53 protein-coding genes and 1 riboswitch (2 of these 54 cut by a window edge) are annotated in these 57071 nt (G+C 65.7%); of the genes, 31 read left to right on the top strand and 22 right to left on the bottom strand.

The window, feature by feature from the left end; all coding sequences use genetic code 11:
- From ACRVY7_RS00780 to groL, 3 genes are all read left to right on the top strand, one after another.
- Window positions 1-543, top strand: partial view of an MFS transporter gene (locus ACRVY7_RS00780; protein WP_431815635.1) — the final stretch only. It extends 978 nt beyond the left edge of the window; 543 of the gene's 1521 nt are visible here — the last part of the coding sequence; its start codon lies beyond the left edge, outside the window; the stop codon is at window positions 541-543.
- Between the two features lie 171 nt (window positions 544-714).
- Window positions 715-1014: a co-chaperone GroES gene (groES, locus tag ACRVY7_RS00775; RefSeq protein ID WP_005174150.1), complete on the top strand. Its 300-nt coding sequence runs from the start codon at window positions 715-717 to the stop codon at window positions 1012-1014.
- Between the two features lie 115 nt (window positions 1015-1129).
- Complete coding sequence (gene groL, locus ACRVY7_RS00770; RefSeq protein ID WP_431815634.1) at window positions 1130-2743, top strand: chaperonin GroEL; 1614 nt, start codon at window positions 1130-1132, stop codon at window positions 2741-2743.
- A gap of 133 nt (window positions 2744-2876) precedes the next feature.
- On the opposite strand, the gene ACRVY7_RS00765 is transcribed toward groL, so the two are convergent.
- Window positions 2877-3173: a WhiB family transcriptional regulator gene (locus tag ACRVY7_RS00765; RefSeq protein ID WP_005174148.1), complete on the bottom strand. Its 297-nt coding sequence runs from the start codon at window positions 3171-3173 to the stop codon at window positions 2877-2879.
- A gap of 452 nt (window positions 3174-3625) precedes the next feature.
- On the opposite strand from ACRVY7_RS00765, the gene ACRVY7_RS00760 reads away from it, so the two are divergent.
- The 3 genes from ACRVY7_RS00760 (at window position 3626) to ACRVY7_RS00750 (ending at window position 5997) form a co-directional block, all read left to right on the top strand.
- Window positions 3626-4429 (top strand): hypothetical protein, encoded by an 804-nt coding sequence (locus tag ACRVY7_RS00760; RefSeq protein WP_431815633.1) that lies wholly within the window; start codon window positions 3626-3628, stop codon window positions 4427-4429.
- Between the two features lie 61 nt (window positions 4430-4490).
- Window positions 4491-5078, top strand: coding sequence for a sigma-70 family RNA polymerase sigma factor (locus tag ACRVY7_RS00755; RefSeq protein ID WP_005207924.1), 588 nt, complete (start codon window positions 4491-4493; stop codon window positions 5076-5078).
- Complete coding sequence (locus ACRVY7_RS00750) at window positions 5062-5997, top strand: anti-sigma-D factor RsdA (RefSeq protein ID WP_431816367.1); 936 nt, start codon at window positions 5062-5064, stop codon at window positions 5995-5997. Before ACRVY7_RS00755 ends, ACRVY7_RS00750 begins: the two co-directional genes overlap by 17 nt.
- 152 nt (window positions 5998-6149) lie before the next feature.
- Here ACRVY7_RS00750 and ACRVY7_RS00745 read toward each other — a convergent pair whose 3' ends face one another.
- Window positions 6150-6539, bottom strand: a complete 390-nt coding sequence (locus tag ACRVY7_RS00745) for a DUF5319 domain-containing protein (protein WP_049699806.1) — start codon at window positions 6537-6539, stop codon at window positions 6150-6152.
- A 132-nt stretch (window positions 6540-6671) separates the two neighbouring features.
- Here ACRVY7_RS00745 and guaB point away from each other — a divergent pair, with 132 nt between their 5' ends.
- The 3 genes from guaB (at window position 6672) to ACRVY7_RS00730 (ending at window position 11294) form a co-directional block, all read left to right on the top strand.
- Complete coding sequence (guaB, locus tag ACRVY7_RS00740) at window positions 6672-8183, top strand: IMP dehydrogenase (protein WP_049699606.1); 1512 nt, start codon at window positions 6672-6674, stop codon at window positions 8181-8183.
- 76 nt (window positions 8184-8259) lie between these two features.
- Window positions 8260-9402, top strand: coding sequence for a GuaB3 family IMP dehydrogenase-related protein (locus ACRVY7_RS00735; protein ID WP_431815632.1), 1143 nt, complete (start codon window positions 8260-8262; stop codon window positions 9400-9402).
- A 68-nt stretch (window positions 9403-9470) separates the two neighbouring features.
- Window positions 9471-11294, top strand: coding sequence for an FAD-dependent oxidoreductase (locus ACRVY7_RS00730; protein ID WP_431815631.1), 1824 nt, complete (start codon window positions 9471-9473; stop codon window positions 11292-11294).
- Window positions 11295-11427: 133 nt separating this feature from the next.
- Here ACRVY7_RS00730 and ACRVY7_RS00725 read toward each other — a convergent pair whose 3' ends face one another.
- Genes ACRVY7_RS00725 through ACRVY7_RS00715 form a run of 3 tightly spaced genes read right to left on the bottom strand, consistent with a single transcriptional unit; the run spans window position 11428 to window position 13377 of the window.
- Complete coding sequence (locus ACRVY7_RS00725; RefSeq protein ID WP_431815630.1) at window positions 11428-12030, bottom strand: energy-coupling factor transporter transmembrane component T family protein; 603 nt, start codon at window positions 12028-12030, stop codon at window positions 11428-11430.
- On the bottom strand, window positions 12027-12701 hold the full coding sequence (locus ACRVY7_RS00720) for an energy-coupling factor ABC transporter ATP-binding protein (RefSeq protein ID WP_431815629.1): 675 nt from the start codon (window positions 12699-12701) through the stop codon (window positions 12027-12029). The genes ACRVY7_RS00725 and ACRVY7_RS00720 overlap by 4 nt, the downstream gene beginning before the upstream one ends.
- A gap of 22 nt (window positions 12702-12723) precedes the next feature.
- Window positions 12724-13377 carry a biotin transporter BioY gene (locus ACRVY7_RS00715; protein ID WP_431816366.1) on the bottom strand — a complete coding sequence of 218 codons (654 nt, stop codon included), beginning with the start codon at window positions 13375-13377 and terminating at the stop codon, window positions 12724-12726.
- Between the two features lie 114 nt (window positions 13378-13491).
- Here ACRVY7_RS00715 and guaA point away from each other — a divergent pair, with 114 nt between their 5' ends.
- Window positions 13492-15117, top strand: a complete 1626-nt coding sequence (gene guaA, locus ACRVY7_RS00710; protein ID WP_431815628.1) for a glutamine-hydrolyzing GMP synthase — start codon at window positions 13492-13494, stop codon at window positions 15115-15117.
- A gap of 27 nt (window positions 15118-15144) precedes the next feature.
- Here guaA and ACRVY7_RS00705 read toward each other — a convergent pair whose 3' ends face one another.
- Both ACRVY7_RS00705 and ACRVY7_RS00700 read right to left on the bottom strand, forming a co-directional pair.
- The gene (locus ACRVY7_RS00705; protein WP_431815627.1) at window positions 15145-15402 is read right to left on the bottom strand and encodes a hypothetical protein; all 258 of its coding nucleotides are present in this window, start codon (window positions 15400-15402) and stop codon (window positions 15145-15147) included.
- Window positions 15399-16754: a PspC domain-containing protein gene (locus tag ACRVY7_RS00700; RefSeq protein ID WP_431815626.1), complete on the bottom strand. Its 1356-nt coding sequence runs from the start codon at window positions 16752-16754 to the stop codon at window positions 15399-15401. The genes ACRVY7_RS00705 and ACRVY7_RS00700 overlap by 4 nt, the downstream gene beginning before the upstream one ends.
- 118 nt (window positions 16755-16872) lie before the next feature.
- Here ACRVY7_RS00700 and ACRVY7_RS00695 point away from each other — a divergent pair, with 118 nt between their 5' ends.
- Window positions 16873-18177 carry a PspC domain-containing protein gene (locus ACRVY7_RS00695; protein ID WP_431815625.1) on the top strand — a complete coding sequence of 435 codons (1305 nt, stop codon included), beginning with the start codon at window positions 16873-16875 and terminating at the stop codon, window positions 18175-18177.
- A complete protein-coding gene (locus ACRVY7_RS00690) occupies window positions 18174-18869 on the top strand; it encodes a response regulator (RefSeq protein WP_049699600.1) in 696 nt (231 codons plus the stop codon). The genes ACRVY7_RS00695 and ACRVY7_RS00690 overlap by 4 nt, the downstream gene beginning before the upstream one ends.
- A gap of 12 nt (window positions 18870-18881) precedes the next feature.
- Here the strand turns inward: ACRVY7_RS00690 and ACRVY7_RS00685 are convergent, their stop codons facing one another.
- On the bottom strand, window positions 18882-20189 hold the full coding sequence (locus tag ACRVY7_RS00685; RefSeq protein WP_431815624.1) for a serine/threonine-protein kinase: 1308 nt from the start codon (window positions 20187-20189) through the stop codon (window positions 18882-18884).
- Window positions 20190-20319: 130 nt separating this feature from the next.
- Between ACRVY7_RS00685 and ACRVY7_RS00680 the strand changes: the two genes are divergently transcribed.
- The 3 genes from ACRVY7_RS00680 to ACRVY7_RS00670 all read left to right on the top strand — a co-directional run bounded on the left by ACRVY7_RS00680 (window position 20320) and on the right by ACRVY7_RS00670 (window position 24125).
- A complete protein-coding gene (locus ACRVY7_RS00680) occupies window positions 20320-21351 on the top strand; it encodes an Rv2578c family radical SAM protein (protein ID WP_431815623.1) in 1032 nt (343 codons plus the stop codon).
- 264 nt (window positions 21352-21615) lie between these two features.
- The gene (locus tag ACRVY7_RS00675; protein ID WP_431815622.1) at window positions 21616-22542 is read left to right on the top strand and encodes a hypothetical protein; all 927 of its coding nucleotides are present in this window, start codon (window positions 21616-21618) and stop codon (window positions 22540-22542) included.
- Window positions 22542-24125: a DNA polymerase Y family protein gene (locus ACRVY7_RS00670; RefSeq protein WP_431815621.1), complete on the top strand. Its 1584-nt coding sequence runs from the start codon at window positions 22542-22544 to the stop codon at window positions 24123-24125. Before ACRVY7_RS00675 ends, ACRVY7_RS00670 begins: the two co-directional genes overlap by 1 nt.
- Window positions 24126-24444: 319 nt before the next feature.
- On the opposite strand, the gene ACRVY7_RS00665 is transcribed toward ACRVY7_RS00670, so the two are convergent.
- Complete coding sequence (locus ACRVY7_RS00665) at window positions 24445-25503, bottom strand: alanine racemase (RefSeq protein ID WP_431815620.1); 1059 nt, start codon at window positions 25501-25503, stop codon at window positions 24445-24447.
- Window positions 25504-25702: 199 nt separating this feature from the next.
- Here ACRVY7_RS00665 and ACRVY7_RS00660 point away from each other — a divergent pair, with 199 nt between their 5' ends.
- From ACRVY7_RS00660 to ACRVY7_RS00640, 5 genes are all read left to right on the top strand, one after another.
- Window positions 25703-26131: a MarR family winged helix-turn-helix transcriptional regulator gene (locus ACRVY7_RS00660; protein ID WP_431815619.1), complete on the top strand. Its 429-nt coding sequence runs from the start codon at window positions 25703-25705 to the stop codon at window positions 26129-26131.
- 26 nt (window positions 26132-26157) lie between these two features.
- On the top strand, window positions 26158-26733 hold the full coding sequence (locus tag ACRVY7_RS00655) for a cysteine hydrolase family protein (RefSeq protein ID WP_431815618.1): 576 nt from the start codon (window positions 26158-26160) through the stop codon (window positions 26731-26733).
- Window positions 26734-26738: 5 nt separating this feature from the next.
- Window positions 26739-28130 carry an MFS transporter gene (locus ACRVY7_RS00650; protein ID WP_431815617.1) on the top strand — a complete coding sequence of 464 codons (1392 nt, stop codon included), beginning with the start codon at window positions 26739-26741 and terminating at the stop codon, window positions 28128-28130.
- A 159-nt stretch (window positions 28131-28289) separates the two neighbouring features.
- Window positions 28290-31556 carry an error-prone DNA polymerase gene (locus ACRVY7_RS00645; protein ID WP_431815616.1) on the top strand — a complete coding sequence of 1089 codons (3267 nt, stop codon included), beginning with the start codon at window positions 28290-28292 and terminating at the stop codon, window positions 31554-31556.
- A 99-nt stretch (window positions 31557-31655) separates the two neighbouring features.
- Window positions 31656-31883 carry a DUF167 domain-containing protein gene (locus tag ACRVY7_RS00640; RefSeq protein WP_005207899.1) on the top strand — a complete coding sequence of 76 codons (228 nt, stop codon included), beginning with the start codon at window positions 31656-31658 and terminating at the stop codon, window positions 31881-31883.
- A 134-nt stretch (window positions 31884-32017) separates the two neighbouring features.
- Here ACRVY7_RS00640 and ACRVY7_RS00635 read toward each other — a convergent pair whose 3' ends face one another.
- Together ACRVY7_RS00635 and ACRVY7_RS00630 are read right to left on the bottom strand one after the other, a co-directional pair.
- Window positions 32018-32482 (bottom strand): tRNA (cytidine(34)-2'-O)-methyltransferase, encoded by a 465-nt coding sequence (locus tag ACRVY7_RS00635; RefSeq protein ID WP_431815615.1) that lies wholly within the window; start codon window positions 32480-32482, stop codon window positions 32018-32020.
- Between the two features lie 144 nt (window positions 32483-32626).
- Complete coding sequence (locus ACRVY7_RS00630; RefSeq protein WP_431815614.1) at window positions 32627-33583, bottom strand: serine/threonine dehydratase; 957 nt, start codon at window positions 33581-33583, stop codon at window positions 32627-32629.
- A 107-nt stretch (window positions 33584-33690) separates the two neighbouring features.
- Here ACRVY7_RS00630 and ACRVY7_RS00625 point away from each other — a divergent pair, with 107 nt between their 5' ends.
- The 3 genes from ACRVY7_RS00625 to ACRVY7_RS00615 all read left to right on the top strand — a co-directional run bounded on the left by ACRVY7_RS00625 (window position 33691) and on the right by ACRVY7_RS00615 (window position 36666).
- The gene (locus ACRVY7_RS00625) at window positions 33691-34575 is read left to right on the top strand and encodes a bifunctional methylenetetrahydrofolate dehydrogenase/methenyltetrahydrofolate cyclohydrolase (RefSeq protein WP_431815613.1); all 885 of its coding nucleotides are present in this window, start codon (window positions 33691-33693) and stop codon (window positions 34573-34575) included.
- On the top strand, window positions 34572-34895 hold the full coding sequence (locus ACRVY7_RS00620; protein WP_064862276.1) for a DUF3017 domain-containing protein: 324 nt from the start codon (window positions 34572-34574) through the stop codon (window positions 34893-34895). Before ACRVY7_RS00625 ends, ACRVY7_RS00620 begins: the two co-directional genes overlap by 4 nt.
- A 247-nt stretch (window positions 34896-35142) precedes the next feature.
- On the top strand, window positions 35143-36666 hold the full coding sequence (locus tag ACRVY7_RS00615) for a hypothetical protein (protein ID WP_431815612.1): 1524 nt from the start codon (window positions 35143-35145) through the stop codon (window positions 36664-36666).
- A 48-nt stretch (window positions 36667-36714) separates the two neighbouring features.
- Here ACRVY7_RS00615 and metX read toward each other — a convergent pair whose 3' ends face one another.
- Window positions 36715-37863: a homoserine O-acetyltransferase MetX gene (gene metX, locus ACRVY7_RS00610; RefSeq protein ID WP_049699588.1), complete on the bottom strand. Its 1149-nt coding sequence runs from the start codon at window positions 37861-37863 to the stop codon at window positions 36715-36717.
- A 29-nt stretch (window positions 37864-37892) separates the two neighbouring features.
- Complete coding sequence (locus tag ACRVY7_RS00605; RefSeq protein ID WP_064870580.1) at window positions 37893-39215, bottom strand: bifunctional o-acetylhomoserine/o-acetylserine sulfhydrylase; 1323 nt, start codon at window positions 39213-39215, stop codon at window positions 37893-37895.
- Between the two features lie 62 nt (window positions 39216-39277).
- Window positions 39278-39425, bottom strand: a riboswitch (SAM riboswitch).
- Between the two features lie 311 nt (window positions 39426-39736).
- Here ACRVY7_RS00605 and ACRVY7_RS00600 point away from each other — a divergent pair.
- Together ACRVY7_RS00600 and ACRVY7_RS00595 are read left to right on the top strand one after the other, a co-directional pair.
- Window positions 39737-41527, top strand: coding sequence for a cutinase family protein (locus ACRVY7_RS00600; RefSeq protein ID WP_431815611.1), 1791 nt, complete (start codon window positions 39737-39739; stop codon window positions 41525-41527).
- 83 nt (window positions 41528-41610) lie between these two features.
- Window positions 41611-42912 carry an MFS transporter gene (locus tag ACRVY7_RS00595; protein WP_431815610.1) on the top strand — a complete coding sequence of 434 codons (1302 nt, stop codon included), beginning with the start codon at window positions 41611-41613 and terminating at the stop codon, window positions 42910-42912.
- A gap of 9 nt (window positions 42913-42921) precedes the next feature.
- On the opposite strand, the gene bfr is transcribed toward ACRVY7_RS00595, so the two are convergent.
- The gene (gene bfr, locus ACRVY7_RS00590; RefSeq protein WP_049699585.1) at window positions 42922-43407 is read right to left on the bottom strand and encodes a bacterioferritin; all 486 of its coding nucleotides are present in this window, start codon (window positions 43405-43407) and stop codon (window positions 42922-42924) included.
- 95 nt (window positions 43408-43502) lie between these two features.
- Window positions 43503-43694 (bottom strand): (2Fe-2S)-binding protein, encoded by a 192-nt coding sequence (locus tag ACRVY7_RS00585; protein WP_005207883.1) that lies wholly within the window; start codon window positions 43692-43694, stop codon window positions 43503-43505.
- Window positions 43695-43838: 144 nt separating this feature from the next.
- Between ACRVY7_RS00585 and ACRVY7_RS00580 the strand changes: the two genes are divergently transcribed.
- The 3 genes from ACRVY7_RS00580 (at window position 43839) to ACRVY7_RS00570 (ending at window position 46928) form a co-directional block, all read left to right on the top strand.
- Entirely contained in the window at window positions 43839-44684 is an 846-nt protein-coding gene (locus tag ACRVY7_RS00580; protein ID WP_431815609.1) for an exodeoxyribonuclease III, read from the top strand.
- Window positions 44685-44753: 69 nt separating this feature from the next.
- Window positions 44754-45806 (top strand): tryptophan--tRNA ligase, encoded by a 1053-nt coding sequence (trpS, locus tag ACRVY7_RS00575; RefSeq protein ID WP_049699584.1) that lies wholly within the window; start codon window positions 44754-44756, stop codon window positions 45804-45806.
- 69 nt (window positions 45807-45875) lie between these two features.
- Window positions 45876-46928, top strand: coding sequence for a YhjD/YihY/BrkB family envelope integrity protein (locus tag ACRVY7_RS00570; protein ID WP_431815608.1), 1053 nt, complete (start codon window positions 45876-45878; stop codon window positions 46926-46928).
- A gap of 151 nt (window positions 46929-47079) precedes the next feature.
- Here ACRVY7_RS00570 and ACRVY7_RS00565 read toward each other — a convergent pair whose 3' ends face one another.
- The 3 genes from ACRVY7_RS00565 to ACRVY7_RS00555 all read right to left on the bottom strand — a co-directional run bounded on the left by ACRVY7_RS00565 (window position 47080) and on the right by ACRVY7_RS00555 (window position 50390).
- Window positions 47080-48441, bottom strand: a complete 1362-nt coding sequence (locus tag ACRVY7_RS00565) for a D-alanyl-D-alanine carboxypeptidase family protein (protein ID WP_431815607.1) — start codon at window positions 48439-48441, stop codon at window positions 47080-47082.
- A 126-nt stretch (window positions 48442-48567) separates the two neighbouring features.
- The gene (locus ACRVY7_RS00560; RefSeq protein WP_431815606.1) at window positions 48568-49941 is read right to left on the bottom strand and encodes an aspartate aminotransferase family protein; all 1374 of its coding nucleotides are present in this window, start codon (window positions 49939-49941) and stop codon (window positions 48568-48570) included.
- Window positions 49938-50390, bottom strand: a complete 453-nt coding sequence (locus ACRVY7_RS00555; protein WP_005174049.1) for an Lrp/AsnC family transcriptional regulator — start codon at window positions 50388-50390, stop codon at window positions 49938-49940. The genes ACRVY7_RS00560 and ACRVY7_RS00555 overlap by 4 nt, the downstream gene beginning before the upstream one ends.
- 122 nt (window positions 50391-50512) lie before the next feature.
- On the opposite strand from ACRVY7_RS00555, the gene ACRVY7_RS00550 reads away from it, so the two are divergent.
- Window positions 50513-52012: a gamma-aminobutyraldehyde dehydrogenase gene (locus ACRVY7_RS00550; RefSeq protein WP_431815605.1), complete on the top strand. Its 1500-nt coding sequence runs from the start codon at window positions 50513-50515 to the stop codon at window positions 52010-52012.
- Complete coding sequence (locus tag ACRVY7_RS00545; RefSeq protein ID WP_431815604.1) at window positions 52012-53433, top strand: NAD(P)/FAD-dependent oxidoreductase; 1422 nt, start codon at window positions 52012-52014, stop codon at window positions 53431-53433. The genes ACRVY7_RS00550 and ACRVY7_RS00545 overlap by 1 nt, the downstream gene beginning before the upstream one ends.
- Window positions 53434-53451: 18 nt before the next feature.
- Here the strand turns inward: ACRVY7_RS00545 and ACRVY7_RS00540 are convergent, their stop codons facing one another.
- Window positions 53452-54372 carry an NAD-dependent epimerase/dehydratase family protein gene (locus ACRVY7_RS00540; RefSeq protein WP_431815603.1) on the bottom strand — a complete coding sequence of 307 codons (921 nt, stop codon included), beginning with the start codon at window positions 54370-54372 and terminating at the stop codon, window positions 53452-53454.
- A 70-nt stretch (window positions 54373-54442) separates the two neighbouring features.
- Entirely contained in the window at window positions 54443-54889 is a 447-nt protein-coding gene (locus tag ACRVY7_RS00535) for a PaaI family thioesterase (protein WP_431815602.1), read from the bottom strand.
- Between the two features lie 53 nt (window positions 54890-54942).
- Between ACRVY7_RS00535 and ACRVY7_RS00530 the strand changes: the two genes are divergently transcribed.
- Window positions 54943-55560, top strand: a complete 618-nt coding sequence (locus ACRVY7_RS00530; RefSeq protein WP_064870571.1) for a TetR/AcrR family transcriptional regulator — start codon at window positions 54943-54945, stop codon at window positions 55558-55560.
- A gap of 5 nt (window positions 55561-55565) precedes the next feature.
- On the opposite strand, the gene ACRVY7_RS00525 is transcribed toward ACRVY7_RS00530, so the two are convergent.
- Window positions 55566-56294 carry a type 1 glutamine amidotransferase gene (locus ACRVY7_RS00525; protein ID WP_431815601.1) on the bottom strand — a complete coding sequence of 243 codons (729 nt, stop codon included), beginning with the start codon at window positions 56292-56294 and terminating at the stop codon, window positions 55566-55568.
- Window positions 56291-57071 carry the 3' portion of a universal stress protein gene (locus tag ACRVY7_RS00520; RefSeq protein ID WP_431815600.1) on the bottom strand. Its footprint extends 167 nt past the window's final position, so only the last 781 of its 948 coding nucleotides appear in the window; its start codon lies off the right edge, out of view; the stop codon is at window positions 56291-56293. Before ACRVY7_RS00520 ends, ACRVY7_RS00525 begins: the two co-directional genes overlap by 4 nt.

Genomic DNA, 57071 nt, shown 5'->3' with positions numbered 1-57071 from the left:
GTCGTGACGCTGTATCTGCAGGACTCGTTGGGTTGGTCGCCGCTGGGAATGGCGCTCGCCTTTCTGCCGGCAGGCGTGATCGTTGTCGCGAGTGCGACACGGATGGATCGTGTCCTCGACAGAGTTCCGACGCCGCTTCTGCTCGTGGCCGGCTTCGCGTCATTCCTCGGCGGCTACCTGTGGTTCTCCCGTGTCCAGCCGGGTATGTCGTACGCCGAGTTCCTGCTGCCGACCATCATTCTGTTGGGCGTCGGGTTTGCGCTGACGTTCCCGTCGATCAACTCACAGGGCACCGCTGGCGTCGCCGACCACGAGCAGGGTTTGGCGTCCGGTCTGGTCAACACCAGCGTCCAGGTCGGCGGCGCAGTGATGCTGGCGATCATCACCGCCATTCTGGCCAGTTCGGGCGTCACGCAGCAGCCCGGTCAGTTGTTGGGCGGCATGTCGATGGCGATCTGGGTGGTCAGTGCGCTCGCGGTCGTCGGATTGCTCGGCGCGCTCGTGGCATCGTGGTGGTCGCGACGCCTCCCGGTCGGTGTCTGAGCCCCGTAGGGGAGACGTTTGCACCCGTGCCCCTTGAGTGCTGGCACTCTCACGTATAGAGTGCCAGTAGGCACTGAAAGTGAACCTCGGCCACCCGCGACGACGAGGTTTCGTGCAGGGCCCGCAAACACATACATCGTTTCTCAGATGAGAAAGTTGAGGACTCACATCGTGGCGAGCGTGAACATCAAGCCGCTTGAGGACAAGATCCTGGTGCAGGCTGTGGAGGCCGAGACGACCACCGCATCCGGTCTGGTCATCCCGGATACCGCCAAGGAGAAGCCCCAGGAGGGCACCGTCATCGCCGTCGGCGAAGGGCGTGTCACCGAGCAGGGCAACCGCGTCCCTGTCGACGTCAAAGAAGGCGACACCGTCATCTACAGCAAGTACGGCGGCACCGAAATCAAGTATGCCGGCGAGGAGTACCTGATCCTCTCGTCCCGCGACGTGCTCGCGGTGATCGGCAAGTAAGACCCCACGGACCAACGTGTGGTCGTTCCGCCCCGGGGTCTGTACGCAGACCCCGGGGCGGACTACGTTGTGCCCCCATTCATTTCCCCAGTAGAAGGCACTCAAGAAGGAAGTCATGGCCAAACAGATCGAATTCGACGAGAAGGCCCGTCGCTCACTCGAGCGCGGTATCGATCAGCTCGCTGACACGGTCAAGGTGACACTCGGCCCACGTGGGCGACATGTGGTGCTGTCTAAGGCGTTCGGCGGACCGTCGGTCACCAATGACGGCGTGACGATCGCACGCGACATCGAACTCGAGGACCCGTTCGAGAACATGGGCGCTCAGTTGGTGAAGTCGGTCGCCACCAAGACGAACGACGTCGCAGGCGACGGCACGACCACCGCAACCGTTCTCGCGCAGGCGATCGTCAGCGAAGGTCTGCGCAACGTCGCAGCGGGCGCGAGCCCCGTCTCGCTCGGTGCGGGTATCTCGAAGGCCGCCGACGCGATCAACGACGAACTGGTCCGCGTCGCAACGCCCGTCGAGGGCGAGAAGGCGATCGCTCAGGTCGCCACCGTCAGCTCGCGCGACCCCGAGGTCGGCGAGATGGTCGGCAAGGCGATGGCGACGGTCGGCACCGACGGCGTCGTCACCGTCGAAGAAGGATCGGGACTGCACACCGAACTCGTCGTCACCGAGGGCGTGCAGTTCGACAAGGGCTACCTCTCGCCCTACTTCATGACCGATCCCGACAGCCAGGAAGCGGTCCTCGAGGACGCCTACGTGCTCCTCTACCGCGAGAAGATCAGCTCGCTGCCCGATTTCCTCCCGCTGCTGGAGAAGGTCGCGCAGTCTGGCAAATCGCTGCTGATCATTGCCGAAGACGTTGAGGGCGAGCCGCTCTCGACGCTCGTGGTCAACTCGATCCGCAAGACCATCAAGGCCGTCGCGGTCAAGGCGCCGTTCTTCGGTGATCGTCGCAAGGCGTTCCTCGACGACCTCGCAGTCGTCACCGGTGGCACCGTGATCTCGACCGACATCGGACTCTCGCTGTCGACGACCGAGCTCGATCAGCTCGGCACGGTGCGTCGCGCTGTCGTCACCAAGGACACCACCACCCTCGTCGAGGGTGGCGGTTCGAAGGAGGCCGTAGCCGCACGTGCCGACCAGATCCGACGCGAGATCGACAACAGCGACTCCGACTGGGACCGCGAGAAGCTCGCCGAGCGGTTGGCGAAGCTCTCCGGCGGCATCGCCGTGATCCGCGTCGGCGCGCCGACCGAGACAGCACTCAAGGAGCGCAAGCACCGCGTCGAGGATGCTGTCGCCGCAGCCAAGGCCGCAGTCGAGGAGGGCATCATCCCCGGTGGTGGGTCTGCGCTCGTACAGGCGTCGAAGGTGCTTGATTCTCTCGCCGAGGGACTCAGCCAGGACGAGGCGCTCGGCGTCCGGGTCGTTCGCGATGCCGTGCGTTCGCCGCTGTACTGGATCGCCAGCAACGCGGGCGTCGACGGTGCCGTGGTTGTCGACAAGGTCGCACGCCAGGAGACCGGTCACGGCTTCAACGCCGCGACGCTCTCGTATGGTGACCTGCTGGCAGACGGCATCATCGACCCGGTCAAGGTGACGAGGTCGGCCGTCGTGAACGCGGCGTCGGCATCGCGGATGGTGTTGACCACCGAGGCCGCGGTTGCCGACGAGCCCGCCGGTGCGGCCGCAGATCACGGTCACGGGCACTCACACTGACCGAGCGGTGCTCGCGGTCTGATCTCTGACCGCATGTGACACAACTGCAAGAGGCAAAAAGGAGCCCGGGCCGACCAGATGGTCGGCCCGGGCTTCTTTGTGGTCTTGTCGTCTGCTGTGTGTGAGTGCTCGGTCAGCTCGCGATGCGACGTCCGACGCCGCGCTTCATCAGCATGCTGCGTTCGGACTCCGAGAGTCCGCCCCAGATCCCGTACGGCTCAGCGACTGCGAGAGCGTGCTCACGGCAATGCGCGATCACCGGGCACTGGTGGCACATTTCTTTTGCGCGACGCTCGCGCTGAGCTCGTGCCCGCCCGCGCTCGCCATCGGGATGAAAGAACATAGAGGAGTCGACGCCGCGACATAGGCCTTGCATTTGCCAATCCCAGATATCGGCATTAGGTCCGGGGAGGTGATTTGGCTGAGGCATGGCACGAACTCCTTTGATTCTCGAGGTACCGCTGCACTGCTCCGTCGGCCGCGAGACCGGCGGAACCACACTGGCGCATCGCCGCTATCGGCTGTGCATCGCAAACACTAGGCGGACGACGGAAACAGCGTCAATAGTGCCTCTTGAGGACAAGATCGTTCAAAAAATTCCATCGTTGTTAACGAAATGTTGTGTGGTTGGCCCGGGCTAGCACAGGCCAACCCTGCCACCTGCGGAGACCCTCGTCGGTGCCCGATGACGTGCCGTGACCTGCATGGATGCGGATTGATTTCGCTCTCTTCGAGCGAAAGTGCGATCGTAGGCGCGTGTGGGGCCGAGAACGCCGAGTAACACGAAGGAAATGTTCTCATCATGCGTACGTGACGTTGGCGTCGAATTAAAGAATTGTGACAACAGGTTAAATTCAGGAAAACGGAGACAATGGAAGTGATGTGGACCACGAGATTGTGTTGAATTCGCTGCGACAGCAATGGTGGGCGGCCGTCGAACGAGGAGGGCTCGGCGACGGGGCCGCAGCGCTGACCATGCTCGACCGGCTTCGTGCGCACGCCAGAGCGGTCGACGCCAGAGAGGTGATCTCCTTGGCGTTCAGTACCACGGCCTCACTACACCGACAGTCGGGTCGACACGACCTCGCCGTCGGGTTCGACGCCGCGGCGCTGGCTGCACTCGATGATCCCTTCGGCTCCACAGATCCGTGGGTTCGCGTTGCCGCGCACGACGCCGTCGTAGGGCTCGCGGCCGACAATCTGGGTCTGTTCCGATTCTCGGCCTCGGCTCGGCTGCTCATCCGGGCGCGAGAGCTGCACGACCGCCGCGACGTCGAGGAAGCGGGCTCCGACGCGTGGACGACTTTCGTCACCGAGGTCCGCCCGCGCGTGCGGGAGCGATGGGTCGGTGCTGAGTTGGCCATCTACACCGGCGACGCAGACCGGGCGCGTCGCCTTATCGGCGAGGCGCAAAAAATCATGGCCTCCGTCTCGGCGAATCATGAGCGTCATCACATCAAGACAGATCTCATCGCCGCGGCGTCCGCGATCGATACATCCGACGCGCTTGCCGTTGCGAGGGCATGTCTTCGGCGCGCGCAGGCAGGTGGATTTTTACCTCTGACCTGGGCGTCGTTGTCTTTGCTGCAAGGCCTCGGCGACACGTCGGATACAACGATTGCAAGCATCAACGCGTCGCATGACATGCTTGTGGATCGGGGGATGCCGTTCGCCGGCCGCTCGTAGATCCATCACGACCCGATTGATCAGGCAACACAAACGTGTAACACGGGAATCTCAACTGACGATGAAACTGACAGGTGTTGAGTTAGACGAAGCCGTCCGCGCAGCCGCGTCGGGCGACCGGGTCGCACTCACGTCAGTCCTCGAAAGTGTGCAGGAACCGATCGTGCGCTACTGCCGAGGGCGAATCGGTGTCGGAGAACGCCATTTGTTCTCCGCTGACGACGTGGCGCAGGAGGCCCTTATGGCTGTCATGACCGCGCTGCCCCGGTATCAAGACCAGGGGCGACCGTTCATGGCCTTTGTGTACGGCATTGCCTCGCACAAGGTAGCTGACGCCATGCGCGTCGCCGGTCGTGTGAAGGCTGACCCCGTCGAGCAGCTCCCCGAGGTTGTCCAGGTCACTGGAGGACCAGAGCAGAGCGCACTCGACGCCGACGCCAGCCGTGAGATGAAAGCACTCCTCGCGTTGATTCCGGAGAAGCAACGCGAAGTACTCATCCTGCGTCTGGTCGTCGGACTGTCCGCTGAGGAGACCGCAGAAGCCGTGGGAAGCACCCCCGGCGCGGTCCGCGTCGCGCAACACCGAGCTTTGGCCAAGTTGAAGGAACAGCTGAGAAAGGCGGGAGGACATGATGAACGACGAGCATGAGTCGCATCGTGGTCGCTCCGTGCCGGGTCGGCGGCAGTCGGGGGGCATGCATGACACCGGAACTGGTGCGTACAGAAATCCCACAGGGGAGTGGTCGACTCCCGACGACACGCCCGTGGACATCTCCGCGGTCCAATTCGACGACGCGTTCATCGACGCACTGTCGCACGACGTTCCGACGCCGACGCGCGATGACGTCGAGTACGAACTCGCGGGTCTGCTCTCCGCGTGGCGCCACGAGTCGCTAGCCGATCCGCTGCCGCTCGGCCCGACTGTCGCCGACGTCGAGAACGCGATCGCTGCGGAACGTCCGAGGGCTCGGACCCGTACCGTCGTGCGCACCCTGCGTATCGTCGCCGGGGCCGCAGCAGTTGCCATCGTCGCGGCAGCAGGGCTCACGGTGATGTCGCAGGGTTCCGAACCGGGCGACCCGCTGTGGAACGTCAAGAAGGTCGTGTTCGCGCAGGCTGCATCGGAAACGCAAGCCGCATACGACGTGCGTTCGAACCTCGAGAAGGCCGAAGCCGAACTCGCCGCAGGCAACACGCCTGCCGCGGAATCGTTGATCTCGCAGGCAGAGAATTCGATGGGGCCGGTTCGCGACTCAGACACTCGCTCACACATGGACGAGTGGATCGGACGCCTGCGAGCCGACACCGGGACAACCGTGCGCAGCGGTACCTCGGCAACGTCGCCGAACGGCGGAAACGTCGATACCTCCCAGGCGCGAACGTCGGAGCCGCAACAGCCGACCGACCCGCTCACGAGTCAGACAAAGCCCGAGACGACGTCGCCTCAGACGACTCCGCCTGAGACCAGCCAGACCCCGACGACCACAACCAAGCCGCCGACGACGACCACGACCACCACTACGGCGGCAAACGACGGTCCGTCGAGCAGCTGGCCACCGTCGAGCTGATCTGCGTCAGTCAGACGGATTAAGACCTTCGGTGTAGGACAGGTCAGTCGGGCGAGACAATCGAACAAGCCACGAGCTCCGCGATTGCGGCGCTCGTGGCTTGTTTCGTGATGTCAGCTGTGTGCGACGCCCGAGACGCTGTGCTCGGTATCTCAGCGGTCGTCGTCGATGTGATGGTGCGCGTCGGCATAGCCGCGGCAGTAGTCCCAGGTGACGTAGGCGTCGGGACGCGGATCGACAGCGGGCTCATGCGGCCGCACGGTTCCGTCGATCAATAGTTGAAGTAGGTTGGCGCGCAGCATGTCCCAGTCGTGGTAATGGTCTTCCTGGCAGTCGTCGCAGACGACGACGAGCCCACGAATCCCACGATGTGCCAGCAATGCCTCATAGACGGCGAGGTCGGCCAGATCCTCTTCGACCGCGAGCCGCTCACTCTCGTCCAAGGGGATGCCAGGCTCCATCGAATCCAGCATGGAAGCCGGATCGCTGGGGTCGTCGGCGAACGGGTCTGGTGGAAGGCCCGGTGGGAGATGATCACGCACGACTCCACCGTAACCGATTGCAGCGCACGGCTGCCGCAACGCTCCACAGTTTGTCTGCTGTCTGCGCCGACGCCGGACGCCCTTCGCTGCGGGCGAAATCAGCAGCCACCCTTTACCAGATAGAATGGACCAATGACGCAGGTTCGCACCGGAGGAGACGACCCCGGCAAGGTCGCAATGCTCGGACTGACGTTTGACGACGTCCTGTTGTTGCCGTCGGCGTCGGATGTGATTCCCAGTGAGGTCGACACATCCACGCGGGTGACCAAGGAGATCACGCTGCGCGTGCCTCTCGTAAGTTCGGCGATGGACACCGTCACCGAGTCGCGCATGGCCATCGCCATGGCGCGTGCCGGCGGCATGGGTGTCCTTCACCGCAACTTGTCGATCGAGGCCCAGGCCGGCCAGGTGGAGACGGTCAAGCGCTCCGAGGCGGGCATGGTGACCGATCCCGTGACCTGCTCGCCGAGCAACACGCTCGCCGAGGTCGACGCCATGTGTGCCCGGTATCGCATCTCCGGCCTGCCGGTCGTCGACGATCGCGGCGAACTCGTCGGCATCATCACCAACCGCGACATGCGCTTCGAGGTCGACCAGGACCGCCCGGTCTCCGAGGTGATGACCAAGGCGCCGCTCATCACCGCACAGGAAGGCGTGTCCGCCGAGGCCGCGCTCGGGCTCCTGCGTCGCAACAAGGTCGAGAAGCTGCCGATCGTCGACGGCAACGGCAAGCTCACCGGCCTCATCACGGTCAAGGACTTCGTCAAGACCGAGCAGCACCCGCTCGCCACCAAGGATTCGGACGGCCGATTGCTCGTCGGCGCGGCCGTGGGAACCGGCGATCCGCAGTGGGAACGTGCGATGGCGCTCTCCGACGCCGGCGCCGACGTGATCATCGTCGACACCGCCCATGCGCACAACCGACTGGTGCTCGAAATGGTCGCCAAGCTCAAGGCCGAAATCGGTGATCGTGTGCAGATCGTCGGCGGCAACGTCGCCACCCGTGAGGCCGCGCAGGCGCTCGTCGACGCGGGCGCCGACGCCGTCAAGGTCGGTGTCGGGCCCGGTTCGATCTGCACGACCCGCGTCGTCGCAGGCGTCGGCGCCCCGCAAATCACCGCGATCCTCGAAGCCGTCGCCGTGTGCAACAAGGCAGGCGTTCCGGTCATCGCCGACGGTGGCGTGCAGTACTCCGGCGACATCGCCAAGGCACTCGCGGCAGGCGCGTCGACCGTCATGCTCGGTTCGCTCCTCGCGGGCACCGCAGAGGCGCCCGGCGACCTGATCCTGGTCAACGGCAAGCAGTTCAAGAGCTACCGAGGCATGGGATCGCTCGGCGCCATGCAGGGTCGCGGACAGGCCAAGTCGTACTCCAAGGACCGCTACTTCCAAGACGACGTGCTCGCCGAGGAGAAGCTGGTGCCCGAGGGTATCGAAGGACGGGTGCCCTACCGCGGGCCACTCGGCCAGGTGGTGCACCAGCTGGTCGGCGGGCTTCGTGCGTCGATGGGTTACACCGGGTCGTCGACCATCGATCACCTGCAGGGTGCACGCTTCGTGCAGATCACCGCAGCGGGCCTCAAGGAGTCGCATCCGCACGACATCACACTGACCGCCGAGGCGCCGAACTACTATTCCCGCTGAACGTCGTAGTGATCGTTGCGATCACGACGCCGCACAGTCGAATAGCAGTCCATCAACCCCCTAGAGAGGCGCAACGGTGCGTGACCTGACCGACATCGGCATGGGCAGAACCGCCCGTCGAACATATGAACTTGACGACATCAGCATCGTCCCGTCACGACGGACGCGCTCGTCGAAGGAAGTGTCGACGGCCTGGCAGATCGACGCCTACCGGTTCAACTCGCCGATCCTGAGCCATCCCACCGACGCCCTCGTCTCGCCGCAGATGGCGGTGGCGCTGGGAAGGCTCGGTTCGCTCGGCGCAATCAACGGTGAGGGACTCTGGGCGCGCCACCGCGACGTCGAGGGCAAGATCGCGCAACTCGTCGACATTGCGCTCAACGATCCGGACCCATCCGCACCCGTGCGCTTCCTGCAGGAACTGCATCGCGCCCCGATCGACACCGATCTCCTGGGCGAAGCCGTGAGCTTTGTGCGCGACGCGGGCGTGACGACCGCTGTTCGGGTGAGCCCGCAACACGCGCCCGAACTGACGCCGGCACTTCTCGCCGCCGGCGTCGAGATCCTGGTCGTGCACGGCACGATCATCTCCGCCGAGCATGTCGTCCGCGGCGAAGAAGAACCACTCAACCTCAAGACGTTCATCGCCGAACTCGACATCCCGGTGATCGCGGGCGGCGTACACGACCACCGGACCGCCCTCCACCTGATGCGGACCGGCGCTGCCGGCGTGATCGTCGGTTACGGCTCGGCCGAAGGAGCGACGACGACGTCGGAGGTGCTCGGTATCGGCGTTCCGATGGCCACCGCCATCGCCGACGCCGCGGCTGCGCGTCGGGAGTACCTCGACGAGACCGGCGGCCGTTATGTGCACGTCATCGCCGACGGCGACATCCACACCTCTGGCGACCTCGCCAAGGCGATCGCCTGTGGTGCCGACGCCGCGGTGCTCGGTACACCGCTGGCCGCAGCAGCCGAAGCCCCAGGTCACGGATGGTATTGGCCGTCGGCCGCAGCGCATCCCGACACTCCGCGCGGCGCGCTGCTGCGCGTCGCGACCGACGAGGGACGCCCGAGCCTCGAGACGGTACTCAACGGACCGTCCGACGACCCGTTCGGAGAACTGAATCTGGTTGGCGCACTGCGTCGTTCGATGGCGAAGGCGGGCTATTCCGATCTCAAGGAGTTCCAGAAGGTCGGGTTGTCTGTTCGCGCCTAACCGCGTTTCTGCCCACCAGGTGAGACCGCCGTCACGTCATGTGACAACGGGCGTTAGAATGGTTGGCTATGGCAGCCCACCATGGTTTCGACAAGCTCAACCAGCGCAAGAACGCGCTCAACCAGCGCAAGAACGCGTTGACCCAGCGCAAGAATGAGCCTGACTTCGACGTGCTCATCGTCGGTTCCGGTTTCGGCGGCAGCGTCAGTGCGTTGCGCCTCGTCGAGAAGGGGTACCGCGTCGGGGTGATCGAAGCCGGACGTCGGTTCGAAGACCACGAGTTCGCGAAGACGAGCTGGCGTCTGCACAAGTGGCTGTGGGCGCCGAAGCTCGGGCTGTACGGGATTCAGCGCATCCACGCCCTCAAGGACGTGATGATCATGGCGGGAGCGGGCGTCGGCGGTGGCTCGCTCAACTACGCCAACACCCTGTACAAGCCTCCGACCCCGTTCTTCACGGACCCCCAGTGGAACCACATCACCGACTGGGAGGCCGAGCTCACGCCGCATTACGAGCAGGCGCGACGGATGTTGGGCGTCGTCACCAATCCGACTGTCACCGAATCGGATCGGGTGATGCGTACCGTCGCCGAACAGATGGGCGCGGCCGACACCTTCACCTCGACGCCGGTCGGAGTGTTCTTCGGTGCCAAGACCGGCCTGGCGGGAGTGCCGGGCGAGACCGTGCCCGATCCGTATTTCGGTGGAGCCGGACCCGAGCGGACCGCCTGCACCGAGTGCGGCGCGTGCATGACCGGCTGCCGGGTGGGCGCGAAGAACACCCTGATGAAGAACTACCTCGGTCTTGCCGAGCGCAACGGGGCGACGATCATCGACCGCACCACCGTCGACGGACTCGCGCAACGCGCCGACGGGACGTGGGAGGTCGAGACCAGGGGCTCGTCGTCGTGGGGTCCGTTCGGCGCGGGTAAGCGCACCTTCACCGCAGATCAGGTGATCGTTGCGGCCGGAACGTTCAACACCCAGAAGCTGCTTCACCGAGCCAAGGGCACCACACTTCCGAAGATCTCCGACGCGATGGGCGCGTTGACGCGTACCAACTCCGAATCGATCCTCGGCGCGATGGCCGCGAAATACGATCCGCAGCACGACTATTCGCACGGGGTGGCGATCACGTCGTCGTTCCATCCGGAGCCCAACACGCACATCGAACCGGTTCGATACGGCAAGGGCAGCAACGCGATTGCGTATCTGCAGACGGTGCTCACCGACGGTGGCAGTAGGCGCAACCGGTTCGGTCAGTTCCTGAAGGAGATCGCGCGGAACCCCTTCCTGCTCGTGCGACTTCTCTTCGTGCGCAAGTGGAGTCAGCGCACCGTTATTGCCCTGGTCATGCAGAGCAGCGACAACTCACTGACGACGTTCGTCCGTAAGCGTGGGCCGTTCCGCTACGTCACGAGCAAGCAGGGCCACGGTGAGCCGAATCCGACGTGGATTCCCAAGGGGAACGAGGCAACTCGTCGTATCGCCGACATCCTTCCGGGAGGACTCGCGGGCGGCACCTGGGGCGACGTGATGAACATGCCGCTCACCGCCCATTACCTCGGCGGGTGTGCCATCTCCGACGATCCTGCGAACGGCGTCGTCGACGCATACCACCGTGTGTGGGGTTATCCGACGCTGCATGTCACCGATGGTGCCGCGGTCTCGGCGAATCTCGGCGTCAACCCGTCGTTGACCATCTCGGCGCAGGCCGAGCGCGCGATCTCGTTGTGGCCCAACAAGGGCGAAGATGACCAGCGCCCCGAGCAGGGCAGCAGTTACAGGCGGCTCGCGCCGATCGCACCCGCACACCCTGTGGTGCCCGCCGGCGCGCCTGGTGCGCTGCGGCTGCCGATCACGCCGGTGTTCTCGACGGCTGTGGCTCCCTGACCGCACACTTGGCAGCAGCGGTGGCGCGCGCAGAAAACCACACCCCTCGGGTCCTCCGCCTGTACCGGTACATGCGAGCGACCCACGAGGCGTAACTTTCTGCGCGGCTCGGGACTTGAGCACTGCTGTGAGGTCAGTCCAATCCGCGGGCGCTGAGGCTCTCGGCGAACCCGTCGGCGGTCCGCAGCGCGGCGATCACGATGGGCGCAACCAGGATTCGTGCGCCTGGACGCAGCCCGCGTGCGCGGCGCGCCTCGTCGACCTGGCCCGCGATCTCGACGATCAACGGAATCGTCCGGATGGTCAGGGCGAGCGAGATCGCGATGAGGTCGGTGCGCACGCCGAGTTTGCTCAGCGGCGACATGGCGCGCGTCAGCGAGTCGAGCATGTCGGTGGTGCGGGTGGTCAGGCTGACCACGGCGGCCAGCAGTACCGAGAGCGCGAGGATGCCGCACACCAGAACAGCTCGACGCCAGTCGGTGAAGATGACCTGAAAGACGAAGACGAATACCAGAATCCACAGCGTCGGCCGGAACTGGCGCCACGCCGTGGCCGGACCGATCCCGGCAATGGCGTAGACCGCGACGACTGCGGCCGCGGCGATCCCGAGGGCCGGAAGGGATCTGACACACAGGGTGATGGCGAGAATGCCCGCGGCGAGGCCGAGCAGCTTCACGCCGGGGGAGGCCCTGTGTAGCAGCGAGTTTCCGGGCCGATAGGTGCCGAGCGGATTCATGCCATCGCCTCGCGATAGGCGGGCAGCGCGACGCCGGGCACATCGTCGACGGTGATGACCCCGTCGTCGATGACGAGTACGCGCTCGAAGTCGTCGACAAGGTCGAGGTCGTGGGTGACCACGACGAGTTGGACGTCGAGGTCGGCGAAGACGCGGCGCAACATGCGGCTGTTGCGCAGGTCGAGGAGCGTCGTCGGTTCGTCGGCGACGATGATCGCCGGTTCGGTGACGAAGACGGCTGCAAGCGCGAGGAGTTGTTTCTGCCCGCCGGACAATCTGCTCGCGGGCTGGTCGGCGTGGTCGGCGAGGCCGAAGCGATCGAGCACGCTCATCGCACGATCCCGACGTTCGGCCTTGTTCAGATCTGTTCTGGTCAGCGAGAGTTCGATGTCCTCACGCACCGTCGGCATGATGATTTGTCGGTCGGGGTCGGAGAAGATGAATCCGACGCGGCGTCGAACACGACGCTTTTCCTTCGCAGCGTCGAGGCCATCGACGACGACGGTCCCGGTGTCGGGGATGACGAGCGCGTTGATCATCCGCGCCAGCGTCGACTTTCCGCTGCCGTTGGCGCCCACGATGCCGATGCGTCGTTCGGGAAGGTCGACCGAGACATCACTCAACACTCGACGACCGTCGAATGAGTGTGAGACATCGCGGAATTCGATCACGCGGGGTCCATGCGGTTAGTTGTCATGCGGTGAGGGCGACGACGCGTCCACGTCGGATACGCAGCGGGGTGATGAGGCCCGGCCACCCTCGGTGCACCTGGCTGGCGACCAGCGCCGCGATCACCGCCTTGACCGCGTCGCCCGCGATGAACCAGCCGTTGGCCGCGATCGCCGCCCACAGGGTGAGGTCGGCGCGGATCATCAAGCCGATGGTGCCGCAGATGTAGATCACCAGCACTCCGCCGATCAGATTCGCCACGATGCCCAGCAGGATTCGGTAGCGCGGCATCATGAACGCCGTCAGCAGCCCGATCACGAACACGCCGGGCAGGAAGCCGACGAAGAATCCGGCCGTCGGCGACGACAGTGCGGTCAGACCGTTGCGACCACCCGAGAGGATCGGCAGTCCCGCGACCGCGAGGGCCATGAAGATGACCACCGCCAACGTGCCCTTCTTGGGGCCGAGGATGGCGCCGGTCAGCATCACGCCGAGGGTTTGGAAAGTGATCGGTACGCCCGCGCTGCCGACGCTGATCTGTCCCGGCAAGCCGAGTGCCGCGATCAGTGCGGCGAACACAGCAGCCTGGGTGATGTCGGAGATCGACAGGGACAGCCATCGCCGACCCGGCTTCTCGACAGATGACCTGGCCTTTTCTCGCTCGTCTGAGGTGCTCATATCGACATGGAGTATCCCACGGTGCTGCCTGAGCTCCATCGTCGCCGCCTGCACGGCGGTGGCGGGTGCCGCCTGCGCGGCGGTCGCGTCGGTACGCACGCATAGAATGGGGTGGTGACAGACTCTTCCGCCGACAACTCGTCTGCCGACCGTTCCCCTGCCGAGAGCGCGCTCGTCGAGGGCCCGCGACCGGTCCTCGTCGTCGACTTCGGTGCGCAGTACGCGCAATTGATCGCTCGACGTGTCCGTGAGGCGCGTATCTACTCCGAGGTCATCGCCCACGACGCCACGATCGAAGAGTTCAAGGCCAAGGATCCTGCCGCGATCATCCTGTCCGGCGGGCCGGCGTCGGTGTACGCCGACGACGCGCCGAGCCTCGACCCCGCAATCCTCGAGCTGGGCATCCCGGTGTTCGGGATCTGCTACGGCTTCCAGACCATGGCTGCCGCGCTCGGCGGCGAGGTGGCCAACACAGGTGGGCGCGAGTTCGGACGCACGACGTTCACCGCCACCGACGACGGCGTGCTGCATCGCGGTCTCGACCGCAACCAGCCCGTGTGGATGAGCCACAACGACGCCGTGCAGGTGGCGCCCGAGGGCTTCGTCGTTACAGGGTCGACGCCCGGTGCGCCCGTCGCGGCGTTCGAGTCCGTCGAGACGAAGATGGCGGGCGTGCAGTACCACCCCGAGGTGCTGCATACGCCGCACGGCCAGCAGGTGCTCACCAGGTTCCTCTACGAGATCGCGGGCCTCGAGGCCGACTGGACGCCCGCGAACATCGCCGATGCTCTGATCGACCAGGTCTCCGACCAGATCGGCGATGGCCTCGCGATCTGCGGTCTGTCGGGCGGCGTCGATTCGGCGGTTGCGGCAGCGCTGGTTCAGCGGGCCATCGGCGATCGGCTGACGTGTGTCTTCGTCGACCACGGACTGCTTCGTGCCGGTGAGCGTGAGCAGGTCGAGCATGACTTCGTCGCCGCCACCGGTGCGCGACTGGTGACGGTCGACGCCGCCGACAAGTTCCTCGCCGAACTGTCCGGCGTCAGCGACCCCGAGACCAAGCGCAAGATCATCGGACGCGAGTTCATTCGATCGTTCGAGGGCGCTGTCAGCGACGTGTTGGGCGACCGAGCGGCCGACGGAGACAAGGTCGACTTCCTGGTCCAGGGAACGCTGTACCCCGACGTCGTCGAATCCGGTGGCGGTAGCGGCACCGCGAACATCAAGAGCCACCACAATGTCGGCGGGTTGCCGGACGATCTGGAGTTCAGCCTCGTCGAGCCTCTGCGGTTGTTGTTCAAGGACGAGGTGCGGGCGGTCGGACGTGAACTCGGTCTGCCCGAGGAGATCGTGGGTCGTCAGCCGTTCCCCGGACCCGGTCTCGCCATCCGCATCGTCGGCGACGTGACCGCCGACCGTCTCTCGATGCTGCGCAAGGCCGACCTGATCGCCCGTGAGGAGCTGACGGCCGCGGGTCTCGATCACCAGATCTGGCAGTGCCCGGTGGTGTTGCTCGCCGACGTGCGCAGCGTCGGCGTCCAAGGCGACGGCCGCACCTACGGGCATCCGATCGTCCTGCGGCCGGTGTCGAGCGAGGACGCTATGACGGCCGACTGGACGCGCGTGCCGTACGAGGTACTCGAGACGATCTCCACCCGCATCACCAACGAGGTGCCCGACGTGAACCGCGTCGTCCTCGACGTCACGAGCAAGCCGCCGGGCACCATCGAGTGGGAATAGCAGCCGAGCGGGAGTAGGTGGCGAGCGCTAACTGCGTCGCGCCCCACTGACCAGAAGCACCAGGCCGACGATCAGCCCTATCCCGACGACGCCCCAGCCGAGGACCGACGCCGACGGGAGATCGGGGGTGTCGGCCAGGCCCCAGATCGCCACCGCGATCGCGGCGATGCCGAGGAGCGCGAGCCCGGGGGCGCGGTGCCCCACGGCATCGCCCACCTGCTCGCTGCTGCCTGACTCGTTGCCCTCTGCGGTTCCGTTGGCCGTTTCTGGACGCCAGTCGTTCATCGGGTCACCTCCACGCTGCCCACGTTGGCGTGCGCATTGATCGTCAACACTGGCTTGTCGGCGCCGGCAGTGCCGACGGACAGCCCTTCAGGGCACTGCGGATCACCGACATTCAACGTGCAGTTCGCCCGCACATTCATGTCCTTCGGAACCCGCACGGTCACCTCGCCGAGGCCGGCACGAAGGTCGACGGTGCGGTCGGAAGTGAGCGTGATGTCGCGGAAATCGAGTTCGAGCGCGCCCATGGTGACCGAGTACCTGTCGCGAATGTCGTTCTCGGACAGTGGCTTATACATGCGCTGACCTACACCGCCGGACGGCACGACGCTCTCGTCGGACTGTCCGACCCATGTCGTCGCTGCGCCGGTGACGATGACCGCCGCGCCCAACGCGACCGCCAGCGGGACAAGTCCGACCTGCCGTCGCCCAGCGGATCGCTTCAACGCTGCGAGCGTGAGCAGACCAACGCCGACGACCGCGAGGGCCATGGAGAGAATGCGCGTCGGGGTGAACCACTCGACACCCGCCTGGTGTGCGGCCACCCCGCTCATCGCCACGAGAAGTGCGGCTCCGACGACGATGAGCGATGCCCGAGTCGAGGAGTGTCGGTTCTCCGGTACCGCGGGCGGCGTTGGGGTCGCGGGTTCAGGTAGATCCCAGGCGAATCGTGCGGCACCGAGCGGGTCCCACGACGGTGGCTGGCGGTCGGCGAGGGTGAACACCGACGTCGCGGCGTCTGAGCTGTCGCCGCGAGGCGTGGTCGGAACGTCGAGAGCTGTGGGGCTCGGGACGGTGACCGGCACTCCCGTCGCGCCCTCGAAGCTCGGCGCCGCCCCGGTGCGAAGCGCGCGCGGAGTCCAGCGCTGGAACTGATCCGCAGTGGCCGACGGCGCCGCGGTGAGCGTGTCAGCGCTCGTTCCGGGCAGCGGTATCGGTGTTCGACGGAACAGAAGCCACCAGCCGAGCAACATGAGGACGGTGCCGAGACCGGCACTCGAACTCCACGTGCCGTGCGGACCGAACGACATCACCAGGACGACCGCGACGACCGCGACGATCACGAACTTCGGGTTGTGGTGGCGGCCGTGGCCGTGCCCACTGCGATCGTTGGCGGGGTCGGCGGCCGAGAGTCTGCTCGAGGGGAAGGCGATCCAGCCGATGACGTAGAGGAGCAGGCCGCCGCCACCGAACAGCGTCGAGACGACGAAAGCGACCTTCACCAGCGTCGGATCGACGCGGTAGCGGAACGCGATGCCGCTGCAGACACCTGCGACCGTGCGCGGACTCGCCGGACGAACGGGACGCGTGTGCCAGAGCTGCTCGAGCTGTGCGCGGACTTGTGTGGCATCCATGAGTCCTATCCTCGCGGCCCTGCTCGGCGTGGGCATCGGGGACATACCCTGACGTTCCCCCGGAAATCGGGGAACGACCCTGATGTGGCGACCGGGGTGTGTGGGGCAGTATCGAAGTGTGAGTACCCCCGCTGCCCCCGACGTGCCACCGATCCCTCGGCTGGTGCGACGTGACGCCGGCCGGGTCATCGGTGGCGTCGCGGGTGGCGTTGCCGATCATCTCGGCGTCGACGCGTTCCGCGTCCGCGTGGTGTTCGTGGTGTTGGCGGCGTTGGCCGGTGCAGGTGTGCTGGCCTACGGACTGCTGTGGTTCTTCTGCCCGCAGGGCAACGACACCGAATCGCCCGCGCCGGGGGAGCGTCGACAAGCGTTGGGTCTCGCGGTGCTCGCGCTGGTGGCGATGACCGTCGTCGGGTTCGCCGCGTCGGGAACGCCCGCCGCCTATCTCGTGCCGTTCGTGTTCGTGATGGTCGGTGCGGGCCTGGTGTGGCGCGAGTTCGACACGTCGAAAACCGCGCCCCACAGCACCGCGCTCACCTGGACGCGGTTGGCGGGCGGCGCTGTCCTCGTCGTCGGTGGCCTTGCGGTGATCGTCGTGGCGGGCCGGCGCAATTACGGCGGCCTGAGTACCACGTTGCTCGCCGTCGCAGCCACCTTGATCGGTGTCGTGCTGCTGACCGTGCCCCTGTGGATGCGACTGTGGCGCGCGCTGAACGAGGAGCGAGCGGCCCGAATCCGAAACGCCGAGCGCGAGGAGATCGCATCCCACCTCCACGACTCGGTGCTCCAGACACTCGCGCTCATCCAGAAGCAGGCGGGCAAACCCGAGGAGGTCGCCCGGTTGGCCCGCAGCCAGGAGCGCGAGTTGCGCGGCTGGCTCTTCGGCGACGTCGCTCAGCGCGGTACCTCGTTGAGTGCGTCGATCCGTGAGGTCGGCGCAGAGGTAGAGGACACGTACGGCATCGAGGTCGAGGTGATCACCGTCGGCGACCTGCGTCCCGACGAGGGAGCCCGCCACGGACCAGGGAGCGAGATACGACGGTGGCCCGCACTGATCGGAGCGACGCGCGAGGCGCTCGTCAACGCGGCCAAACACTCCGGCGAGCGTAGCGTCGACGTCTACATGGAGGTCGGCGACGAGGAGGTCGAGGTGTTCGTGCGCGACCGGGGCGTCGGATTCGATCGTGACGGTGTCGACCCGGACAGGCAGGGGCTTGCCCGCTCCATCAAGTCTCGGGTGGAACGTGCTGGGGGACAGGCTCGTATCGATTCGACGCCGGGACGCGGAACGAACATCCGACTGATCATGCCGCGTCCCACGACGCACACCGATGCGGATACCGATGGCCACGACGACCCGCGCGATGTCACGGACGAAGCCCCACACACCGACGAGGCGATCGACCACGGGAAGGCACGATGAACGAGAACGCGACCGCCGGGCCGGATGCACAGAGCGCGCTGTGCCGTGTGTTTCTCGTCGACGACCACGCGGTGTTCCGCTCGGGTGTACGTGCCGAACTCGCCAACGAACCGGGACTGCACGTGGTCGGCGAGGCGGGCACCGTCGCCGATTCGATCACTGCCATCACGCGACTCCGGCCAGACGTCGTGCTCCTCGACGTCCACATGCCCGCCGGTGGCGGCGTTTCCGTATTGCGTGGTGTCACAGAGACTTTGGGCGACGATGCGCCGGTTTTCCTCGCACTCAGCGTGTCCGACGCCGCCGAGGATGTGATCGCCACGATCAGGGCGGGCGCGCGCGGATACGTGACCAAGACGATCGACGGTCGGGAACTGGCTGACGCGGTTCGGCGCGTGGCAGACGGGGACGCGGTATTCAGTCCGCGCCTCGCCGGATTCGTGCTCGATTCGTTCACGGGGAAATCGTCAGTGCCCGAGCCCGCCCTCGATCCCGAACTCGACTCTCTCACACGACGAGAACTCGAGGTTTTGCGTCTGTTGGCGCGCGGATACACCTACCGCGAGATCGCCGAAGAACTGTTCATCTCGATCAAAACCGTCGAAACCCACGCGTCGAACGTGTTGCGCAAGACCCAGCAGTCCAACCGAAATGCGTTGACCCGGTGGGCCGCCACCCGCCACATCGGTTGAGGCCGAGTAACCTCAGCGCATCAAGACGATCGCGAGGACGATCACGACGGCCAGCACCACGAAGAAGCCGAGTACAGCGAGCGCGAGCGTCGTCGGAGATGTGCCCGAAGCTCGTTGGGAGGGTGGAAGACTCGCATAGGGGTCGATCGGATAATGCTCGCCCTGATACTGGCCACTCGGGTATTGACCACTGGGGTATTGCCCGCTCTGGAACGGTGGTGTCGACGAGACCAGAGTGTGGTGTCGATGCGGCGACGCCGGGGTCTGCCATCCGGCGGCAACCGACGTGCCAGGGTTTCGTCGATCTGACGCGGGGCGGGCCGAGGGAAAACCGCCGGGGCGGGACGAATCCGGTTGCGACGACTGACCGGGTCCCGCGCCATGCGGCGTCTGCGGGGGAAGGGTCGTCACGCCGGATGCGCGGGGAATCAGGCTCGTGAGTACCTGATCGGCGGAGGCGCGGCCGCCGGACGCGACTGCGATGAGTTCGTCACGGGCTTGTGCCATCGTGATCCGCTTCGTCGGACTGGGTTCGAGCATGTGCAGAAGCACTGGTTCGAGGGCGCCCGCCCGCTTCATCGGATTGATCTGCGCGCGAGCCACCTTGTGCAACATGACAAGTGAGTTGTCGTCGACTCCGAATGGGGGCTCGCCCTCGACCATCGTGTAGACCGTCGCACCGAGTGAGTACACATCAGATGCCTCGGACGGTTCGGCACCGCGAGCGACTTCGGGAGCGAAATACGCTGGGGTGCCGGTGATCACGCCGGTCTGCGTCAACGTGATGTCGTCCTTGGCGCGGGAGATGCCGAAGTCGGTGAGCTTGACCAGTCCCACGTTGCGTCCGGATTCGGAGATGAGGATGTTGCCCGGCTTGATGTCGCGATGCACGATGCCCGCTGCGTGGGCCTCGGTCATGGCGTCGGCGACCTGCGCACCGATCTTGGCCGATTCGGTGACGTCGAGTGTGCCTGCCGAGTAAAGGATCTGGGCGATACTCCGTGACGGAAGGTACTCCATCACCAGCCACGGTTCGCCGCGGTCGAGTGCAACGTCGTGCATCGCAATCGCGTTGCGGTGGGCGAGTTTCGCGGCAATTCTGCCCTCGCGCATCGCGCGCTTACGGGCATTGTCGGCGGAATCGTCGGAGAGGCCCTCGGTGGAGAGGACCTGTTTGACCGCGACGTCGCGGTCGAGCAGTTGGTCGCGGGCGAGCCAGACGGTGCCCATGCCACCGCCGCCGATTCGGGATTTCAGCCGATAACGGCCGGCGACCAGGTACTGGGGACCCGGTGTGCGGTAGCTCTCGGCGAGTGACATACGGAAATGATAGCCGCGTGGGCCGCCCGGGGACGTGGCCGTGGAGAGCTCGTTGCGGTTCGGTGGTCGGTGGATGGTGCTCGTGGGCTGGTGGGTTGACAGTGCCTAGTACGTATGTTCGACTCTCACCATGAGGTGGTCCGAACAGGTGGTCGAAGTCGACGACGGCGCGCTGCCCGGCTTCGCGCGTGCCGGACTCGTGCGGTCGGTGCAGACTCCGGAGTTCGAGGGCATCACCTTTCACGAGGTGCTCGCCAAGAGTGCACTCAACGCCATGCCGGAGGGGTCGGGGTTGCCGTTCCGGTTCACGGTCAACACATTTCGTGGATGTTCGCATGCGTGCCGCTACTGTTTCGCGCGGCCGACGCACGAGTACCTCGACCTCGACGCCGGGCGCGACTTCGACTCGCAGGTAGTGGTCAAGCTCAACGTCGCCGCGGTGCTGCGTAAAGAACTCCGACGACGCTCGTGGCAGCGGGAGACCGTCGCGTTGGGCACCAACACCGATCCGTATCAGCGTGCTGAGGGTCGGTACCGGTTGATGCCCGGTGTGATCACCGCGCTCGCCGAATCGGGTACGCCGTTGTCGATCCTCACCAAGGGCACACTGCTACGTCGAGATCTACCGCTGTTGCGTCAGGCGTCGGCTCAGATTCCGGTGAGTATCGGAGTGTCACTGGCCATCTTCGACGACGACCTGCAGAAGCAGATCGAACCGGGAACGCCGTCGCCGCGGGCGCGGTTGGAGCTGATTCGCGCGATCGCCGAGGCGGGGTTTGCGCCACACGTCATGGTCGCGCCGGTCATCCCGTATCTGAGCGACTCCACCGCGCACCTCGACGCGCTGCTCGGCGCGCTCGCCGACGCAGGAGCGGCCGGGGTCACCGCGTTCCCGATGCATCTACGCAGTTCCACCAAGCCGTGGTTCATGAATTGGCTTGCCGCGAATCATCCCGCGCTGGTGCGCAAGTACAACGGGTTGTACGGCCGGGGTGCGTATGTCACCGCGGAGTATTCGTCGTGGCTGCGAGATCGATTGCAGCCGTTGGTGGCCCGGCACGGATTGGCCGGCCGCGATCACGGCAGGACAGAACCGGCGGATTCGGACGAGCGCGACCTGGTCGCGCCGCCGGAGATGGCCGAGGCGTTGACGTTGTTCTGAGCCACGCCGCGTCTGCGATGTCGATGGCTTGTCGAAGGTTTTGTGCGGCCGGAAAGAGCAGGTCAGCCTGCATTTTCGCGTCGTGATCGTCGTTCGTGGGCGGCGGCTCGGCTGTTCGTCACCTGGGCTGTTGCGGAGTGTCAGAGGGGCGTCGTACGATCTGAATATCGAAAAAACGTTCGATCAAACTCGGTGATCCGAGCGACCGACGGCGCAGCAACTTCCCGGCTCGCCATGCATCACAACGCTGGCCAGGAGGTCTTCATGAGTGTTTTGCCGTTGGCTCATCCGAACGCATCGCAGTCGGATGCGCATGCTCTCGACGGTGGCCTACCGGATGGTGGTGGTCTGCCCGATGTGGGTGATGTGCCGGATGGGGCGCGGGCCGACACGCTGGCGCAACTCCGCAAGCGGATGGCGGTGCTGTCCGGCATGCCGGACAGGTTGTCCGTCGACCGTGTCGACGAGATCGGCGACAGACTGCCGCTGCCGGATGTGCTCGCAGATCTGTTGCCACACAGCAACTCTCAACACCATGATGCTCGTCGCGGGGGGATCGCCCGAGGGAGTGTGATCGACTGTTCGGGAGCCCGGTCGTTGGTGGTCGCGATGATCGCCGCGGTGAGTCGCAGCGGTGGTCAGGTGGGAATCGTCGGCTTGCCGTGGCTGAGCTTGTTGTCGGTCGCGGAGATGGGTGCCGATCTCGCCCGTATCGCCATCGTGCCGGATCCGGGAGTCGATCCGATCGAGATCGCCTCGGTGCTGCTCGACGGCATGGATCTGGTGGTGCTCGGCCTCCGTGGAGTCGACGTTGCGCCCGCGCGGTGCCGGGTGGTCAGCGGCCGGGTGCGGCAGCAGTCGTCGGCGCTGTTGGTCGTCGACGGTCATTGGCCGGGCGCGCAGGTGCGTATGGAGGCGAGCGTGCTCACCTACCGGCACGTCCCGGGAACGTCGGGAACAGATCTGTCCGCAGCACGACGTGGGCACGGTCGGATCGGGGGACTGCGGCTGCAGGTCACCGCAACCGGGCGTGACCGCAGGCGACGCAGCGCCGACGTCGATCTGAGCTCGTTGAGTGCGCACGGTCAAGCCGGGCTCGTGGGGCTGACACGCCCCGAAGATCCGGTAGTGGGCAGGTCGGATGATCAGCTCAGCGCAGACGACCAGATGCTCACCGCGGTGGCGAACTGATGGGTCGGGTCATGGCCGTGTGGTGCCCGGACTGGCCCGCGATGGCGGCAGCAGCCGACGAGGATCTGCCTCCGGCACAACCGATTGCGGTGTTGTCGGCCAATCGGGTGACCGCGACGTCGGCGACCGCCCGAGCGGCTGGGGTCCGACGCGGCATGAGAAAAAGGCAGGCGCAGGCGGTGTGTCCGGAGATGCGGGTGTTCACCGCGGACGTCGATCGTGACGCACGCTTCTTCGAGCCGGTGGTGGCGGCGGTGGCCGAGGTGGTCGCCGTGGTCGAGGTGCTGCGGCCGGGGCTGGTGGTGATGCCTGCCGACGGCGCCGCTCGACATCACGGCGGAGAGGAGTCGCTGGCCGAACAACTCGTCGACCAGATTTCGGTGTGCGGCGTCGAATCGCAGGTCGGGGTTGCTGATGAGTTGTTCACCGCGGTGATCGCCGCACGTCGGGGACATCACGTCGAACCGGGAGCAAGCCGTGCCTATCTGGCCGATCTCCCTGTGGCGGAACTGAACGTCGAGCAGAGTTTGTCTGTGCCCGAACGGGCAGAGCTGGTCGATCTGTTGCGTCGACTCGGGCTCGTCACCATCGGCGATTTCGCCGCGATGTCTGCGCGCGACGTCGCAACCAGGTTCTCAGCCGACGCCGCCGTCGCCCACCGGCTGGCCAACGCGCTGACCGATCGTCGACCGTCGGGCAGTGCGGTCGCGCCGGAGTTGGTGATCGAGTACGTCTGTGAGCCACCGATCGACCGGATCGACGCCGCGGCGTTCGCTGGCCGACGCCTCGCCGACATGCTGCATCGTCGACTCGCCGACGTACCCGCGGCATGTACCAAGCTCAAGGTCGAGGCTGTTACCGAACGCGGACAACGACATTCACGGATCTGGCGGTGTGCACAACCGCTCACACCGGACGCGACAGCCGACCGCATCCGGTGGCAGTTGGAGGGCTGGCTGACCGGCGCGGGCAGGGGGAGGAGTCGCGGCGACACCCGGCCCGACTCGCCGGTCGCGATGCTTCGACTCGAGCCGGTGGAGACTGTCGACGCCGGCGAGTTGCGCTACGCGTTGACCGGTGCGGGACTGCCGGGCGAGTCGGAGGTCTCCGAGCGCGCACGCCGGTCGTTGGAGCGTGTGCAGGGTCTCCTCGGCGGCGACGCCGTGCAGGTGCCGGTGCGCAGCGGTGGTCGCGGGCCGTCGGAGCAGATCACGATGATCCCACTCGGCGACGAGAAGATCCCCGAACGCGACCCGCAGGCGCCGTGGCCGGGCCGCGTGCCCCAGCCCGCACCCGCGGTCATGTCCCGCGCCCCGGTGTCGTTGACCGACGCGTCGGGGCAACCGGTGACCGTCACCGGCCGGGGAGCGTTCTCAGACGAGCCCGCCGTCGTACGCATGGCACGTCCCGGCCGCGACGCCGCCCGCGACACCTGGGCGTTGAGCTGGTGGGCCGGACCGTGGCCTGCGGGCATGGACGACACCGGCATCGTCGCCAGGGCCCAAGTGCTCCTGGAGGATTCACGCGCGCTGCTGCTCTACTACCGGGCGGGCGACTGGATGGTCGAGGGCGTGTACGAGTAGCGGCGCTCCTGTGTGCGCTTCTGCGCGCGGTGGTGCGGGCGCGGCGGCGCGGGTCGGTGCGACGGTGCGGGTCGGTGCGGTGCGAGCGGGTGCGGTAGGTGGAGGTCACTTCTGGCGCGTTCGCGGCAGTGCGCGCCGGTGCGGAAAGTAGGGGAAGGGTTTTTCCTCGGGTTCTGTACGTTTCCTCGTGTTGCTTCTCGAGAAAGGGTGCGAAACCCACGGAAAGAATCTTTCCCCTAGTTCCTGCGCGGGCCGGGGTGGTTCTGCGCCGACCAGGCGGTTGAGGCGGCCCGGCCGCGCACGCGCGCGGAGTTCGTGGTCAGCTGTTCGCGCCGCGGGCGCTCACGCGCCACGTCGGAACCGCGCCACCATCGTCACCACCACCGACGACCAGCTCGTCGACGAGGTTCACCGCGGTGCAGACGTGGTTGGGCACGACGCGCACCGTCGAGCCGAGCTCAGGGGTGTTCTCGTCCGGGTACTCGACAACCGCGTGGTGTTCGGAGAGTGCGACGATGCGTGCGTCCGGCTCGTCGAGTATCCGACCGTGCCCGCTGGCCCACGCGGGCCGGTCGGCCCCGATGATCTTGCTGCCCGCGTCGAGAACCACACGACGTCCGTCGCGATGAACGACGGTGCTGACGGCGGTCAGCGCCACGTCGTCGAATCCGCAGACGCCGAGCTCCACCTGCTGGGCGTCGTAGAACGGGTAGACGCCCGGTCGGATCTCGGTCAGCACGCCCGAAGCCGCGAACTCGATCGTCGGCGTCGAGCCGCCACTCCGCACGCGTGGCTCGATTCCTTTGTCGCGCAACCGCTCTGCCGCCGTTGCGAGTGCAGTGATCTCCTGTGCAGCTGCGTCACTGCGTGCATGTCCTGGGCCGTATCCGTGGCCGGGAAACGTGAAGACCCCGACCACGTCGAGCCCAGCCGACTGCGCGGCTACTGCGACCTCGCCGGCGGACGCAGGTGCCACGCCAGTCCGGTGTTGTCCGGAGTCGACCTCGACGAGAACTTCGGCGCCGGGCAGTTCGGCGGCGAGGCGCGTGGCCCCCGCGACGGAGTCGACGGCCAGACGGAGTGCAACCCGATCGGCGAGCGCGCGCAGTCGAGAACCCTTGTGAGCGTTCACCCACAGTGGATACGCGACGAACAGGTCGGAGACGCCCGCATCGGCGAACGCCTCTGCTTCACCGATCGTCGCCACCGTGAGTCCCACAGCCCCGCTGTCGATCTGGCGTCGAGCGAGCTCTGCGGTCTTGTGCGTCTTGGCGTGTGGCCGCAGATCGACGTGAGCGTTCCGCGCGAGCTCGGCGACCGCCTGCAGGTTGCGATCGAGGCGGGGGAGGTCGACGGCGAGGTACGGGGTGTCGGTCACCGATTCACGGTACCGAGGGAGGTCGACGAAAGATTGTTGGGACGCTGAGGGCTTTCGGGGCACCAGGATGCTGGGGGCGCCAGGATGCTGGGGGCGCCAGGGGGTGGGGGCGCCAATGGAGTGTCGGGATAAGTTGTCGGCAATGTCCTTTTCAATCAGTCAACTTATCAGTTAACTGATTATTTGCTAGACTCACAATATGTCTGAAAGTGCCGCCGAGATCGCCGCGACCCTGCGCCCCGTGCTTGCGGCGCTCAATCGTCGACTTCGGGCGCAGGGCCCGATCGGGGATCTCACGCGGTCGCAGACCAACGTGCTCAGCAGGCTCGAACGTGGGGGACCGGCGACGGCGAACGACCTCGCCCGAGCCGAAGGTGTTCGCCCGCAGTCGATGTCGACGACAGTTGCGGCGCTGCTCGAGCAGGGGCTCATTGTCGGGACGCCCCATCCGAAAGATCGACGAAAGACGCTCCTCGATCTCTCGGACAAGGCCCGCGAGACCTACGCGCGTGGACGATTGGCTCGCGAGGACTGGCTCGCTGATCGACTCGGGCAGGTTCTCACCGACGAGGAACGGGCGCAGATCGCCACCGCAACAGAGCTTCTCCGCCGTGTGGCGGAGTCCTGACAGTCGCTTCGATCAAGGAGGAATCCATGGCAATGACAGCTCTCGACCCGCGGGTCGCACTCATCGTCATCGACATGCAACGTGGAATCGCGTTGCGCGACAATCTCGCACCGTATCCGGCGTCGGAAATCGTCGACCGCGCGGGACAATTGGTCGACAGATTCCGCAAGTACGGCCAGCTCGTGGTGATGGTCAACGTCGACGCCGTGCCTCCCGGACGGACGGACCGCAACTCTGGATCGGCGAGACCGCAACTGCCGACGGAGTGGACCGAGCTCATCGACGAATTTGCTCCCCAGCCCGACGATCTGGTGGTGACCAAACATTCGCGTAGCGCATTCGCGGGTACCGCACTCCTCGAGGAGTTGCGTTCCAGGGGCATCACCCAGGTCGCCGTCGTCGGGATCGCCAGCGGCGCAGGCGTCGAATCGACGGCCCGCGACGCACACGAAGCGGGGTTCAACGTGACGTTGCCGACCGACGCGATGACCGATTCCGACGGGGAGCGTCACGCGCACAGCGTGCGCGAGGTATTCCCCCAGATCGCCGAGACAGGTTCGACCGCAGAGCTTCTCGAACTCCTCGACGCCACAGCTCAGTGAGCGCCGTGGCCACCGGCGACGCCGGTGTGGCACAGCGCAATCCGTTCGGCTGGCGGTTCACCGGGCCACTGTTGATGGGGTCGACACTCAACCCGATCAACAGTTCCATGATAGCCACCGCGCTCGTCGGGATCGGCGTCGACTTCCATCGAGGTCCGGCACAGACGACGATCCTGATTTCAGTGCTCTACCTGTGCAGCGCAGTGGCACAACCGACAATGGGCAAACTCGCGACGGTCTTCGGTCCTCGTCGCGTCTTCGCCTCCGGGCTGGTCGTCCTGCTGATCGCCGGTGTCATCGGTGCCGCGGCGCCGGCGTTCTGGTGCCTGATGCTCTCGCGTGCCCTGATCGGCATCGGCACCTCTGCGGCGTATCCGACGGCGATGGCGCTCGTGCGGTCTCGTGCCGACTCATTCGGGACGGGAGTGCCGAGTCGCGTGCTCGGCGGGTTCTCGATCGCCGCCCAGGTGATCGCGGTGATCGGACTTCCGCTCGGTGGTGTGCTGACCGGTGTATTCGGCTGGCGGGCAGTGTTTTTCGTCAATATTCCGATCGCGCTGATCACCCTCGTGTGGGCGCTGCGCAGCATCCCTCGTGACGGTCCGATGCATGTCGGCGGCTTCGGTGGCCTCGTCCGCGTGGTCGACGTCGTCGGGGTGGTGCTCTTCGCGGTGACCGTGATCGCGACGCTCGAGTTCCTCGCCGCGCTCGGTGCACCGAAGTGGTGGCTGCTGGCGGTGATCGTCGCAGCGGGGTTGCTCCTGGTGCTCTGGGAACTGCGCGCGACACAACCCCTCATTGATGTGCGGATGCTCGCGGCCAACTCCCCGTTGGTGCGCACCTACCTACGCCAGATGCTGGCAGGTCTCGGCTCGTACACGGCGATGTACGGCATCAGCCAGTGGATGGAGCAGTCCGCGGGATACACCGCGGCGCAGGTCGGGCTCATCCTCATCCCGTACTCCGCGTTGAGCGTCGTGTGTGCACGGGTGAATTCGACGCACGGCTGGGTACGAATCCCGTTGATCCTCACAGGTTTCTGCTTCATCGGTGCCGGAGTGACCGCGGTGGCGATCCATCACTCGTCCGGGCTGTGGGTCCTGCTCGCGATGACGTTCTTGTTCGGCGTTGCCAACGGACTGAGCGGTTATGCGAATCAGGCGACGCTCTACACGCAGAGTCCGCCGGAGTCGATCGGTGTGGCATCCGGGCTGTACCGGACGTTCATGTACTTCGGGGCGATCTTCTCGTCGAGCCTCATCGGGATCGCCTTCGGCGCCCGCGCAACCGATGGTGGACTCCACATCGCGGGCTGGGCCGTCGTGGTGATCGGAGCGGCGCTGATCGCCATGACCGTGGCGGATCGTCGAATCCCGCGGGCGGTGTCAGCCGACTGACGGTGCGGCCGCGCCGTAACGATTGCGGTGTCGAACGGCGTCGAGTCGCGCGAGGATGTGGGTCCAATCGAAGGATGTGGGTGCTGCAGCACCCACATCCTTCAGTTCGACACATATCTAGCGTCGAGCAGTGTCGAACACGTGTTCTATACTGGCCGAGTGGGCTGGAACCAGGGCCCGCCGACGTGGCGGGAGATGGAGCGGGTGCTGTCGGGGCGCTCGCCCGATGGCGGCCGTCCCGGGGAGTTCTTCGGCCCCGAGCAGGCGGGCGACGGCAACGACAGCCCCGCGTGGTCGCGCAAGCGAGGCGCCTACACGGCGCCGGAGGTGTCTCGTGAGCGATCGTCTGTGCGCTACGCGGAACTGCACGCGCACAGTTCCTACAGTTTCCTCGACGGGGCGTCGATGCCCGAGGAGATGGTGGAGGAGGCGGCCCGACTCGATCTGACCGGTCTGTCGATCACCGACCACGACGGCTTCTACGGTGTGGTCCGATTCGCCGAGGCCGCAAAGGAATTCGCGATGCCGACGGTGTTCGGTGCCGAACTCTCCCTGGAGCCGGACGTGACCCGCACCGGGGTGACCGATCCGGCCGGCGAGCATCTGCTGGTCCTCGCGCGTGACAGTGAGGGGTATCGGAGGTTGTCACGGGCTATTGCCGACGCCCACATGTCCGGCGGTGAGAAGGGGTTGCTGCGCTACGACGTCGACCGGCTGACCCGCGACGCCGGGCACTGGATGATCCTGACGGGCTGTCGCAAGGGCGCGGTGCGGCGAGCGTTGGATCGTGCGGGTATCGGTGCTGCCGAGGCCGCTCTCGGTGGAATGGTCGAGCGGTTCGGCCGCGACGACGTCGTCGTCGAGCTCACCGCTCAGGGACTGCCCGACGACGACGAGCGCAATGCGGTACTCGCCGACCTCGCGCAGCGGTTCGGGCTGCCGACCGTCGCGACGTCGGGGGCGCACTTCGCGGGGCCGCGTCGTCGACGCCTCGCACTGGCGATGGCGGCGGTCCGTGCCCGCACCGACATCGAGACCATCGCGGGCTGGATGCCGGGGGTCGGCGGTGCGCATCTGCGCAGCGGCGACGAGATGATGCGCCTGCTGCCCGCGCACCCCGACGCCATCGCCACCGCGGCAGACCTCGCCGACGACTGCGCCTTCTCGCTCGGATTGATCGCGCCGCAGTTGCCGCCGTTCGACGTGCCTGCCGGGCACACAGAGTCCAGTTGGCTACGGCATCTCACCATGACCCGCGCACGACGCCGCTATGGGACACCGGCCGAACATCCGGCGGCGTACCGGCAGATCGAGCACGAGCTGGCGATCGTCGAGACGCTCACCTTCCCCGGCTATTTCCTCGTCGTCGCCGACATCGTCGACTTCTGTAAACGCAACGACATCCTGTGCCAAGGTCGTGGCAGTGCTGCCAACTCCGCGGTGTGTTACGCGTTGGGTATCACCAACGTCGACCCGGTGGCCAACGAGTTGCTGTTCGAGAGGTTCCTCTCGCCCGAGCGTGACGGGCCACCGGACATCGACGTCGACATCGAATCGGACCGTCGTGAGGAGGCGATCCAGTACGTGTACCGACGGTATGGCCGCGAGTACAGCGCACAGGTCGCCAACGTGATCACCTATCGGGGTCGATCGTCGGTGCGCGACATGGCGCGGGCGCTCGGCTATGCCAGCGGTCAGCAAGACGCCTGGAGCAAGATGCCCGACACCGCGCCCGACGACGTACTCGACCTCGCTGGCGAAATTGCCAACATGCCAAGGCATCTCGGCATCCACTCCGGCGGAATGGTGATCTGTGATCGTCCCATCGCCGATGTCTGTCCGACGGAGTGGGCGCGGATGGAGAACCGTAGTGTGTTGCAGTGGGACAAAGACGACTGTGCCGCAATCGGTTTGGTCAAGTTCGACCTACTCGGCCTCGGGATGCTCTCGGCGTTGCACTACGCGATCGATCTGGTCGCCGAACACAAGAACATCCATGTCGACCTCGCCAAACTCGACCTCACCGAGCAGGCCGTGTACGAGATGCTCTGTCGCGCAGACTCTGTCGGGGTTTTCCAGGTGGAATCGCGAGCGCAGATGGCGACCCTCCCGCGATTGAAGCCGCGCTGCTTCTACGATCTGGTCGTCGAGGTCGCACTGATCCGTCCGGGACCGATCCAGGGCGGATCGGTTCACCCGTTCATCCGGCGACGCAACGGCCAGGAGGAGCCGACCGTCGAGCATCCGTCGATGTGGCCAGCGCTCAAGCGCACACTCGGTGTACCGCTGTTCCAGGAGCAGCTCATGCAGTTGGCCGTCGACGTTGCCGGATTCGACGCCGCCGAGGCGGATCAGCTCCGTCGGGCCATGGGGTCGAAGCGATCACCGGAGCGTATGCACCAGCTCCGTCGACGCTTCTACGAGGGCATGCAGCGCTCGCATGGCATCACCGGCGACATCGCCGACCGGATCTACGAGAAGATGGCAGCCTTCGCCAATTTCGGCTTCCCCGAAAGTCATTCGCAGAGTTTCGCATCGTTGGTCTTCTACTCGTCGTGGTTCAAGCTGCACCATCCGGCCGCCTTCTGCGCCGCATTGCTGCGTGCACAGCCCATGGGCTTCTACTCGCCGCAGTCATTGGTCGCCGACGCCCGCCGACACGGCGTCGACGTGCACCGACCGCATATCAACGCGTCGCTGGCCGAGGCGACGTTGGAGAACGACGGACTCGACGTGCGGCTCGGATTGGCGTCGATACGCGGGGTCGGAGACGACGTCGCGGCGCGCATCGTCGAATCCAGGGGAGTAGACGGTCCGTATGCGAGCATCACCGACCTGTCGCGGCGAGCCGATCTCAACCTCGCGCACCTCGAGGGGTTGGCGGGCGCGGGGGCGTTCGAGTGTTTCGGCATGAGTCGACGACAAGCGTTGTGGGAGGCGGGCGCCGCGGCCACCGCGAGCGTCGAGCATCTCGAGCTGGAGTCATCTGCGCAGGTACCGACGCTGCCGGGATTGTCGGATGTCGAGCTGGCCGCCACCGATGCCTGGGCGACGGGGATCACGCCGTCGAACTATCCGACACAGTTCCTGCGTCCGCGGTTGACTGCGATAGGTGTCCTGCCCGCAGAGGCGCTATTGTCTGTGCCGGATGGGTCACGTGTCATCGTCGGAGGGGCTGTCACCCACCGGCAGCGTCCGGCGACAGCATCCGGCGTGACGTTCATCAACCTCGAAGACGAGACCGGAATGGTCAACGTGGTGTGTTCGGTCGGGCTGTGGTCGCGGTATCGCGAGCTGGCACACTCGGCATCGGCGCTGCTGGTACGCGGCAGAGTGCAGAATGCAGAGGGCGCGGTGACGGTGGTTGCAGATCGGTTGCAGCGGATGGATCTTCGAGTGGGTACCCGCTCACGGGATTGGCACTGACGTGGGATTTGCACTGATCTGACATGTGCACTGATGTGAGATTTGCACTGACAACTGCGCGGAAACATTCGCGCACAACGACAGCGGGGAGAGGAACAGATGGCGAAACAGGTGATCGTCACGGCAAAACCGAGCAGTCGCAAGGGGCCGCTCGTCGAGACCGGGCCGGACGGTTCCATCACCATCTATGTGCGCGAGCCCGCCACCGAGGGTAAGGCGAACAAGGCGGTCGCCGAACTGCTCGCCAAGCACCTCGGCGTGCCGAAGTCGAAGGTGGCGCTCATCGGGGGAGCGACCGCGCGTACCAAGCGTTTCCGCGTCGGCTAGGCGGGCGGGCTACCAAGCCCACGCGATTCCATCGAGTGGGCCCCGCATAGCGTCGACTGTGCGTCACGTAAGGCCGACTGTGCGCTCCGTGGCGCCGACTGTGCGCCAGTCCCGTTAGCGCGCAGGAAATTTCGTCACACCGCGCCGGCGAATCCATTCTGTCGCCACGCCTCGTACACGACGATGCTCGCGGCATTCGCCAGGTTGTGTGAGCGGCGCCCGGCGAGCATCGGGATACGAAGCCGGTCGGTGATCTCGGGTTCGGCGAGCACGTCGTCGGGGAGTCCGGTGGGTTCCGGACCGAACAGCAGTACGTCGCCGGGGCGATAGTCGACGTCGGTGTGATAGCGCGATGCATGCGCGGTGAATGCGAAGACGCGTTGCGGTTTCAGCTCGGTGAACGCTGTGACGAGGTTAGGGTGGACGGTCACGTTCGCCATCTCGTGGTAGTCGAGGCCAGCTCGTTTCACCTGAGCGTCGGACATCGAGAAACCGAGCGGCTCGATCAGATGGAGTTCGCTGCCGGTGTTGGCAGCCAGCCGGATCGCGTTACCCGTGTTGGGCGGGATGCACGGCTGATAGAACATGATGCGGAACATGGGGTCCATTGTGCAGAGCGTGATCCGACGCCTCGCCGGGGCGGTCGACGCACAGTCGACGCGAGGGAGCACCCAGTCGACGTGAGGGAGCACCCAGTCGACGCGAGGGAGCGCCCACTCGGCGTGAGGGAGCGCCCAGTCGGCTCAGAGGTCGTCGAGTCGGGTGTTGGCTCCGCACAGCAGCACGCAGAGCGTCGAGTCGGGGGCCGGCGTCACCAGCCCCGCGGCGACTGCCGCGACTGCGGTGGCGGTGCCGTGCTCGACGACAATCCGGAACTGCTTCCACAGCATTCGACGCGCGGCGATGGTCTCGTCGTCGGAGACGACGACGCTCTCGACTGACTTGTCGGCAATGGTCGACCAGCAGATGTCGCCGATCCTGGTGGCGCCCAACGAGTCCGCGGCGATGCTGTCGAGTTCGACGGATACCGGCCCGCCCGCCTCTATCGCCTGATGCAGACTCGACGCTCCGGTGGGCTCCGCTCCGACGAGACAATCGCCGGGACGTTGGGCCGCTGCGAGACCTCCGAGTAGACCGCCGCCTCCCACGCACGCGACGACGGTCTGTGGCCCGGGGACGTCGGCGGCCAACTCGAGGGCGATGGTTCCGGCGCCCGCGACGACGTCGGGGAGGTCGTATGCGTGCAGCAACAGCGCACCGGTCGCCGTGGCGAGAGCATCCGCGAACTCGGCGGCGTCGTGATATTTCGAGCCGTGCAGGCGAACCTCGGCTCCCAGATCCCGTAGCGTCGTCACCTTCACCGGTGGGGCGTTCTCGGGTACGACGACGGTGCACCGTGTGCCGACTATGCGCGCCGCGTGTGCCGCGCCGATCGCGGCGTTTCCGCCGGACGCCACGACGACGCCGCTCTCCGAGAGGTTCCCCGCCTCGCGTGCGGCCATTACGGCATTCACGCTCCCGCGGGCTTTGAACGAACCGCCGAGTTGCAGGTATTCGAGCTTGAAGACCACCGGCACGCGCCCGTTGACCGTGTCGAGCTCGGCGCGCAGCACCGGAGTGCGTCGAACGTGCGTAGCGATGCGGCCCCGCGCCCTTCTGACGTCGGCGACGGTGACCGGGCGGGCAGCATTCGTGGACATGGCAGCACGGTACTCGGGCGTCGCGGCGCATCCTCGACCCCGACTGCCCAAACTATTGACACCCGACACCTGGCACCGCACGTCGCGCAGGATGGAACAATGGACGGGTGAGCGCGATACGACTCGACGGCAAGCTGACCCGCGACGAGATCTTCGCCGATCTCCGTGAACGCGTCGACAAGCTGCGGATGGCCGGCGTGATGCCGGGTCTCGGCACGATCCTCGTCGGCGACGACCCGGGTTCGCAGTCCTACGTCAAGGGCAAGCATTCCGACTGCGCCAAGATCGGTATCGCGTCGATCCGCAAGGATCTCCCCGCGGACGCCACCACAGAAGACCTCAACGCGGCGATCGACGAGCTCAACGCCGACCCCGGCTGTACCGGCTACATCGTGCAACTCCCGCTGCCCCGACACCTCGACGAGAACGCCGCGCTCGAGCGGATCGATCCCGCCAAGGACGCCGACGGTCTGCACCCGATCAACCTCGGACGACTCGTCCTCGGCAAGGAGTCGACGCTCCCGTGCACGCCGCGCGGTGTGATCCATCTGCTGCGTCGGTACGACATCCCGATCAACGGCGCGCGCGTCACCGTCGTCGGCCGTGGTGTGACGATCGGTCGCCCGATCGGCCTGCTGCTCACTCGGCGCAGCGAGAACGCGACGGTGACGCTGTGTCACACCGGAACCCGCGACCTCGCCGCAGAGATCAAGCGTGCCGACATTGTCATCGCAGCGGCAGGTGTGCCACATCTGGTCACCGGAGACATGGTCAAGCCGGGCGCCGCTGTCATCGATGTCGGCGTCAGCCGCACCGAGGACGGGCTGGTCGGCGACGTCGCCCCTGACGTCTGGGACGTCGCGGGATATGTGTCGCCGAATCCGGGCGGCGTCGGACCACTGACGCGCGCGTTCCTGCTCGTCAACGTGGTCGAGCGCGCAGAGGCAGATCTCGCAGCCGGAGTGAGTGTCGCCGGGGGTTCCGGCCGGTGAACTCCGCGACGGATGCGCGGGTGCGGCAGCTTCGCCACGCCCGTCGGGTCCGCGCCTACATCGCGCAGATTCCCTATCTCCTGGTGATGCTGGGCGTGATCGCCGGAGCGGCGCTGGTGTTGTTCGACCGGTGGCGACGCGGTTCGTTCGTCTTCGGAACGGCTTTGCTACTGGGCGCGTTCATGCGTGCGGTGTTGCCAACGTCACGAGTCGGATTGCTGCAGGTCAGAGGAAGATTCTTCGACGTTATATCCCTTGCCAGTGTCGGAAGCCTCATGTTATGGCTAGCTGCGTCAATAGATCCTTTGGGCACGGATTGATTACAATATGGCGCACGCTTCGGTAAAGTGTCCCGTGACGTGAGCTGATCCGGCACCTGTCTGATCAGACTCTGCGACCCTTCGGATCCTCAGGTTCCGGGCGCGCGCACTGACCGAGTAGTGGTGCGCTGCGAAGGTGCGTGAGCACGTCGCAACGACCGACGAACGGCGACAAACGGGCAGGCAACCAATCTCTTCGACGCTGGATAGACCACAGGATCGCTCCACCCACGACGAGACGACGTCGATGGGTGTTTCGTTGGGTCAGGGCATGATCCACTTTGTCCTGCTCACCCGTGACGGATCGGGACGCGAACTCGTGGAGTCGCGAGTGATCGACGTCGATCCCAGCGATGGCCACGACACCGCGGGCAGGGTCAACGCAGGCATCGACCTGATGCTCGACGCTGCGCGAGGTGCCGACCGGCGTGTCGGACCGATCGGCGTCGCGGCAGGCGGCGACCTCGGGCGTGAACTCGTCGGTTCGACAGGATCGGGTCCGCGCCGACAGATCCACCTCGTCTCCGTTGAGGAGGCCGTGGCGGCCTGCCTGACCGAAACGGGTCAGATCGGTCGGTATCGATCAGTGGTCGTCGTCGATTGCGGCGACACCGGCATGACCCTCTACACCGTCGATCCCTCGACCGGAGCGATCGGCGACATCACACACTCGCGCGCGCTGTCGGGTCGCGCCCTCGACGACGCGATCGTCCGCGAAGTGCTCGACGCAGGCGCCGTGAGTGGTTCGTTCTCGAGCAAACTCAGTCGCAACGCGTTGCGTAGCGCCGTCCGAACTGCCAAGGAGGAGTCGGGCGAGCACGGTACTGCCGACGCCGCCGGCCGGTTCCGGATCGGCGATGCAACGCTCGCCGCAGCGGTTCGTCCGTTCCTGCTCGACGCTCGCGAAGAGCTGAGCCGTTACCTCGCAACGCATTCGGCGTGCGCTATCGTCCTTGTCGGTGGCCTGGCGAACCTGCCGACCATCGCCGACATGGTGCCCGAAGAGGATGCCGATGGCGGCCTCATCGAGGTCATCGTCCCGACGAACCCGGAACAGACCGCCGCTGTGGGTGCCGCGATGCTCTCGTCCGAGCAGGCGGCGGCACCGAGTCGCCTGACCTTTATGGGAGGCGGGAGGCGCAGGGGTGTGCTTTCGCCGCTGCCGATTGCTGTCGCCGCCGTGGTCATCGCGGCAGCGATGTTCACGGTGTACGCGGTGGGGTCGACCCTCACCGGGAATACCACCGACATCCCATCGCCTTCGAGTGCTCGAGTGGCGTCGATGTCGACCGCATCCGACGAAGCCGACGTCGTCCCCTCGGAGACGAGACAGGAACCGACGCAACTCACGTCGACGCCGGCCGAAGCTCCGCGCACAGCCCGGGAGGACGACGGACCCGGGTGGGCGACAACGCAACTGCCGCCGACCACGCCGTCGCCGTCGACGCTCACACTCTCCGCGCGTCCGAGTACGCCGTCGACGACTACGCGGCCACCCAGCGCCGAGACCAGTCGTCCCACCTTGCCGCTGCCGCCGGGGATCACGATTCCGCCGAATCTGCTGCCGCCGGAGTTTGCCCCGCCGTCGAGGGAGCCCGCTCCCGGCGAGCAGACACCCACTCCAGGCAATCAGCAACCCTCCGGGGAAGCTGGTTCGAATGGCAATGCGTCCCAGTCGAATAACCAGCGTGGTACCGGCACGGGCAGGCAGGCGCCTGCCACCACGACCACGACGACACCGGTTCCCGGCGGACTGCTGCCCCCGCCCTGAGGTACCTGAACGCCCTGAGGTACCCGAACGCCTGAGGTACCCGAACGTTCAGCGACGCGCGAGATCGACTGTGCGCTTGAGTAGATCGCCGATGGCGTCGAATTCGGTGAGGAATCCGTCGTGTCCGTTGTCGGACTGCACCACCTGTAGGCCTCCGACGCAATTGCCGAGTTCTTCGGCGAGCTCGACCTGTAACCGCAAGGGGTACAGGCGATCCGAGTCGATACCGCCAACGATCACAGGAACGTCGCAGGCGTTGAGTGCTGCCGTCACGCCACCGCGATCGCGCCCGACGTCGTGGTGGTTGAGTACTTCGCTGAGAATGACGTAGCTGCCCGGATCGAAGCGCTCGACGAGTTTGCCCGCCTGGTGCTCGAGGTAGCTCTGCACGGCGTAACGTCCGCCGGTGAGCGGATTCTCTTGGCCCTGAGCGTCATTCGCGAAGCGCTCGTCGAGTTCCGGTTCGCTGCGGTAGGTCAGGTGTGCGATCCGGCGAGCGATTCCCATTCCGGTCGTCGGCGACTCGCCGGTGCCGTGATAGTCGCCGCCGTGCCACGCCGGATCGGACGTGATGGCTGCGATTTGCGTTGTCTGCGTGCCGATCTGGTCGGCTGTCGCACGAGCGCCGACGGCGAGCACGAGTGCGCTTCGAACCCGTTCGGGATACTCGATGATCCACTCGAGTGCCCGTGCTCCGCCCATCGAGCCGCCCACGACCGCGCCGATACTCTCGATGCCCAGATGATCCATCAGCGCGACTTCGGCGCGGACCTGATCGAGCACGGTGAGTTGCGGGAAGCTCGAACCCCACGGTCGGCCGGTGGAGTCCAGCGATGCAGGCCCGGTCGACCCTCGGCATCCGCCGAGCACGTTCGCCGAGATGACGCACCATTCGTCGGTGTCGACTGCCGCGCCGGGACCGATCAGACCGTCCCACCAGCCGGGGGAGGGGTGAGCGGCATCTGCGGGTCCGGTGACGTGTGAGTCGCCGGTCAGGGCGTGCAGCGTGAGGATGACGTTGTCGCGGGTAGGTGACAATTTTCCCCACCGCTGAAAAGCGAGGGTCACGTCGTCGATCTGCTCACCGTTGTCGAGTGAGATCGACCCGAGACGGGCGCTGAGCATCTGGCCGTCCGGGGCGTTCTCCCAGTCCGGCCGTTGCTCTGTATCCGTCTGCGGGTCGATGCTCACCGACACAGGTGTCCTCGCTCCTTGCTCTGAATTGTTTACTTGGCTGCTTCGAAACCCCGGTCGAGGTCGGCGAGAATGTCGTCGATTCCCTCGATGCCCACCGCGAGGCGGACGAGGCCGGGGGTGACACCCGCGGCGAGTTGCTCCTCGGGGGTCAGCTGGCTGTGGGTGGTCGATGCCGGGTGGATCACGAGCGAGCGCACGTCACCGATGTTGGCGACGTGGCTGTGCAGCGTGAGCGCCTCGACGAACCGCTTGCCCGCGTCGACGCCGCCTGCGATCTCGAAGCCGATGACCGCACCCTGTCCCTTCGGCGCGAGCTCCTGGCCACGCTTGTACCAGGGCGACGACGAAAGGCCGGCGTAGTAGACCTCTTCGACCTGCGGGTTGTCGTTGAGGTACTCGGCGACGCGCTGCGCGTTGGCGACGTGACGCTCGACCCGCAGGCTCAAGGTCTCGAGACCCTGGGCGAGCAGGAATGCGTTGAACGGCGAGATGGCTGCACCGGTGTCGCGGAGCAACTGCACGCGGGCCTTGAGCGCGTACGCGGGAGCGCCGAGATCGGCGAAGACCGCACCGTGGTAGCTCGGATCGGGCGTGGTGAAACCGGGGAAGAGGTCTTTCCCGTCGCGCTGGACACGCCAGTCGAAGGTGCCGCCGTCGATGATCACGCCGCCGATCGCGGTTCCGTGCCCACCGATGTACTTGGTGGCCGAGTGCACGACGATGTCGGCGCCATGGGCGAGCGGATTGAGCAGGTACGGGGTGGCGACGGTGTTGTCGACGATGAGCGGCACGCCGTTGCGGTGTGCAACCTCCGAGATGCCCTCGATGTCGAGGATCTCGTTGTTCGGGTTGGAGATCGACTCGCCGTAGAACGCGCGGGTGTTGTCGCGCACGGCGGCCTGCCAGGAGTCGAGATCCTCCGGATCCTCGACGAAGGTGACCTCGATGCCGAACTTGGGCAGCGTGTAGTGGAACAGGTTGTACGTTCCGCCGTAGAGCCGAGGACTCGACACGACGTGCCCGCCGTTTTCGACGATGTTGAGGATCGAGTACGTCTCCGCAGCCTGGCCCGAAGCGACGAGCAGCGCCGCGACGCCGCCCTCGAGAGCGGCAAGACGCTGTTCGACGACATCCTGCGTCGGATTCATCAGCCGCGTGTAGATGTTGCCCGGCTCGGCAAGACCGAACAGGTTCGCGGCATGCGTGGTGTCGTTGAAGGTGTACGACGTGGTCTGGTAAATCGGTAGCGCGCGGGCGTTGGTTGCCGCGTCGGCTGACTGGCCCGCGTGGATCTGCTTGGTCTCGAAACTCCAGTTGTCGGCTGGGTTCTGGTCGACGTCGACGTCAGACATTGAATATGCGTCACTTTCTACGGTCGGCAGGGCACGACGACCCTGTTGGGGTCCGACCTTCGGACCCGCGCTTGCCGGGGACCCGAAACCATCTTCGATGGAGATCATCGAGGAGCGGGGTCCCACAACCCGGTCATCACCCGGAGCACCCCACCGCGGTTGGAGGGTTGCCGATCAGCGAGCCGGGGCTTTGCGCTGATACTCATGACCTGGCGTCAAGGATATAACACGGTCGAAATGAAGTGAGAACCCTCCGACGCAGGCTGGTTCTTGGGCTGGACAAGGCGTCGTTGCGGCCGCGGTGCTCGTCGGCGGCGAATGGCCCCGAAGAATGCCTTCTCGTGTAGTCCGAACAGTCGAATTTGACGTTCTTTATCGACGGTTCGCCGCGCGATCGTCGGTTTCTGCCGTGGCGTGGGTCACAGACTTCTACGATCCGATCATTCGCGAGGGGTCGGCAAACTCCGATTCCGACCACGTCGCGATGACACGGCAGAACCGGCCGGATTGGTGGAGAACGCATGGGTGGTCACTTCGGTTTCAGGCGATCGATCAGGGCGGCGAGCACACTCGGACTCGCCGCAGTCGCAGCGGTTCTCCTCGCGATAGGCCAGACTTCCGGCGCGGGTGTCGCGCGAGCCGAGGCCGGCGCCGATTGTGGCAACGGCGCACTCGTCTTCGTCGGCGGTACGTGGGATCCCCAGGCGCATTTGCTCGACGGCGTCACGCGTCAGCCGCAGTACGCCGGCTATACCGTCGAGCGCGTCGAGTATCCGGCGTCGATTTGGCCGTTGGGTGCCTTCGGCTTCGACGACAGTCAGTCGCAGGGCGTCGCGGCAACGATGTCGACAGTCGCGAGCTATCAGGCGCAGTGTGATGGCAAACCGGTCGTGATCGTCGGGTACTCGCAGGGCGCGGGAATCGCCGGCGACGTGCTCACCGGCATCGGCACCGGCAATACTTCTGGACACGAGATCTCACCGAGCATGGTTTCCGGACTGCTCTACTCCGATCCGCGGCAAGCGGGAACTCTCTACGGACAGGGCATCGAACGCGTTCTGATCGGCGTGATCCCCGGACTGACCATGGCGGGCGGACGCGGCGTCGACGACTTCGGCGGAATTCCGGTGACCTCCGTGTGCTTCACGGGCGATCCGATCTGCGACCTGCCCGATCCGCTCCACGATCCGCTCGGTGCCCTCGATGGCTTCGCGGGTTACTGGGTCAAGCATGGTCTGTACCCGCTCTACATGTATTTGGCAGCGACCAACGGGGCCCTGTGGGACGCATGGGGAGTCAAGCCGTTGCACTGCGAGAACACCACTGGCCAGGTCAGTACGTGTCAGCTCGTCGTGCCGTCGTCGGCGTGGGTCCTCACCCAGCAGTTCGTCGACAAACTCGGTCTCGGCTGGACCGTGCCCGACCTCGTGAGCAAGCGGTGGAAGTTCCCGGACATCCTCGGCATCACACTGGCCGACTTCCAGCCGCCGATCCGGTGGGCCATGGGTTGGTTCCCGCAGTTGCCCCAACTCGGCTACGGCGGTGTACTCACCGACGTCTACACGTTCCAGGACATGGCACGAGGATTGTTCACATGGAATCCGGTGCTCTGGGGGCAGGGCGTCGACGCGTTGAGGACCAGCGTCAGGAGCATCGCGTCGATGCCGCTGAACTTCGGAAAGTTCTGGGCCTACACACTGACCGGCCGCGATGTCACAGGCATTCCCGGACCCGCGTACCGACCTTCGCTTGTCGCGTTCGAAGAGTGGCTCGCGTCGCTGCGCACTCCACCGACGACGACCAGCCACACCGAGTCGCTGATGGCGCTGTCGGCATCGGAGAAGATCGCCGAAGCCTCGGGGACCGTGGTCACGGAGAAGAACGTCGGTGACCACGAAGGGCTCGGCACCACCGGAGCTGGGGTCAGCACCGGGGATGAGGGCTCCACCGGCACTGAGGGTCCCTCTGGCGGCAAAGTCGTCGACGATTCGGCCGGCGTTGGTGGCGACGGCGCAGCTGACGGGACGGGCACCGGAGCCGGGTCGACGCCTCCGACTGTCAGCGACTCGCCGCAACCCCAACCGCACCTGGGCGGGGAGTCGTCACAGCCGAGCGAGAATCCCGGCGGCGCGCAGGCGCCTGCACCAGAGTCGTCGGCGCCCCAGCCAACACCCGACACGTCAACACCCGACAAGCCAACAGCCGACACGTCGACATCTGACGAGTCGACACCCGGTGCCTCGACGCCGCATGCAACGTCGGCGGAGAGTGCGACACCGAAACCAGCGGCGGAGGGCGCACCAGCCGCCTGACTCCGGCCCCGCGCCGGGCGGGTGTGAACGAATTCACCGTCGACGGCGGAATCACGCCCCCTGGCGTGCTCGTTGCAGCGTGAATGTCCTCAACCACCCCAACCGAGACGAACACGGACGGGACCAGCAGTAATGTCGTCCACTCCGACACAACTCGTCGGTTCGCCATGCTGGCGATGGCGCTGGGCGGTTTCGGGATCGGCACCACGGAGTTCGTCGCGATGGGCTTGTTGCCGAACATCGCGTCGTCGGTGCATGTCTCCGAGCCGACGGCGGGCTATGTTGTCTCGGCCTACGCACTCGGGGTGGTGGTCGGGGCGCCGCTCATCGCAGCGCTGACCGCGCGGATGTCTCGTCGCACGCTGTTGATCGCGTTGATGGTGGCATTCACGGTCGGCAATGCCGCGACGGTGCTGGCGCCGAACTTCGCAACCCTCATGGTCGCGAGATTCGTGGCGGGACTCCCGCATGGCGCGTACTTCGGTGTCGCGGCTCTCGTCGCTGCGCACCTGGCCGGACCTCGCAACCGTGCCAAGGCGGTCGGTCTGGTTCTCCTCGGGTTGTCTGTTGCCAATGTCCTCGGTGTGCCGTTGGCGACCTGGCTCGGCGAAAGTCTCGGCTGGAGAGCAGCTTTCGTGGTCGTCGTGATCATCGGCATCGTGACGATCGGTGCGCTGTTCGTCACGTTGCCCGCACTCGACGACATGGCCGTCACCAATCCGATGACCGAGCTCGGCGCTCTCACCAGGCCTCAGGTGTGGTTGACGCTGGCGATCGGTGTCGTCGGGTTCGGCGGCATGTTCGCGTTCTACACGTATCTCAACACGGCGCTGACAAGCCTCACGGGTATCTCGGTCGGATGGGTTCCGGTGGTGTTGATGGTCTTCGGCGTCGGCATGGTGGTCGGCAACCTGGTCGGCGGTGCCGCCGCCGATTCGAGTGTGCCGCGCGCCATTTTCGTGGGACTCGTCGCGACAGCGGTGGTGCTCGGATTGTTTGCCGCATTCGTCGCGTCGCCGTGGGCGGCCGTTCCGCTGACCTTCCTCGTCGGGGTCAGTGCGACGGCGATGGTGCCCGCACTGCAAACGCGTCTCATGGACGTGGCCGAAGACGCTCAGACGCTGGCCGCGGCGCTCAACCATTCAGCGCTCAACATTGCGAACGCACTCGGTGCGTGGCTCGGTGGCGTGGTGATCGCCGCGGGGTTCGGGTACCGAGCGCCGTCGGTCCTCGGGGCAGGACTCGCGGTTGCCGGCATCGTCGTACTGGGTGTGGCGTTGGCTGTTGCCCGACGCTCGGCTGCCCGGCACACAGCCACATCGACAACAGCGACATCGACAACAGCGACCCCGACACCTGCTGGTGTCGGGGCCGAGTCGGAGTGAGTGGCTGGTTCAGCCCACGTCGGGGGGCGTAGCGATCGTCTTCGACAGGTAGAGCGGCTCACCGAGCTTCTCGATCAGCTCGAGCTGCGTCTCCAGATAGTCGATGTGGTGCTCCTCGTCCTTGAGGATCTCCTCGAAGATCTTGGCGGTCGTGATGTCCTGCTTTTCGCGGCACAGCACGATGCCTGGCTTGAGGCGGTTGACCACCTCGATCTCGATCGCGAGGTCGGACTCGAACTGCTCGCGCAGGGTCTGGCCGATGCGGAGCGGCAGCAGCTTCTGATAGTTCGGCAGACCTTCCAGAAAGAGGATGCGATCGGTGAGGATCTCCGCGTGGGTCATCTCCTCGATCGATTCGGCCCTCGTCTTCGAGGCGAGCTCGGTCAAGCCCCAGTTGTCCTGCATCTTGGAGTGCAGGAAGTACTGGTTGATGGCGGTGAGTTCACTGGTCAACTGCTCGTTGAGTAGAGCGATGACCTCATCGTCTCCACGCATGGCATACCTCCGGTTCGGACTGATTGTGTCAGTGAACCTAGCACGCCAAAAGGCCCCGTGGGGAATATCCACACGGGGTGTTTCTGCAGGTCAGGCTAGGCTGCGCTTGTTGTGGCGACCCTTCCTGCGGTGCGAGAGGCGACGATCTGGGTGAGTCGTTCGATGCAGGTTCCGCAGCCTTCGCCTGCGCCGCAGCGCTCGCTGACGGCGTCGGGAGTTCTGGCTCCGGCGTCGCAATGCTCGTGGACCTCGTCCACTGTGACGGCCCGGCAAATACACACGAACATCTCGCACCTCGCATTCTGTTAGGCAAGGTTTACATAAAAGCTGGATGATCGCAAGGTTTGCCTTACCTTTTGGACTCGGTCCGGATTGGGCTGCGACGGGGTGCGCGGCGTCGATGTCGGTGGCTCGCCGTAGTGTGGCGAACCGTGCCAACTGCGATCACCACCGTGAATGTGAACGGCGTCCGAGCGGCCACCAAGGTGCGGTCGGAGAACAACCCGGGATTCGTTCCGTGGCTGCGCTCATCCGGAACCGACGTCGTGCTCCTGCAGGAGATCCGTGCCAGCGAAGATCAGGCCAGGGAGGTTCTCACACCTCTTCTCGACGACGGATGGCACCTGTCGATGACTGAGTCGGTCGTCAAGGGACATGCGGGCGTCGGGGTGCTCAGCACAACCGAGCCGACGGCGGTGCGCGTCGGTTTCTCCAGCGACGAATTCGATTCCACGGGAAGGTATCTCGAGGTAGACCTCGACACCGAGGGTGGAGCCGTCACCGTCGCAAGCCTCTACCTACCCAAAGGCGCTGCGGCCCCGACGGCCACCTCGTCGGACAAGGACGTGGAGAAGTTCGCCGAGAAGAAGCGATTCCTCGACGCGTTCGGCGCGCACCTGGGCTCGTTGGCACGTAAACGACGTCCGGTGGTGGTCGGCGGTGATTGGAACATCGCGCACTCCGAGCGCGACATCAAGAACTGGAAGGGCAACCTGCGCAGCCCGGGGTTCCTCCCGCACGAGCGGGAGTGGGTCGGCGGATTGTTGGAGTCCGGCTGGTCTGACGTGATGCGTGAACTCCACCCCGGCACAGACGGGCCGTACTCATGGTGGTCGTGGCGCGGAAAGGCGTTCGACAACGACTCGGGCTGGCGGATCGACTATCACCTCGCCAATAAGGCGATGGCGCAGCGCACGGTCAAAGCGTTCGTCGACCGCGCCGACGCCTACGACCGCCGGTGGTCTGATCACGCACCGGTCACCGTCGTCTTCGAATGACCGCCGAGTAGCACCCTGCGGATACCACCTCCGAATAATGAGGTGCTGCCGTCTGAGAGACTGGAAACCATGAGCGACGTCGAGAAATCACCTGCGTCGGGTACGCGTCGGCGGGTGTTGTCGGGTATCCAACCGACCAGCGATTCCTTCCACCTGGGTAACTATCTGGGTGCGGTGCGTCAGTGGGTCGAGTTGCAGGACGAGTTCGACGCCTTCTACTTCATCCCGGACATGCACGCGCTGACAGTGCAGTTCGACCCGTCGGTTCTCGCCGACCGCACACGCATGTCGGTGGCCCAGTTGCTCGCCGTCGGTGTCGATCCCGCCCGCTCGACCGTGTACGTCCAGTCGCACGTTCCCGAGATCGCGCAGCTCACCTGGGTTCTCAACTGCATCACCGGATTCGGCGAGGCAAGCCGGATGACGCAGTTCAAAGACAAGGCCGCCAAGCAGGGCGTCGAGTCGTCGAGCGTCGGGTTGTTCACCTATCCGATCCTGATGGCCGCCGACATCCTCGCGTTCCAGGTCGACCAGGTACCCGTCGGCGAAGACCAACGGCAGCACCTCGAGCTCACCCGAGATCTGGCGCAACGATTCAACAAGCGTTTCGGCAAGGCGTTCACCGTGCCGCAGGCGTACATCGTCAAGGAGTTCGCGAAGATCTACGACCTCCAGAACCCGACGGCCAAGATGAGCAAGTCGGCCGAGACCGACAAGGGGTTGATCAATCTTCTCGACGACCCGAAACGGTCCGCCAAGAAGATCCGGTCGGCGGTGACCGATACGGGTAGTGAGGTGGCGTTCGATCCCGAGAACAAGCCGGGAGTCTCGAATCTGCTCACCATCCAGTCGGCGTTGTCTGGCGTGGAGGTCGCAGATCTCGTCGCCAAGTACGAGGGCAAGGGATACGGCGACCTGAAGGTCGAGACAGCCGACGTCCTCAGCGACTTCGTGACCCCACTGCGCGGACGCGTCGACGAATATCTCGCCGATCCGGCCTACCTCGATGGCATCCTCGCCGACGGTGCAGCGCGGGCACGCTCGGTGGCCTCTGCGACGCTGCGCGATGTCTACGACAAGGTGGGTTTCCTGGCGCCGAGCGTGTCAGCAAACAAATCCTGACCCGCAGCACTCGTTTCCGGTAGACACGGTGAGGAGAGACAGCACCGACCGATGGGGAAACGAGGGTCTATGGCTTCGGTGATCGATTCGGGCAAAGCGCTTGTCGTGCGCGGCAAGGACGAGTTCGAGTCGGCCCGCGAGCGGTGGGGCTGGCTCGACCACATCATGCGCACGGTGCAGCGGTACAACGATCGTCGCGGCAACCTCTACGCCGCGAGTATCACCTTCACCGGAATCCTCTCGATCGTGCCGATCATCATGGTCGCCTTCTCGATCGGCGGTTTTGTCCTCGCGGCCCACCCGGAGTGGCTCGACACCATCAAGGACGAGATCGTCAAGGCCATGCCCGGCGAGCTCGGCACGACGCTCGAGAGCGCAATCGACTCGGCCATCGACTCACGCGCGACCGTCGGCATCATCGGTCTGATCGGTGCGGGACTGACCGGTATCGGGTGGATCTCCGGTGTGCGCGTCGGAATGACCGAGATGTTCGGCGGCAGGGTCAACCGCAATGCGGTCAAGTCGAAGATCAGCGACCTCGTGATCTTCGTGTTGCTGGGTCTCGCCTTCCTGTTCACGCTCGGCCTGACCGCCCTGGGCAACAGCGGGTTGATCAACAAGATCCTCGAGTGGGCGCATGTCGACGGCTTCAGTGGCTCGACTGTCGTGGTGCGGGTTCTGGCCATCGTGGTGTCGCTGGTAGCGACCTGGCTGCTCTTCGTGTTCGTCTTTGCCCGACTTCCCTTGAATCCGTTGCCGTTTCGCAACGTGCTCAAGGCGGCGCTCCTCACCGCGATCATCTTCGAGATCCTCAAGTCCGTCGCGGGCATCTACCTGAAATCGGTGCTCGGCAGTCCGGCGGGCGCCGCCTTCGGACCACTGCTCGGCGTCATGGTCTTCGGCTACCTGGCCTCGCGAATCGTCCTGTACGCCACGGCGTGGTGTGCCACGGATCGTGCCAATGAGCCCTACCAAGTCGTCGATCCCACCGAACAGCCCGAGCCGCCCACCGTCGTCGTGCGCCCGGTGTACGAGGCGGATCCCGTGCCGAAGGCCGGGCCGTTGGCCGCGGCGGCGGCGATCGGCGCTGCGGTGGCTCTCGTGACGCGGTGGCTCTCGTGACGCGGTACGAGCGCGGCGACTGACCCGACGAGTCGAGCACACGCATACGCTCACCCGTTTCCTTCCGGCTTATTGAATTCAATAAGCCGGAAGGAAACGGGTGAGCGGGACGGTGCCGTTCTCGACGATGGAAGCGTGACCCGCGAGCCGGTCAGCGGCGTCGGAACAAGCGAAGCGCAAGCAGCAGTAGGAGCAGCGCCACCAGCAGCCCCACGAGTCCGACGAGGATGCGCACCGACCAGCCAGACGTCGAATCCTGGTAGGCCACTCCCTGGCTCGTCCGCGCTTCGGTCGTTGCGACCCCGGCGCGGGCGCCGTCGGAGGTGGTGGCGCGGGCGCCGTCGGAGGTACTCGCGCGGGCGCCGTCTGAGGTGGTCGCGCGTTCGCCGGAGGTCGATGCGAGCTCGCCCACTTTCGCCTCACGTGGAGCTCGCGCGCCGTAGGTGACGAGCGAGCGGGCCTGGTCCCAGTAGTTGTCGTCGGCGGTCGACAGGCCGTACATCTGAACCACCAGAACGGTACGACCGTCCTGCTTGACGGCGCCGACGAACGTCTTCTGCGCGTCGTCGGTGTATCCGGTCTTACCGCCGAGGACGCCCGGATCGCCTTCGAGCAGAAGATGATTCGACGTCTGCATCAGGTAGCCGGGATGGTCGACGTCGCCGGGAACGTCGGGTCGTTTCGGGTACCCGGGGAACGGGTGGTTCGGCATGGCGATGATGTCGCGGAACGTCGAGTTCTGCATGGCGGCACGGAAGATCACCGCGAGGTCGTAGGGGGACGTCGACATTCCGGCGGAGTCGAGACCAGACGGAGTCGACGCCCTGGTGTCGTACGCCTGCAGTGAGCGGGCCAGTTCATTCATCTTGGTCAGCGTGACGTCGACGCCGCCGAGGTCTCGCGCGATGACGTGGGCGCAGTCGTTTCCGGACACCATGAGGAGTCCGATCATCATGTCGCGCATGGTGTATTTGCCGCCCGGTCCCATCCCGCAGGAGTCGCCCTCGGCACTCCAATCGTCGGCCGTCGCGGTGACCGGTTTGTCGAGCGAGATTCCCGAGCGCAGCGCGGTGAGAGCGAGCAGGACCTTGATGGTCGACGCCGGGCGGTACCGACCGTGCGGGTCTTTGGCCGCGATCACGGCGCCGCTGTCGAGATCGGCGACCAGCCAGGCCGCCGACGTCAGCCGCTCCGGCACACGACCCGCCGACGAGTCGGCGACGACGCCGCACCCACCCAGCGCTTCGCCGCCGACCGGTGGCGAATGCACCGGCAGTGGGGATGGTGTTGTCGAGCCGGGAGCCACGACTTCCGACTCGTCGACAGCGGGCGGCGGCGAGACCCGATGCGGGCAGTGGTCGGTGTCGGGTGACGAGTCGTGCGGCTGTGCCTGTGTGGGGGCCGCCCACGCCGGGGATGTGGTCGGGCCGATCCCGGCCACAGCGACGATCAGCACGACCACGCAGCGGGTGACGAAGTCTGTGGCGGGCGCAACGGCACGAGGAGGACGCATATCGCACAGGAGGCTACAGCGCCTCACGTCACATCGGTAGCGCGCCGGCGGAACTGCTTGTCCGCCGACGCCTCGCCGACTTGGAAAACCGTCAGTCCCAGAGAACCGTCGTTGCTCTGGTGAACCTCAGAGGAGCGTGTACGCCTCGGTCAGAACGCCACGCAGGATCTGCTCGATCTCGTCGAACTCCGCCTGGCCGCAGATGAGCGGCGGCGCGAGCTGGATGACCGGATCGCCGCGATCGTCGGCGCGACAATAGAGACCGGCGTCGAACAGTGCGGTCGACAGGAATCCACGCAGGATGCGCTCGGACTCGGCCTCGGTGAAGGTCTCCTTGGTGGTTTTGTCCTTGACCAGCTCGATGCCGTAGAAGAATCCCTCGCCGCGCACGTCGCCGACAATCGGGAGGTCGTGGAGCTTCTCGAGTGTCGATCGGAACGCGGGAGCGGTGGTCTTCACATGGTCGTTGAGTCCCTCGCGCTCAAAGATGTCGAGGTTGGCCAACGCGACCGCCGCCGACACGGGGTGACCGCCGAAGGTGTAGCCGTGCGCGAAGGTCGTCGTGTTGTCGTTGAACGGCTCGAAGAGTCGCTCACTGGCGATCATCGCGCCGATCGGGGAGTAGCCCGATGTCATGCCCTTGGCACAGGTGATGATGTCGGGCTGATAGCCGAAGTCCTCGCACGCGAACATCGAACCGATGCGGCCGAAAGCGCAGATCACCTCATCGGACACCAGCAGGACGTCGTACTCGTCGCAGATCTCGCGGACACGCTCGAAGTATCCGGGCGGCGGCGGGAAACATCCGCCCGCGTTCTGGACCGGTTCGAGGAACACGGCTGCGACGGTGTCGGGGCCCTCGAACTCGATGGCCTCGGCAATGCGGTCGGCTGCCCAGCGGCCGAACTTCTTGGGGTCGGCAGCCAGTTCCTCGTCGGGAGCGCGGTAGATGTTGGTGTTCGGCGCGCGGAACCCTCCGGGCGTCAACGGTTCGAACATCTTCTTGAGGTCGGGGATGCCGGTGATGGCCAGGGCGCCCTGCGGAGTGCCATGGTAGGCGATCGAACGCGAGATCACCTTGTGCTTCATCGGTTTTCCGGTCAGCTTGAAGTACTGCTTGGCCAGTTTCCACGCGCTTTCGACGGCCTCGCCGCCGCCGCTGGTGAAGAAGACGCGGTTGAGATCGCCGGGCGCGTTGGCCGCAAGTCGTTCGGCGAGCTCGATGGCAGGGGGAGTGGCGTAGGACCACAGCGGAAAGAACGCCAGTTCTTTGGCCTGCTTCGCCGCTGCCTCGGCGAGCTCGTCACGTCCGTGCCCGACCTGGACGACGAAGAGTCCCGCGAGTCCGTCGAGGTAGCTGCGTCCGCGATCGTCGAAGATGCGTGCCCCCTCGCCTCGCGTGATCACCGGTGGCGTGATCTCGTCGCCGTGACGGGAGAAGTGTCCCCACAGGTGCGCAGCGCTTCGCTGCCCGAGGGATTCGGTTACGGATGCGGTCATCGTGTACCCCAATTGTATTGCTGTTTCACTAGTTTCAGATAAACGAGGGTCTCGGTCGAGTTCACCTCGGGGTGTGTTCGAACCCTGCGATTGATGATGTCGAGGAGATGATCGTCGTCCTCGCAGACGACCTCGATCATGATGTCGTAGGTACCCGCAGTCAGTACCACGTAGTCGATTTCGGGATGCTCGGCCAGTTGCCGGGCCAATCGCTCCGTGTCGCCGGTGCAGCGGATGCCGACCATCGCCTGGCGGGAGAAGCCGAGCTTGAGTGGATCGGTCACCGCGACGATCTGCAGCAGGCCGCTCTCGCTGAGCTTCTGGACGCGGTTGCGCACAGCGGCTTCGGACAGGCCAACGGATTTGCCGATCGCCGCGTATGAACTCCGGCCGTCGGCCTGGAGTTCTTCGATGATCTTCTTCGCGATGGCGTCGAGGTGTGTCGACATTGGTTCGCCCACACGTCGATGGTGGCGGATTCAGCAGATATTGGCAACCGAAACCACGGTTTCGGTTGGAAATTGTTGCTCCAAGTCGTGAATCCGTTGTTTTGCCGGTATCGTGATCTGTCGTGTCAACCATCACGACAGTTCCCAGTGGTTGGGTCGACGGTGCTCCCAGCAGCGGATCGGGCCTCGACCACACTGTGATCGATCCCGCCACCGATGCCCCGGTAGCGCACCTCGTACTCGCCTCCGGCTCCGACGTTACCTCCGCGGTCGCACATGCCGCGCGCGCACAACACGATTGGGGTGGAGCCACCCCCGCTGAGCGGTCGGCGGTACTGCATGCCTTCGCGCGTCTGCTCGACGCCAACGCCGATCTGTTGGCGAGCGAGGAGGTCTCCCACACCGGCAAGGCGATCCGTCTCGCAACGGAATTCGACGTGCCGGGCAGTATCGACAACGTCGACTTCTTCGCCGGCGTCGCACGCAATCTCGACGGCAAGGCGAGCGCGGAGTACTCGGGCGAGCACACGTCGTCGATCCGACGTGAACCCGTCGGGGTCGTCGGGTCGATCACTCCGTGGAACTACCCCCTGCAGATGGCCGTGTGGAAAGTGTTGCCCGCGTTGGCCGCCGGGTGCTCAGTGGTACTCAAACCCGCTGAGATCACCCCGTTGACGACGCTGACACTCGCTCGCCTGGCAACCGAGGCGGGTGTGCCAGACGGCGTCTTCAACGTCCTCGTCGGCACCGGCGCAGATGTCGGTGCCGCAATCGCCGGACATCCCGACATCGACATCGTGACGTTCACCGGTTCGACGGCGGTCGGGCGCATGGTGATGTCGCAGGCCGCGGCACATGGCACGCGCGTACAACTCGAACTCGGAGGCAAGGCACCGTTCGTCGTGTTCGACGACGCCGACCTCGACGCCGCGATCCAGGGTGCCGTCGCCGGAGCCCTCATCAACGCCGGACAGGACTGCACGGCCGCGACACGAGCGATCGTCGCGCCGTCGCTCTGCGACGATTTCGTGACCGGCGTCGCCGATGTCATGTCATCGGTGCGGGTCGGCGATCCGCGCGACCCCGACACCGACATGGGCTCACTCATCTCCCACGCCCACCGCGACAAGGTCGCGGCAATGGTGGAACGTGCTCGCGCCGCCGGCGCGCGCGTGGTGACCGGCGGGGTGCTGCCCGACGGTCCCGGCAGCTTCTACCCGCCCACGTTGATCGCCGACGTCGCGGAGGACTCCGAGATCTACCGCGACGAGGTCTTCGGCCCCGTACTGACGGTCTCGACCTTCACCGACGACGACGACGCGCTGCGCCGCGCGAACGACACCGTTTACGGACTCGCCGCATCGGCGTGGACGCGCGACGTCTACCGCGCGCAGCGGGCGAGCCGCGAGATCAAGGCCGGCTGCGTGTGGATCAACGACCACATCCCGATCATCAGCGAGATGCCGCACGGCGGTGTCGGCGCGTCGGGCTTCGGCAAGGACATGTCGACGTACTCGCTCGACGAGTACCTGACCGTCAAACACGTGATGAGCGACATCACCGGTGTTGCCCGAAAGCCTTGGCATCGAACGGTGTTCACGAATCCGGGAGAGGTCCGCTGATGAGCGAGGCATGGGCCACCGAGCCCACAGCACGCGGGGCGGCACTCGTCTCTACCGCGCACGCGTCGTCGTATTGGCTCGATCGCGCGGATCGGCCTGCGCCGCGTCCGCGCGTGCTCGGTCAGGTGACCGCCGATCTCGTCATCGTCGGTGGGGGATTCACCGGACTGTGGACCGCAGTACAAGCGGCAGAACGCGATCCGGGACGTCGGATCGTGCTCGTCGAGCGCGATCGGATCGCCGAGCACGCCAGCGGACGCAACGGCGGCTTCTGCTCGGCGAGCCTCACCCACGGCCTCGGCAACGGCATGGACCGCTTCGCCGACGAGCTGCCGACACTTCTGCGCCTCGGTCACGAGACACTCGACGCCATCGATGAGGCCATCCGCCGCCACGGCATCGCCGCCGACGCCGAGCGCACCGGCGAACTCGACTTTGCCAATTTCGATTGGCAGGCAGACGAATTGGCCGAGTACGCGGAGTCGGCGAAGGAACTCGGCGAAGACCTTCCGCTGCTGTCGGAGGAGCAGGCGCGCGAACGGGTCGACTCACCGATGGTGGCGGGAGCGGTGTTCGATCCCGACGTCATCATGCTCGACCCCGCGCGATTGGCGTGGGGTCTTGCCGACGCCGCGGAGCGCCTCGGCGTGCGGATCTTCGAGCAGTCGGAAGTGACCGGTATCAGCAGCGAGGGTGACAGGTTGCGGCTGAGGACCGGCCTCGGCGAGATCGTCGCCGATCGAGCCGTGCTCGCGACGTCGGCGAGTCCGTCGCTGGTTCGTCGTCTGCGGCTCTACACGGTGCCGGTGTGGGATTACGCGATCATGACCGAACCGCTGTCGGAGGCGCAGCTAGCGTCGATCGGTTGGAAGGGCAGGGAGGGACTTGCCGACGCGGGGCCGCGGTTCCACTACTTTCGTCTGACGGCCGACAACCGGATTCTGTTCGGCGGCTGGGATGCGTTGTACCACTACAGATCCGACGATTCGCCGCGTCACCAGCAGGAACCGCGTGAGTTCGCGCTACTGGGCGAGCACCTGCTGCAGATGTTCCCGCAACTCGAGGGCATCCGCGCAAGTCATGCGTGGGGTGGGGCCATCGATACGTGCTCGCGGTTCTGCGCGTTCTGGGACCGCTCGTACGGTGGACGGGTCGTCACCGCGGTGGGGTTCACCGGTCTCGGCGTCGGTGCGTCGCATTTTGCTGCCGCAACAGCACTCGACCTCGTCGACGGTGCCGACACCGAGCGCACGCGTCTGAACATGGTGCGCTCCAAGCCGATTCCGTTTCCGCCTGAACCCTTGCGCGCGTTCGGCATCAACATGACCCGCCGCGAACTGGCTCGCAGCGAGCGCCGCCAGGGCAAGCGCGGACTGTGGTTGACCGTGATGGACAAGGTGGGGCTGGGTTTCGACAGCTGATGTGGCCGCGCGCGTCGACTAGTGGGTGACGAGCTGGGCGACGCCGGCGTCGTAGGTGGTGACGGCGAAGTCGGGGAAGGCTCGGGTGAACTTGTCGGAGACGAAGACGGTGTCGACGCCGTAGCGGGGCAACAATTCCCACAGTTCGCGGACGTTCTTGCTGAACAGACGTCCGAGGGCGAAGACGGGTGTGCCGAGCACCGTGTACTTGTTCTGGTGCCCACTCGCCTGTGAGGTCAGCTCCAACAGTTGTGCGTAGGTGCGTCTGTTGCTGTCGATCGGCAGGTGCCAGGTCTGGCCGTAGGCCGACTCGGTGTTGCCGATCAGCGCCATCGCGCGGCTGGCGTCGGGAGTCCAGATCAGGGAGCGCAGGGTGTCGTCCCGGATCGGGACGAACGCTCTCTTATGTTGCGCGATTCGGTCGAAAACCAGTGCGTTGGTGAAGCTTTGGGTCTGGTTCGGACCGTAGAACTCTGGGGCACGACAGATCACGGCGTCGACGGTTCCCGCGGTCATCGCGTCGAGCAACATGGTTGCGGTCTGTGCGCGCGTGCGGCCCTTGCTGCCTACGGGGCGGAACGGGGTGTCCTCGGTCTGTGGCTCACTCGTCATCGGATACATATAGGTGTTGTCGAAGAACACGAGCTTCGTGCCGTGGCGAGCGCATGCGTCGATCGCGTTGCGCATCATCACCGGAAAACGCTGCGCCCACATCTGAGAATCGGCGGGCAGTCCGACGGTCAGGTATGCGATGTCGCTTCCCGCTACAGCCGCGTCGGTTTGTGCGGCATCCATGAGGTCGGCGGCGACGAGTTCGTCGGTCTCGTTGACCCGCCGGGGTTGTCTGCTGACGAGTCGGATGTCGCGGGTGTGGTTGCGGTGGAGATCACGAGCGAGCTCTGTGCCTATCTGCCCGTTCGCGCCCAGGATCGTCTGCATGGTTCGACGCTAGGCGCCAATGTAAGCAGTGTCAACAAGGGTTGGCGCCCGGTGGGAGCGCGGCCGTCGGTCAGCCGATTTGATAGGTGCCGGTCGCGCGGGCGACAAGTTGGCCGGCGCTTGCGGAGATCAGATCAACGGTGCAGTGGCACAGCCGGTTTCCGTTGTGGAGGCGGTCGGCGACGATGCGTAGATCGTCGGCGATCAGTGGGTTGATGAAGCTCACCGACATCGAGGTGGTGACCCCGCGAAGCCGATCGGGGATCGGTCGGCCAGCCCACGCTGCCGCCATGATTCCGATGTCCGCGCATGCGCTGATCGCGCCGCCGTGGACCATTTCGCCGACGGTCGTCAGCTCCGGCCGGTAGGGCATGACCAGTTCGGCGTGGCCGTCGGAGATATCGGTGAGTCGAAGCCCGAGTTCCGCCACGAAGGGCGAGCGAGGGATGAGCAGTGAGATCGCCTCGGAGCCGTCGGCGGGTGTTGGCAGGTCGGAGGTGGTCACAGTGGGAGACATGTCGATCCTTCTGTAGTTGGACTATGAAAACGTAGTCAGACTACAATTAGCACATGTCCTCATTGCTTGACGAGCCCCGCGATCGACGACGGCGGCGTACGCGTGCCGCAGTCCTCGATGCCGCGGCCGAGTTGTTCTCACGCAACGGATTTCGCGCGACGTCGGTCGATGCGATCGCCGCGCACGCCGACGTCGCGCTGACGTCGCTGTATGGGAATTTCCCCGACGGCAAGGCGGAGGTCTACGCGGTGGTCGCGTGTCGACTGGCGCGCGAGCACGCCGAGCGGATGCGACGCAGTGTCGAGCGAACCGGTGGCGGTGCACCGACGGCTCGAGCGGCGTTCGAGGAGTACGTGCGCTTTCATCGGGACGAACCGCTCGCGTTCCGGATGCTGGGTCTCGCCGACGTGTCCGAGGTGCATGGGGACGTCGTCGACCAGGCGCGGTCGGAGATCGGGCGGGTACTCGCGGGCGTAGCCGACGACGTGATCGATGCGATCGACTCTGCCGACCCCGCCGCACGATCGTCGGTACTGCTCGCGTGGGCGGCCATCAACGGCGTTCTCGCGCTCGAACAACGTGGGCACATCGACGCCGCCACCAGCGACAGCCTGCTCGGCGACGCCGTGGAACTACACGTAGCCCGCGTGGCGCAGGTGTGCGAGGTGTGAACGGGCTAGCGTTCTTGCCGCGCGACGACGATGTCGAGCCACCGCGACATCGCCGCCGCAGCCATCGCGCGGGTCGTCGACTCGACGTCGGCGAGGTCGGCGCTGACCCGGTCGGGACCGCCCGGACCCAGCGCGTCGACGAGTTCGGTGCGGTAGGCGGGGTCGTCGAGCCAGGTGGCGAAAAGCGGGGTGTCGACTTCGAGATGAAACTGCAGGCCGTAACTCGCGCCGAGGCGGAACGCCTGGTTGGCGTACGACTCCGACGATGCCAGCAGCGTCGCACCGGCGGGTAGATCGAACGTGTCGTAATGCCACTGCATGCTGTCGAATGTCTTGTCCGACAGACCTTTCCACACAGGGTCGATGACGCCATCCGAGGTCCAGGTGACCTTCGAGATCCCGATCTCGGGGGCAGGCCCCGTACTGACCTTCGCATCGGCCGCGCTCGCCAGCAACTGCGATCCGAGGCAGACTCCCCAGATCGGTACGTCCTTGGACAGCGCTCGTCGCAGGAAGTCGATCTCGTCGTCGATCCACGGATAGGTCGGGCCGTCGTTGGCTCCCATTCCGCCGCCCATCACCGCGATGGCGTCGAACGACGCAGGGTCGTCGGGAAACGTGTCGCGCTCGGCTCGCAACGTGGTGACCTCGGCGTCGTGTGGAAGACCGCCCGCGTACGTGCCGAGTGATTCGCACTCGGCGTGCCTGATCTCGAGCAGTCGCAGCGTCGTCACTCGCCCTGTGCCTTCGTTGCTGTCGGTTTCGTGTTTGTCGTTTCCGTGTCAGGTGTTGATTCCTTGGGTACGACGATCACAGGGGCAGTGGTCCAGCGCAGAATGCGCGCGGCGGTCGAGCCGAGGAAGACGCGGTTGTCGGCGCCGAGATGCCCCGAGCCGACAGCGACGATGTCATTCGCGTCCCACGGCAGATTGTCGAGCGCTTCGTCGAGGGTGTCGCCGTCGGCAACGAGAACGTCGACCTCGAGGTCGACGTCGAGCTGGTCACGGGTGTGCTCGAGAAGCTCTCGCGCCACGTCGACCTGTTGTTTGCGTACCGCGAGGCTGGTGTCGTCGGCCGCCGGATTCTCCAGCGACACCAGCGAGAGCAGACGCACGTCGATCGACGCGGCTTCGGCAAAGCGGATGCCGAACGAGAGGGGATCGCTGGCCGACTTCTTGACCGGCACGGCGATGGTGATCATGTCGATTACGACGTCGGAGCGACGCGCGTATCCACGCGGCGCCAGCGCAACGGGCAGCGGTGAGGAATGCAGCAACTCGGTACTCACCGTGCCGAGGGCGTGGCGCGAGATGATGCCGTCGCCCGTGCCGCCGACGACGATCATCGCCGCGCCGGACTGCTCGGCGACGTCGATGAGGCCCTCGGTGAACGACTCGTGCACGGTGACGACGGTGCGCACCTCGATGCCCTCCGGGATGCGTGATGCGCCGTCGGCAAGCCATTCCGCCGCCTGGTTCTCGAGGCGTTCCATGTACTGGTCGATGCCCGGT

The organism is Gordonia jacobaea (assembly GCF_965344965.1).
Taxonomy (GTDB): domain Bacteria; phylum Actinomycetota; class Actinomycetes; order Mycobacteriales; family Mycobacteriaceae; genus Gordonia; species Gordonia jacobaea.
The sequence above is the reverse complement of the archived record's forward strand: the minus strand, read 5'-3'. Positions and strand labels throughout refer to the sequence as shown.

Bases quoted from the DNA above. Each gene is read 5' to 3' on its own strand.
- ACRVY7_RS00690 (WP_049699600.1), top strand. From the start codon at position 18,174: ATGAACGAGAACGCGACCGCCGGGCCGGATGCACAGAGCGCGCTGTGC.
- ACRVY7_RS00555 (WP_005174049.1), bottom strand. From the start codon at position 50,390: ATGTCGACACACCTCGACGCCATCGCGAAGAAGATCATCGAAGAACTC.
- ACRVY7_RS00715 (WP_431816366.1), bottom strand. From the start codon at position 13,377: ATGAGCACCTCAGACGAGCGAGAAAAGGCCAGGTCATCTGTCGAGAAG.
- ACRVY7_RS00655 (WP_431815618.1), top strand. From the start codon at position 26,158: ATGGCAATGACAGCTCTCGACCCGCGGGTCGCACTCATCGTCATCGAC.
- ACRVY7_RS00675 (WP_431815622.1), top strand. From the start codon at position 21,616: ATGAGTGTTTTGCCGTTGGCTCATCCGAACGCATCGCAGTCGGATGCG.
- ACRVY7_RS00535 (WP_431815602.1), bottom strand. From the start codon at position 54,889: ATGTCTCCCACTGTGACCACCTCCGACCTGCCAACACCCGCCGACGGC.
- ACRVY7_RS00635 (WP_431815615.1), bottom strand. From the start codon at position 32,482: ATGTTCCGCATCATGTTCTATCAGCCGTGCATCCCGCCCAACACGGGT.
- bfr (WP_049699585.1), bottom strand. From the start codon at position 43,407: ATGCGTGGAGACGATGAGGTCATCGCTCTACTCAACGAGCAGTTGACC.
- trpS (WP_049699584.1), top strand. From the start codon at position 44,754: ATGAGCGACGTCGAGAAATCACCTGCGTCGGGTACGCGTCGGCGGGTG.
- ACRVY7_RS00595 (WP_431815610.1), top strand. From the start codon at position 41,611: ATGTCCTCAACCACCCCAACCGAGACGAACACGGACGGGACCAGCAGT.
- ACRVY7_RS00730 (WP_431815631.1), top strand. From the start codon at position 9,471: ATGGCAGCCCACCATGGTTTCGACAAGCTCAACCAGCGCAAGAACGCG.
- ACRVY7_RS00640 (WP_005207899.1), top strand. From the start codon at position 31,656: ATGGCGAAACAGGTGATCGTCACGGCAAAACCGAGCAGTCGCAAGGGG.
- ACRVY7_RS00680 (WP_431815623.1), top strand. From the start codon at position 20,320: ATGAGGTGGTCCGAACAGGTGGTCGAAGTCGACGACGGCGCGCTGCCC.
- ACRVY7_RS00755 (WP_005207924.1), top strand. From the start codon at position 4,491: ATGAAACTGACAGGTGTTGAGTTAGACGAAGCCGTCCGCGCAGCCGCG.
- ACRVY7_RS00600 (WP_431815611.1), top strand. From the start codon at position 39,737: ATGGGTGGTCACTTCGGTTTCAGGCGATCGATCAGGGCGGCGAGCACA.
- ACRVY7_RS00565 (WP_431815607.1), bottom strand. From the start codon at position 48,441: ATGCGTCCTCCTCGTGCCGTTGCGCCCGCCACAGACTTCGTCACCCGC.
- ACRVY7_RS00700 (WP_431815626.1), bottom strand. From the start codon at position 16,754: ATGGATGCCACACAAGTCCGCGCACAGCTCGAGCAGCTCTGGCACACG.
- ACRVY7_RS00765 (WP_005174148.1), bottom strand. From the start codon at position 3,173: ATGCCTCAGCCAAATCACCTCCCCGGACCTAATGCCGATATCTGGGAT.
- ACRVY7_RS00570 (WP_431815608.1), top strand. From the start codon at position 45,876: ATGGCTTCGGTGATCGATTCGGGCAAAGCGCTTGTCGTGCGCGGCAAG.
- ACRVY7_RS00725 (WP_431815630.1), bottom strand. From the start codon at position 12,030: ATGAATCCGCTCGGCACCTATCGGCCCGGAAACTCGCTGCTACACAGG.
- ACRVY7_RS00670 (WP_431815621.1), top strand. From the start codon at position 22,542: ATGGGTCGGGTCATGGCCGTGTGGTGCCCGGACTGGCCCGCGATGGCG.
- ACRVY7_RS00705 (WP_431815627.1), bottom strand. From the start codon at position 15,402: ATGAACGACTGGCGTCCAGAAACGGCCAACGGAACCGCAGAGGGCAAC.
- ACRVY7_RS00630 (WP_431815614.1), bottom strand. From the start codon at position 33,583: ATGTCCACGAATGCTGCCCGCCCGGTCACCGTCGCCGACGTCAGAAGG.
- ACRVY7_RS00660 (WP_431815619.1), top strand. From the start codon at position 25,703: ATGTCTGAAAGTGCCGCCGAGATCGCCGCGACCCTGCGCCCCGTGCTT.
- ACRVY7_RS00560 (WP_431815606.1), bottom strand. From the start codon at position 49,941: ATGACCGCATCCGTAACCGAATCCCTCGGGCAGCGAAGCGCTGCGCAC.
- ACRVY7_RS00540 (WP_431815603.1), bottom strand. From the start codon at position 54,372: ATGCAGACGATCCTGGGCGCGAACGGGCAGATAGGCACAGAGCTCGCT.
- ACRVY7_RS00545 (WP_431815604.1), top strand. From the start codon at position 52,012: ATGAGCGAGGCATGGGCCACCGAGCCCACAGCACGCGGGGCGGCACTC.
- ACRVY7_RS00530 (WP_064870571.1), top strand. From the start codon at position 54,943: ATGTCCTCATTGCTTGACGAGCCCCGCGATCGACGACGGCGGCGTACG.
- ACRVY7_RS00685 (WP_431815624.1), bottom strand. From the start codon at position 20,189: ATGTCACTCGCCGAGAGCTACCGCACACCGGGTCCCCAGTACCTGGTC.
- guaB (WP_049699606.1), top strand. From the start codon at position 6,672: ATGACGCAGGTTCGCACCGGAGGAGACGACCCCGGCAAGGTCGCAATG.
- ACRVY7_RS00750 (WP_431816367.1), top strand. From the start codon at position 5,062: ATGAACGACGAGCATGAGTCGCATCGTGGTCGCTCCGTGCCGGGTCGG.
- groL (WP_431815634.1), top strand. From the start codon at position 1,130: ATGGCCAAACAGATCGAATTCGACGAGAAGGCCCGTCGCTCACTCGAG.
- ACRVY7_RS00585 (WP_005207883.1), bottom strand. From the start codon at position 43,694: ATGTTCGTGTGTATTTGCCGGGCCGTCACAGTGGACGAGGTCCACGAG.
- ACRVY7_RS00605 (WP_064870580.1), bottom strand. From the start codon at position 39,215: ATGTCTGACGTCGACGTCGACCAGAACCCAGCCGACAACTGGAGTTTC.
- ACRVY7_RS00615 (WP_431815612.1), top strand. From the start codon at position 35,143: ATGGGTGTTTCGTTGGGTCAGGGCATGATCCACTTTGTCCTGCTCACC.